Consider the following 57,671-nt stretch of genomic DNA (forward strand, 5'->3'; position numbering starts at 1 on the left):
AGCTCCTGTTCCTCCGTATGGGGCGGCCGGTGGCCGCGCCCTCTGCGCTGAGCACGGTAACAGTCCCCGCTCCGGACGGTGCGTTCCTTCTATTGCCTCGTTGCTTGCAACGTTGCAATATGAGTGTCGACAGACCAGGGACGAGAGGAACGCACCCTTCCGGTCCGTGTCTTGTCCCCGCCGCCTACCGACGAAAGGACCGCTGCCATGACCGAGGCCGCGACCGCCGCCGCCCTCGCCCCGCACCTCGACACAGCTGTTCAGGACCTGTACACCGCCGGCATCACCGCGTGCCGGGGCGCCTTTGCCCCGCAGTGGGCCGACGCGATGCGCGAGGACATCGACGAGGCCTTCGCCGAGGCGCGAGGCCGGGAAGGCGGAGCGGTCGGACGGGGGCCCCACCGCTACTACGTGGAGATCCACCCCGAACAGCTTCGGGGCTTCGTGGACCTGGTCGACCATCCGTGGGTGCGTGCGGTGTCCGAGGCCGTACTGGGGCCCGACTACCGCATCGTCGAGCTGGGCTTCGACGTCCCGCTGGCCGGAGCGGTGAACCAGCCCTGGCACCGGGACTTCCCCATGCCGGACGCCACCCGGCATCGGCGCCGGCTGACCTCGCTCGCCTTCAACCTCACCGCCGTCGACACGCGCGACGACATGGGCCCGTTCGAGATCGCGCCCGGCACCCAGTGGGACGACGACCCCCGCTTCGCCCACGGGATGTTCCCGCCCCGCGACGCCTACCCGCGCTATACCGCCCTCGCCGAGCGCAAGTACCCGAGGCGCGGAGACATCTCGGCCCGCTCCGCCCTGACGATTCACCGGGGCACCGCCAACCACTCGTCCGACGCCCGGCCGGTCCTGGTACTGGGCGTCGACGCCCCCGGCGCGGGCAACGACGCCCAGCACGACATGGCGGTGACCCGTGCGTACTGGGCCTCCCTGCCCGGGCGGGTACGGGCCCGTCTGCACTGCCCGGTGGTGGACGAACTGACTCCCATCGTCCAGAAGCACACCATCGAAGGCCTGGTCATGGGCGACGCGTGACGCCCCGAGCCCGGCGGCGTCCGGAGAAGGCCGGCCGCCGGGCCCAGAGGCTCACCTCAAGGTGCCCAGGGGCCGTCCACCGCCCAGGTCGTGTCCTCGGTGAAGGTGGCCGCGTTGTCCCACGCGTGACCGCCACCGGGAGTGGCCAGCCACACCTCGGAGCCGATGTGGCGCATGTAGCTGCCGGGCAGGTTGACGCTCGACAGCCGTACCCCGCCCTGACCCGCGACCGCGCACCAGGTGGCATCGGCCTTGAAGAGTTCCGATCCGTCGCTCGCGTCGCGGCGGACACGGAAGTCCCGGTGACGCAGGTACTCACCGGGATAGTTGCGGGACTCGAACGAATAGCAGTTGCCGTTCGCCAGGCCCGTGACGACCTTCCAGGTGGCGTCGCTCTTCAGCAGCGCGCTGCTGCCGCTGTCGACGACCGCCGTGTAGGCGAGTGCCTCGGAGTGGCGCAGGTACTTGGTCGTGTGCCCCGGAGTGGTGACCCGGAGCGACTTGTACTGACCAGTGGGCAGGGTGACCGGCGGGGCGGGGGTCTTCGACGCCTGGATGAGAGCCTGGTTGGCGGCCTTCACCCGGGCGGTGTCCACCTTGACCACCTGGCGGTCGTAGGTGAGCAGCCCGTTCGCCTCGTTCTCGACGTCCGTGATCTCCGTGTAGACCGAGGCGGAGAGACCGGCCGGCAACTGACCGATCCTGATGGCGTCCAGGAGCCCGACGAACCGGTTGTTCAGCGCGGCGACGCTCGCCTGGTCCTCGTAACTGAAGCCACCGCCCGGGTACCACTCGTGGCCCGGGACCTTGTACCCCAGACCGCCGAACTCGCCGAGGACGGCAGCCCGGGTCGCGGTGGGCGCGGTGTTGCCGGGGCCGACGTAGATGTGGTTGTCGATCACATCGCCGTTGCCGCCGTCGACGGAACCGCAGCAGTTGACCCCGCTCATGTTGTTGACCAGCCGGGACGGGTCGTACGCCTTCACCTCATTGGCGATCCTGGCCTGGTCGTACTGTCCCCAGCCCTCGTTCTGGTTGACCCACATGACGACGGAGGGCGAGCTGCGGTGCTGGTCGATGATCGCGTGGTACTCGGCCTCCCACTGGGTACGGGCGGCACTGTCGGGCGTCTTGCCGGTGTCCATCGCGGGCATGTCCTGCCAGACGAGGAGCCCCAGCTTGTCGGCCCAGTAGAACCAGCGCTGCGGTTCGACCTTGATGTGCTTGCGGACCATGTTGAACCCGAGGTCCTTGTGCGCCTGCAGATCCGACCTGAGGGCGGCGTCGGTCGGCGCCGTGTAGATGCCGTCCGGCCAGTAGCCCTGATCGAGCGTGCCGCTCTGGAAGACGAACTTCCCGTTCAGGACCGGCCGCAGGATGTTGTCGACCTTCGCGACCGCGATCGACCTCATGCCCGCATAGCTGCCCACCGTGTCCACCACGGCTGTCCCGTCGAGCAGTTCGGCGCGCACGTCGTACAGATACGGGTCGTCCGGGCTCCACAGCCTGGGGTTCGGCACGGACACGGAGATCTCCGAGCCGGGTGTTCCGGTCGCGCTGCCCACCACGGTGCCCCCGCTGGAGACCGTGACCCGCGCGCTGCGCCCACCCGCGGAGGCCGCCTGTACCTTCACCCGCAGGGTGTTGTTGCCGAGGTTCGGCGTCATGTCCAGCCGGGTGATGTGTGAGGTGGCGACGGGCTCGAGCCAGACGGTCTGCCAGATACCGGAGGCGGCGGTGTAGAAGATGCCACCGCCCGGGTGCGGGTTCACGTCGTTGATCCGCTGCTTGCCGACGGCCTGGCCGCCGGTCTGCGTCGGGTCGTACACGGAGACCACGACGGTGTTCGCACCGCCGTTGAGCTGGGGCGTGATGTCGTACGCGAACGAGTCGTACCCGCCCTTGTGCGCTCCCACCCGGGTGCCGTTGACCCAGACGGTGGTCTCCCAGTCGGATGCGCCGAAGTTGAGCTCGACGCGCCGGCCGTTCCAGTCGGACGGGACCGTGAAGCTGCGCTTGTACCAGAGCTTGTCGTTCTCGGTGATCCTGCGCTTGATGCCCGAGAGCGCGGACTCCGCGACGAAGGGCACCCGGATCTGATCGGGGAACGCCGCGGGCTGCCCGGCATCGCGGCCGGTCACCGCGAAGTCCCAGATGCCGTTCAGGTTGGCCCAGTCGGGGCGGGTGAGCTGGGGGCGCGGATACTCGGGGAGCGGGTTGTCCACGGGCACCTGACCGGTCCAGGGCGTGGTCATGGGGGAGGGCTTCGGCGTCCACGCCGCGGCCGCGGCGTCGGAGGGTGCCGCGCCGACGCCGACCAGTGCGGTGGCGACGAGGGCAGGCAGCCCGATTGCGGCGGCTAATCTGCGCCACCAGGGCCCGCGGCCCGCGACTCGTACGGAGTTCATCGGCCTGATCTCCTTCACAGGGGGAGACTCCCCCGCACCGGACCGGTGCGGGGGAGCGGTGCGTCAGCTGCGTCCGGAACGCGTGTCAGAGCAGCTGCCAGAGGTGGTCGTCGGTGCCGTTGTCGGCGAACTGGACGACGTGGGCGCTGTCGGCGGTGGACATGGTGTCGACGCCGAGGACCTTGCCGGAGTGGCGGTTGAGGACGCGGTACCAGCCGTCGCCGTTGGGTACGAGCCGCCAGAGGTGGTCGTCGGTGCCGTTGTCGGCGAACTGGACGACGTGGGCGCTGTCGGCGGCGGACATGTTGTCGACGCCGAGGACCTTGCCGGAGTGGCGGTTGAGGACGCGGTACCAGCCGTCGCCGTTGGGTACGAGCCGCCAGAGGTGGTCGTCGGTGCCGTTGTCGGCGAACTGGACGACATGGGCGCTGTCGGCCGTGGACATGGTGTCGACGCCCAGGACCTTGCCCGAGTGCAGGTTGCCGATCCGGTACCAGCGGTCGGCGAGCCACGGCGTCCCCTGCGGATCCGCGGTGGGGAACGACGTGATGCGGAGCCGGGCGGCACCCATCGGGACGAGGGTGACCTCCTCCACCGGCTCGGCGCTGCGTGCCGGGCTGTCCTGCAGGGGCGCCACCACGTGTTCGCCGTCCGCGGTCCACTCCGGGATCCTGCGTGCCCGGGCGGTCATGGTCAGCGGGGTGCCTTCGAGCGTGAACGGGTTGTCCCCTGGCGCGCGCAGCGTGTGGTGGCGCAGGGAGGAGGACGGGCGGTTGCCGTCCAGGACGAGCCCGTAGTTCCAGGCACTCGTGGCGTGGACCTCGTACTCCGGGAACTGCTCGGTCCCACCGGTGCGCCGGTAGTCCTCGCCGATCCGGAGCGAGTACGTGAGCGGGCCGCGGTCGACGCTCACCGAGCCGTGGTTGTCCGCCCAGGTGCGCACGCCGGTGCGCTGCGGGAAGCGCAGGGTGACCTTGTCGCCGTCGGCCCAGGTGCGGTCGATACGGGTGAAGGCGGGGCCCGCGGGTGCGGCGACGCTGCGCCCGTTGACCTTGATGTCGGGCTCGGCGCACCAGGCGGGAACCCGGAGCACCAGGGGGAAGCGCAGACTTTTCGGTGAGGTGAGCGACAGCGTGACGGTGTCGGTGAACGGGTAGCCGGTCTCCTCGGTGAAGGTGACCTCCGTACCGTCCGCGACCTTCGCCGTGACCTCGCAGGCCGCGTACATCGCCGCGGCCAGCCCGCCGTCCGGAGTGGCGAGCCAGAGCTCCTCGACGAAGTACGGCCAGCCCATCCCGTAGTTGTGCGGGCAGCAGCGGTACTGGTCGACGCCAGGCAGGAACGCCTGCATCGCGAAGCCGTTCTGGAACTGCCGGCCGTTCTTGGGGACGTTGTCCAGATCGACGCTGTTGGCACTGGTGACGTAGTGGACCGCCTTGCCCGACGGGTCCAGCGAGGCGGGCAGCGAGTTGAAGGCGAGCTCCTCGCACCGGTCCGCCCACAGTGGGTCGCCGGTGATCCGGGTCAGCAGCTGGTGGCTCGCCATGAACTCGACGATTCCGCAGGTCTCGAATCCCTGCCGGGGGTCTCCGTGCCCGGGACGGGCGTTCTCGTCCCCGGCGAAGCCGCCGCCCGGGAACTGCCCGTACTGGTCCATGGCTTTGCCGTAGGTCCCGTACGTGTCCTGGGTGTCCTGCGGTGAGCCGCTGCGCAGCGCGTACTGGGCGGGTTCCCGGAACCCCTGCGCGATGTTGACGTTGTGCAGGTTGACCAGGTTGTCGCCCCAGTCGGCACCGTTCCGGTGGATCTTGTCGGCGAGATCGAGCAGGAAGGTGTCGCCCGTGCGGTTGAAGAGCCAGAAGACGCTGTCGAGGCCGTCGCCCCAGCGCAGCGCTATCCAGCTGGTGTTGAAAGCCCCGGGGCCCTGGGCGTTCATGTAGCGGAAGAACCTGCTGAGGAACGGGATGATCCGGTTGTCGTCGCTGTACTCCTGCCAGGAGCGCAGGGCCTGGATCAGCGGCAGGAAGGGCCAGAAGTCCGGACCCCCGTTGAGCGAGGTCCGCAGCGACTTCGGGCCGAAGAACCCGTCGGACTGCTGGGTCGTGAGGATCGCGTCGATCCAGCGGCGGGTGGCCGCGAGCGCCGTCGCGTCACCGGTCACGATCGCCAGGTCGGCGTATCCGCGCAGCCAGTACGGGACCTCCTCCCAGCCTCCCCGGTCGGGGCGGACCCAGCCGGACGCGTTGAAGTCGAGGAAGTGGGAGAACTCCTCGTAGCGGCCGCAGAGTCCGTCCAGCTGGAGCCGGAGCTGGCCGGCGAGCCAGCCGCGCGCGGTGACCCGGCCCGGCGGCAGCTTCAGAAAGGCCGTCGGATGCAGCGGAGCGGCGTTGGGGGAGTAGTGGCCGCCGCGTGCGGCCGGTGCCTTGCCGCCGGCGGCGGTCGCGGTGGTGGCCCAGCGGCCGCCCGCGGTCGTCGCGGCGGCCGTGGCCAGGGCGCCGGTCATGAGTTGTCTGCGGTTCAGGGGCATCGGTGGGGCTCCGCTTCTGCTCTGCAGGACAGGGAGGTGTGCGACCGGTCCGGACCGCTCCGGCGCATGGCGAAGTCGGCTGCCGCGTACGGGGTCCGTGCGCGGCAACATTCTTGCAACGTTGGAAAATTGATGTCGGCGGTATGACAGCACGCCGTCAAGCCGGTGTCCATAGATGGCGCAACACCTGATGCCGTCCCGCCCCGCCGACAGTGCGCCGGAGGCCGTGACCCGGGGCGACACATTTTGGAAACGCATCGACAACTCTCTTGCCGCCCGCGCCATCGCGCCTATATAACGTTGTAAACCCGAGCCGCCGAGAGGCCGCACAGGCTCTCACGACCACAGTTTGCGCAGCTGGAGACCCCTTCAGCGGCCGGTCGTGAGGAATGCGGCGGCATCTGCCGCCGAGCGGCCGATCCACCGTCCCGCCATGCCCGACCGCACGCCGAACGGCGTGCCGTCATCCCGCCAAGGAGCGTTCCGCGCATGATGACCCAGCGTCGATCCCGTACCCTCGCCGCGGCCTGCCTGCTCGCCGCCACCGCCACGCTGGCCGTTTCCGGCTGCTCGAAGTCGGAGACCTCGGACAACGCGGGCGGTGACAGCAGCCAGGGAGCCCAGGCGGCCAAGACCCCCGAGGCCAGTTCCGGTGCCGGCTGCTCGCTGAAGACCTACGGCGCGCCCGAGCTGGACCTGAAGAACGCCGTGGTCGGCTTCTCCCAGTCGGAGAAGGAGGCCAACCCCTTCCGTATCGCCGAGACCCAGTCCATCAAGGACGAGGCCGCGAAGATCGGCGTCAAGAAGCTGCTCGTCACCAACGCTCAGTCGCAGCTCTCCAAGCAGATCAGCGACATCCAGGACATGCTCTCCCAGGGCGCCCAGTTCCTGATCATCGCCCCGCTCAACTCCGACGGTCTCGAGCCGGCGCTCAAGGCAGCCGCGGCGAAGAAGGTCCCGGTCCTCACCATCGACCGCAAGGTCAACTCCACGGCCTGCAAGGACTACGTGGCCTTCCTCGGCTCCGACTTCGTCGAGCAGGGCAAGCGCGCCGCCGACGCGATGATCAAGGCGACCGGCGGCAAGGCCAAGGTCGCCATCCTCCTCGGCGCCTCCGGCAACAACGTGACCACCGACCGCACCAAGGGCTTCGTCGACCAGATCAAGGCCAAGGCGCCCGGCATCGAGATCGTCGCCCAGCAGACCGGCGAGTTCGCCCGCGACAAGGGCCAGCAGGTCATGGAGCAGCTCATCCAGTCCAAGCCCGACATCACCGCCGTCTACGCGGAGAACGACGAGATGGGTCTCGGCGCCGTCACCGCGCTGAAGGCCGCAGGCAAGAAGCCCGGCAAGGACGTCAAGATCGTCTCGGTCGACGGCACCCGCAACGCCGTGCAGGCCCTGGTCAACGGCGAGTACAACGCCGTCATCGAGTCCAACCCGCGCTTCGGCCCGCTCGCCTTCGCGACCGCCCAGAAGTTCTACGGCGGCGAGGAGATCCCCGAGAACGTCATCATCAGCGACCGCGAGTACGACGACACGAACGCCAAGGAATCGCTCGGCGGAGCGTACTGACCGCTCCCGTCCCGACGGCCCGCCCGCCGTGGCCCTCTGACGAGGGCCACGGCGGCTCCCGGGCCCACACCCTTGGAACAGCGGAAGGCCAAGACCACCCATGGCACCACCCGAAGCAGTACCTCAGGCACCCGACGCGGCCGTGCCCACGGCCGCCGCGGTGCTCGAAGCCCGCTCGGTGAGCAAACGGTTCCCCGGCGTCGTCGCCCTGGACGACGTCTCCTTCTCCCTGCGCGCAGGAGAGACGCACGCGCTCGTCGGCGAGAACGGCGCCGGCAAGTCCACCCTCATCAAGGTGCTGACCGGTGTGTACCGGCCGGACGGGGGAGACCTGCGCATGGCGGGTCAGCCGGTGAAGTTCGCCCGGCCGTTCGAGTCCCAGCAGGCCGGCATCTCCACGATCTACCAGGAGGTGAACCTCGTCCCGCTGATGAGCGTGGCGCGCAACATCTTCCTCGGCCGCGAGCCCAAGAACCGCCTCGGCCTCATCGACTTCGCCCGCATGCACCGCGAGACGGCCGAACTGCTCGACGGCTTCGGCGTACGCGTCGACCCGCGCCGCCCCCTGCACACCCTCGGGATCGGCACGCAGCAGATGGTCGCCCTGGCACGGGCCGTCTCGGTCAACGCCCAGGTCGTCATCATGGACGAACCCACCTCCTCGCTCGAACCGCGTGAGGTGGAGACCCTCTTCCGGGTCATCGAGACCCTGCGCGACCAGGGCATCGCCGTGCTCTACGTCAGCCACCGCATGGACGAGCTGTACCGGATCTGCGACCGCGTCACCGTACTGCGCGACGGCCGCCACATCCACACCGGCGACCTCGCCGACCTCGACCGGATGCAGCTCGTCTCGATGATGCTCGGCCGGGACCTGGCCGAGGTCCGCCGCTCCGGCGTCACCAACTTCGCGGCCGAGGGACACGAAGCGGCCCGCACCCCGGTGCTCACCGCGACCGGCCTGACCAGCCGCCACCAGCTCCACGACATATCCCTGTCGCTGTACGCGGGCGAAGTGCTCGGCCTCGGCGGCCTCCTCGGCTCCGGCCGCAGCGAGACGGCGAAGGCACTGTCCGGTGCCCTGCCCCTGGACGCGGGCGAGCTCACCGTCGACGGCACCGCGCTGAGCCGCCTCACCCCGGCCGCCGCCATCCGGGCCGGGATCAGCCTGCTGCCCGAGGACCGCAAGGCGGAGGGAATCATCCCCGGCCTCTCCGTCCGCGAGAACATCGTGCTGGCCGCCATGCCGCGCCTCTCCCGGGCCGGCGTCGTCTCCCGCGCCAAGCAGGACCGGATCGTCGACATCTTCATGAAGCGCCTGCGCATCAAGGCGTCCAGCCCCGAGCAGAAGGTCGGCGAACTCTCCGGCGGCAACCAGCAGAAGGTCCTGCTGGCCCGCTGGCTCTGCCTGGAACCCAAGGTCCTGCTGCTCGACGAACCCACCCGAGGCATCGACGTCGGTGCCAAGGCCGAGGTCCAGAGCCTCATCGACGACCTCGCCCTCGAGGGCCTGGCCGTCCTGCTCATCTCCTCCGACATCGAGGAGCTCATCGAGGGCGCCGACCGGATCGTCGTCCTGCGCGGCGGAGCCGTCGCAGGCGAACTGGCGGGCGACGAGGTGGCCGAGAGCCGGCTGCTCGAAGTACTCGCCGACCATGCACCGGCGCCGGGGGACAAGGCCCCGGCCGCTCAGGAGGACCCCCGATGACCCAGGCCGCCGTCTCCCCACCCGTAGAGCCCGCGAAGCAGCCCGTCACGCGTGTGACGCCCCTGGCCCGGCTGCGTGACCCCGCCTGGTACCAGGAATACGGCGTGTACGTCGCCGTGGCGGTGGTGCTGCTCTTCAACGCACTGTTCACCGACCACTTCATGACCGCGGACAACTTCCGCACCCAGCTCGTCCAGGTCGCCCCCATCGTCATCGTCGCCCTGGGCATGGCCCTGGTCATCGGGACCGAGGGCGTCGACCTCTCCGTCGGCTCGACCATGGCGCTCGCCGCCGCGTTCCTGCCGCTCTACCTCGGATACGGGCTCGTGCCCGCGCTCGTCGTCTCGCTCCTCGCGGGCGCGGTCGTCGGAGCGGTCAACGGCACGCTGGTCTCCCTCATCGGGCTGCAGCCCATCGTCGCCACGCTCGCCCTCTTCGTCGGCGGCCGGGGACTGGCCCTGGTCATGGCCGACGGCCAGCTCAAGCAGATCGTCAACCCCGACCTGCTGTCGCTGGGCACCGGCTCCTTCCTCGGCATTCCGCTGGTCGTCCTGATCGCCGGAGTCCTCGCCGTCGCCGTGGCCTTCCTCGTGCAGCGCACCACCTTCGGGCGGCAGATCGTCGCCGTCGGCGGCAACCGGTCCGCCGCCGCACTCGCGGGACTCCCCGTGAAGCGCGTCCTCATCGGTGTGTACGTGCTCTGCGGTGTGCTCGCGGCCCTCGCCGGCATCCTCGCCACGGCCAGACTCACCGCGAGCGACCCGTCCTCGCTGGGCACCCTCATGGAACTCTCCGCCATCACGGCGGTCGTGGTCGGCGGCACGCCCCTCAACGGCGGCTCCATCCGGGTGCTCGGCACCGTGGCAGGCGCCCTGTTGATGCAGCTCCTGCGCGCCACACTCGTCAAGCACGACCTGCCCGACTCCACCGCACAGATCGCCCAGGCGGCCATCATCATCGCCGCCGTCTACGTCGCCCGGGAGCGTCGGTCCCGATGAACGAAACCACACCCGCCCCCGCAGTCCAGGCCCCGGCCGTGCGGAAGCCGGCCGCACCCGCGGACGGCAAGGCCCCCCGCCCCGCCGCCCCCGCGCCGGACACCAAGCAGCGCATCGCCGAACTCCTCCAGCGCCAAGGCGTCCTCGCGGTCCTGCTGACCGTCGTGATCGCCGCCTCGTTCATCTACCCGACCTTCGCCTCCCTGGACAACGCGCGCGGCGTGACGATCCAGGCGTCCTTCCTCGCCGTGGTCGCCCTCGGCATGACCATGGTCATCATCACCGGCGGCATCGACCTGTCCGTCGGGTCCGTATTCGCCCTCGGCGGAGTCCTCGCCGCCTGGGCCTCGCAGTACGGCTTCCTCGCCGCCCTGCTCGTACCCCTCGTGGTGTGCGGTGCGATCGGGCTGCTCAACGGACTCCTGATCGCCCGGGGCAACATGGCGCCCTTCATCGTCACCCTCGCCACCCTGCTGGCCGCCCGCGGTCTGCTGCTCACCCTCACCGACGAGGGCGCCACCACCTACCTGGTGCCCAAGGACTCCGCCTTCGGAGAGCTCGGGCAGGGCAGCGTCTGGGGCTTCGGCTACCCGATCCTGATCGCCCTGGTCCTGTTCGGGGCCGGCGGACTGGTGCTCCAGCGCACCTCGTTCGGGCAGACCCTCTTCGCTGTCGGCGGCAGCAGCGACGCCGCCACCCTGATGGGTCTCCCGGTCGCCCGCACGAAGATCCTGGTCTACACACTCAGCGGCCTGCTCGCCGGACTCGCCGGTGCGCTCAACGCGGCCCGGCTGTCCTCCGGTGTCACCATCGTCGGCGTGGGCATGGAACTGGACGCGATCTCCGCGGTCGTCATCGGCGGCACGCTGCTCATCGGCGGTGCCGGCTCGATCAGCGGAACCCTCTGGGGCGTCCTGCTGCTGGCCGTCATCCAGAACCTGATCAACCAGATCGGCTCGCTCAACTCCTCGTACCAGTCCGTGGTCAGCGGCGGTTTCCTTATCGTTGTCGTGGTGGCCCAGCGCTATCTGGCGCGCAGTCGCAGAAGCACCTGACGACGAACCAGCTGTACCCAGCCGAACCACTGAGCCAAGTCGAGCCAAGGAGTGCCGTGGGCGTCAGCCTCAAGGACGTTGCGCATCGGGCGGGCGTGTCCATCAAGACCGTGTCGAACGTGGTGAACAACTATCAGCACGTCACACCGGCGATGCGCGCCAAGGTGCAGAAGGCGATCGACGAACTCGGCTACCGGCCGAACCTCACCGCCCGCCACCTGCGCAAGGGCCGCACCGGGATCATCGCCCTCGCCGTACCCGAGTTCGGCAACCCCTACTTCGCCGAACTCGCCGGAGCGGTCGTCGACGCGGCCGCCCGGCACGACTACACCGTCCTGGTCGACCACACCGCCGGCCTCCGGGAGAAGGAACTCCTGGTCAGCCAGGGATTCCGGTCCCACGTGATCGACGGCCTCATCCTCAGCCCCATCCATCTGGAGACCGAGGACCTCATGGCGCGCACCGAGACGGCGCCTCTGGTGCTGCTCGGTGAGCGCGAGTACGAGGCACCGTACGACCACATCGCCATCGACAACGTCGCCGCGTCCCGCGAGGCCGTGCGCCACCTCATCGACAACGGCAACCGCAGGATCGCGTTCCTCGGCTCACGTACCGGCCGCGAACGCCAGCCCGCGCATCTGCGACTGCGCGGCTGGCGCGAGGAACTGGCCGCCGCCGGCATCGAGCCGGACGAGTCCCTCGTCGTGGTCACCGACGGATACGGCCGTGAGGACGGCGCCACAGCCATGGCCTCGCTCCTGGACCGGGGCGAGCGGCCGGACGCCGTGTTCGCGTACAACGACCTCATCGCCATCGGAGCGATGCGGACCATCACCGAACGCGGGCTGAGCATCCCGGACGACATCGCCGTCGTCGGCTTCGACGACATCGAGGAGAGCCGGTACGGCACCACCACGCTCACCACCATCGCCCCGGACAAGGAGGCCATCGCCCGACTCGCCGTCGACAGCCTCGTCGAACGCCTCTCGGGCGAACCGGTCTCCGAACCACGCCGGCCCCGACCCGGCTACCGCCTCATCGTCCGTGAATCCACCGCACCCGGGCGTGCCCCCGCTCTTCCCAAGGACCTCTGATGCCGCGCCCCACCGTGCACCGCACACCGTTCGGCTCCGCCCACGGGACGGAGACCGGCCTGTGGACCCTCGACTCCGGTACGGGAGTCGTCGCCCAGGTACTCACCTACGGCGCCTCCCTCCACAGCCTCACCGTGCCCGACACCGCGGGAGCCCCCGCCTCCGTCGTACGGTCGCTCGCCACCGTCGACGACTACACGGGCAAACACCCGTACTTCGGCGCGGTCGTCGGCCGCTACGCCAACCGCATCGCGAACGGCCGCTTCACCCTGGACGGGGAGACGCACCACATCCCCGCCAACGACCGCGGGCACGCACTGCACGGGGGCCCCGAGGGCTTCCACACCAAGGTGTGGGACGCCACCGCGGACACCACGGACGACAGTGTGTCCCTGCGCCTCACCCTGCACAGCCCCGACGGCGACATGGGGTTCCCCGGCGCGCTCGACGCGACGGTCACGTACACCCTCGACACCGCGGGCACCCTGGCCATCGACTACGCCTCGGTCACCGACCGTGCCACGGTCGTCAACCTCACCAACCACGCCTACTTCGAACTGGCCGGCCAGGGGGACGTCCTCGGCCACCGGCTGGAGGTCGACGCCGACACCTATCTGCCGGTGGACGGCGACGGCATCCCCCTGGGACCGCCGGCCGGGGTAGGGGGCACGCCGTTCGACCTCACCGCACCGCGCGTACTGGGCGAGGCCATCGCGCTGGAGGACGAACAACTGCGCATGGCAGGCGGGTTCGACCACTGCTGGGTGCTGCGCGAAACCGCCGACGGGCTGCGCCGCGCGGCCCGCCTCACCGCCCCGGACTCGGGCCGCGTCCTGGAGGTGTGGACCACCGAGCCGGGCATCCAGGTCTACACCGCCAACCAGCTCGACGGCTCGTTCACCGACGCCACCGGCCGGCGCCACGAACGCCACGGCGCGGTCTGTCTGGAGACCCAGCACCTGCCCGACTCACCCAACCGGCCGGACCACCCCAGCACCGTCCTGCGCCCCGGCGAGACCGCGCGGAGCCGTACGGAACTGCGCTTCCCGCATCTGGAGGTTCAGACCGACCGGCCTTAATCGATTGCTCTGTGAAGCGGGTGCCTGCTGTAATTCCGGCACCAGCCGAACAACCCGGGAGAAATTCATGCGCCGAGCTTCTGTGTCCACCCAGACAGGAATTCACACCTATCTCGAGGGCATGAAGCTCAGTGCACACATTGAACCTGGGAATTCTGGCGCACGTCGACGCCGGTAAGACGAGCCTGACCGAGCGGCTTCTCCACGCCGCCGGAGTCATCGACACCGTCGGCAGCGTCGACGACGGCAGCACACAGACCGACTCGCTGGCGCTCGAACGGCAACGCGGCATCACTATCAAGTCCGCGGTCGTCTCCTTCGTCGTCGACGGCGTCGCGGTCAACCTCATCGACACCCCCGGCCACCCGGACTTCATCGCCGAGGTGGAACGGGTCCTCGGCGTGCTCGACGGCGCCGTGCTCGTCGTCTCCGCAGTGGAGGGCGTCCAGGCACAGACCCGTGTGCTGATGCGGACACTGCGCAGGCTGCGGATCCCCACACTCGTCTTCGTGAACAAGACCGACCGCGGCGGCGCCCGCTACGAAGGTGTCCTCGCGGACATCGCCGAGCGGCTGTCCCGTGATGTCGTCGCGATGGGTTCGGCCGAGGCGCTGGGCACCCGCGAAGCCCGCACCGAGCCTTTCACCGCCGCGGACCCGGCGTTCGCCACCGCGCTGACCGATCTGCTCACCGGTCACGACGACGACCTGCTGGCCGCCTACGTCGACGACGCGACGGGCATCCCGTACGACCGGCTGCGCGCCGGCCTGGCGGAGCAGACCCGGCAGACGCTGGTGCACCCGGTGTACTTCGGCTCCGCGGCCACCGGGGCGGGCGTGCCGGAGCTGATCGCGGGCATCACCGAGCTGCTGCCCGTCACCGGCCAGGACACCGGAGGCCCGGCTGCGGGCACGGTGTTCAAGGTCGAGCGCGGTCCTGCCGGGGAGAAGATCGCGTACGTCCGGATGTTCTCCGGAGCGGTGCGCACGCGTGAACGTGTCCGCCTGCGGGGGGACGGCGAGGACGACGGACGCGAGGGCAAGATCTCCGGCATCACCGTCTTCGACCGCGGTACGGACGACCGCGCCTCCGCTCTGACCGCCGGCCGGATCGGCAGGCTGCGAGGGCTCGGTGCCGTCCGGATCGGGGACAGGATCGGTGAGGCGCCCGCGAAGCCACCGGCGCGGGCCCACTTCGCCCCGCCGACGCTGGAGACGGTGGTGACCCCTCTCCGCCGGGAGGACCGGGGCGCCCTGCACACCGCGCTCGGCCACCTCGCGGAGCAGGACCCGCTCATCGGCGTACGGCGTGACGACATCCGTCAGGAGATCTCCCTCTCGCTCTACGGCGAGGTGCAGAAGGAGGTCATCCAGGCGACGCTGGCGGACGAGTACGGCATCGAGGTCACCTTCCGGGAAACCACGACCATCTGCCTGGAACGGCCGGCCGGAACCGGCGCGGCCGTCGAGGTCATCGACCGGGAACCCAATCCCTTCCTCGCCACGGTCGGCCTCCGCGTCGATCCCGCACCGGCCGACAGCGGGGTGGAATTCCGGCGGGAGGTGGAACTCGGATCCATGCCCTTCTCCCTGATGAGGGCAGTGGAGGACACCGTGCTGGAGACACTCGGCCAGGGAATTCACGGATGGCAGGTCACCGACTGCACCGTCACCCTGACGCATTCCGGATACTGGCCCCGGCAGAGTCATTCGCACGCGGTGTTCGACAAGAGCATGTCGAGCACCGCGGGAGACTTCCGCAACCTGACTCCGCTGGTGCTCATGGACGCGCTGAAACAGGCCGGAACCACGGTGTACGAGCCGATGCACCGCTTCCGCATCGAGCTCCCGGCCGATACGTTCGGCCCCCTCGTCCCGGTGCTCGCACGGCTGCGCGCCGTTCCCCGGACTCCGCTGACCCGGGGCCGGGTGTGCACCCTCGAGGGCGAGGTCCCCGCCGCCCGTATCCACGAACTGCAGCAACTGCTGCCGGAGCTGACACGCGGTGAGGGGGTGCTGGAGTCCGACTTCGCGCACTACCGGCCCGTCGAGGGCCCCGTTCCGCAGCGGCCCCGCACCGATCACGATCCGCTCCACCGGAAGGAGTACCTGCTGCGCACCCTGAGGCGGGTGGCCGGGGGCGAAGGCGGCCGGGCGTGACGGAGGCGCATCGCGCGCCCGCCACGCCCGGGTCCGCCTCGGGTCACTTCAGGTAGGTACCCGCCGTCCCGATCATGCCCGGGGCCGCGTTCTTCCCGCCGAGGTCGAGGACGTACACCCGCAGGTTGCCCTTGCCCGGTGCCGGGACGGCGAGGGTGCCGCCCGTCACCACCCGGGTGTCCCCGGTGACGGCGTCCTTGTAGGTGCCGTTGGGGATGCCCGTGTACGTGGCACCGCCGGTGACCGTCACCAGCGCGAAGCTGTCCGTGCCGCTCGCCGCGTCGGTGTAGCGGCGCTTGTACGCCATCGACCCGGTGATGCCCTCGGTGGAGTACTGGCCCATCTGCAGGGCAGGCACGGCCCGTCGGATCTCGTTGAGCCGCTGCACATGTTTGACCAGCGGCTTCGAGAGGGTGTCGGCGACGGCACCGGACGCCGAGGAGACCTTGCTGAAGTCGGACGCCTTGACGTCGCCGGCGAGCTGAGCGCCGAAGTAGGCGCGCCCGGTCGTCGCCAGCGGGCAGGTGGGCCCGCAGTCGATCTTCTTGCCGGCCTGGAACTCGACCTCGGAGCCGTAGTAGAGCGTGGGGATGCCCCGGAAGGTCCACATCAGGGACATGTTCTCGGCCCAGGCGTCGGTGCCGCCCGCGTACCGTTCGCTGCTCTTGTTGGGTCCGTAGTCGTGGCTGTCGACGTACACGACGTTGTAGGTGGCGTCGTTGTAACTGTCGTCGGAGTCCTTGCCGTTGTTGTACGCGTTGTTGGCGTCACCGAAGTTCATGTGCATGCGCATGTCGATGACGTTCATCCCGGAGAACCTGCTGTGGTCCGGTGCGTGGTACGCGTTGCCGTTCAGGAAGGCGTTGGTGGAGGTCGGCTGGGAGCCGGTGCCCTGCTGCTGTTCGTAGTCGTACATCTCCAGCGCGGCCTTCTCGTCGTCCGCGTTGTACTCCTTGCGTTCCTTCCAGGTGTAGAACTGCGCGGAGTGGTTGACCGAGCCCCGGTTCCACTTGTCGTTGACGAAGGCCGCGACCTCACCGAAGACGAAGAAGTTCTTCGCGGCCTCGGCGCCGAACCGCTGGGTGACGCGCTCCTGGATCGCCGGCAGGAAGCGGCGGTTCCAGGTCGTACGGGGGATGTGCACGGCGGTGTCGACCCGGAAGCCGTCCACGCCCATGTCGATGTACTTGTTGTAGGCGCCGATCAGGTAGTTCTGTACGGGCGCGCTCTCGGTGTTGAAGTCGGCGAGGTCGTCGTGCAGCCAGCAGCTGCGGGAGTCCTCGCCCTCCCAGTTCCCGATCCAGCAGTTGTGGTAGTACGCCTTCGGGAACATGCCCGAAGTGGGGTTGGGCCACTGGCAGTTGTAGATCCGGTACCCCTCGGGCGAGGTGTACTGGGTGGGCGTGCCCCAGTTGACGCAGGTGTTGCCCGAAGGCTCGGCGGTGGACCACAGATCGCCGTTGTAGTAGGACTTACCGGACTTGGGCTCGACGGTCAGGCCGTCGTACTCGAACCCGTCGTTCTTCTCGTCGTAGAACCAGCTCCACTGGGTGTCGCGGACTCCGTACGCCTTCGGGGTGAACAGGCCCTTGGCGCCCCAGCGCGAGGAGTGGTTGTAGACGACGTCCTGGTAGATCTTCATGCCCTTGGCGTGGGCCGCGTTGATGAGGTCCTGGTAGGAGGCGCCGGCGGACTCGAGCCGGGCGTCGACCTCGTAGAAGTCGTAGCCGTGATAGCCGTGGTAGTCGTAGTCGGACCGGTTCAGCACCACCGGGGTGATCCACACGGCGGACATGCCGAGGCCCTTGATGTAGTCGAGCTTCTCGACCAGGCCCTTGAAGTCGCCCCGGAACATGGGGTCGTTGTTGGCGGCGTTGCCCGACTTCGTGTGCTGGCTCCCGCCCCGGTTGTTGGAGGTGTCACCGTCGTTGAAGCGGGCGGTGAGCACGAAGTAGATCGGGTCCTTGCGGGGATCGGTGCCCAGCGGTTCCCCGGACGCCGGCGCCGCGGGCTTCTCGCCCGTGGTCGCGGTGGCGGCTGCGGAGGCGGCCGACACGTTCCCGGCGGCGTCGACGGCTCTCACCGTATAGCTGTAGGCCGTCTTCTCCTCCAGCCCGGTGTCGGAGTACACCGTGGAGCCGACGTCGGTGACCATCGTGCCCTTCGTGCCCCCTGTCCGGGTGACCTGGTACTTCGTCACACCTCGGTCATCGGTGGACGGGTCCCAGGTCAGCACGACGGAGACACCGTCGGCGTCCGCGGTGACCTTCGTGGGCACGGTCGGTGCCTGGGTGTCCGGGACCTCCGCGGCGCAGGGGTCCTTCGCGTCGGCGGTGACCTTCTTGTCCTTCACCGTGGTGAGCCCGGACGGGATCGCGTAGTTGGCGCCGTTGTTGTTGTCCCACACCCCGTTGCCGTTGTTGAACGTGGCGAGCATCGTGGTCGCCGTGCCGAGGTCGACCGACTTCTTCACCCAGCCGGTACAGGCGGCCTCCATGCCCACGCCGGGCACGGTGGTCCAGGTGCCGCCCGCCGGCTGGTAGTGCAGATTGGTGGTGGTCCAGCCGACCGTCGCGGTCGAGTAGTAGACCGCCGCGGTGTGCGTCTCTTCGGGGTCGGCGGTCGGAGTCGGATCCGTACCGGTGTCCGCGCACGGGTCGCTGTGGGCCACCACGCCGTCCTTGACGGTGATGCTGCCGGTGCCCAGGGCGTAGTTCTTCCCGCCGTTGTTGTCCCAGACGCCCGAACCGTTGTTGAACGTCGCGGCCAGACCGGACGCGCTGCCCAGGCTGACGGTCTGCTTCACCCAGTCCGTGCACGCGGCCTCCATCGCCACGCCCGGCGGGGTCGTCCAGGAGCCGCCGTCGGGCGCGTAATGGAGTTTGTACGCGGACCAGTTCTTGGTCTTCGTGTAGTAGAAGACGGTCGCGGTGGACTCCGAAGCAGCCGCGGGCACGGCCGAATCGGGACCCGCGGCCTTCGGCACCGCGGTCAGGAGCCCCAGCATCACGGTGGCTGCGACGGCCGCTCCCAGAGGGCGTCCGAGCAGCCGGGTGGGGGTGCGTTTCATTCGTGTGTCTCCAGGGGAGTGCCACGGGCGGGTGGACCGTGGCTGCCAACAGCACAACCGCTCCGCGAGCGGCTGCGAGGATCCCGCCGGAGAACCCGGACGCGCCTCGGGGTTCGGGCGAGCAGTGCGTCCCGACAGCAAGTGCTGTCAGAATTTTGCTGCAATCTTTTGCAGTCAGGAAGTTACCCGTGCATGACAGGCGCGTAAAGAGGTTGCGTAGAGGTACCTGACGACGGGCCCCGGCGGAATGGCGGACCGCCCGCCGGCGTTCGGATGTTCATGACCTACTTCGTCGATGTCACCGTGCGCGGCTACGAACTCGACACCCAGGGCCACCTCAACCAGGCCGTCTACCTCCAGTACGCGGAACACGCGCGCTGGGAGCTGCTGCGGGCCGCCGGACTGCCCCAGGAAAAGCTGCTGGCCGACGGAGTCGGCCCCGTGCAGCTGGAAGTGACGGTGAAGTACCTGCGGGAACTGCGGGGCGGGGACAGGGTGCGGGTGAGCTGCGAGTTCGTCTACGGTGCGGGCAAGACCTTCGAGATCGTGCAGCAGATCGTCAAGGAGGACGGCACCCTGGCCGCGGACATCAGGGCCGTCGGCGGCATCCTCGACCTGGCTGCCCGTCGGCTGGTCGCGGACCCGGCCGGGCGTCTTGCCGCGCTGGCCGAGAAGCCCGACCTCCTCGGCAACACCGTGTGACCGGGCCGGGCGACACCGGCCTGAACCGGGGCCGGGCGACACCGGTCTGACGGGGGCCGGGCGGGTCAGCCCGACGTGCCGCCCGACTCCAGCTTGGTGATCGCCCGCGCGAGCCGGACGGCCCTCAGCTCGGGCGTTCTCGCCTTCAGGAGCTCAAGGATCACCAGGTACCTGTCCGTCCTGCCGAGCTCCTCGAACCGCTGCGCCGCCAGGGAGCCGGGGGTCAGCGCCGCCGCGAGGTCCTCGGGCACGGTGGCCTCCTTCTGCGAGGGGTACGCCGCCGCCCACCGCCCGTCCTCCCGCGCGGCCCGCACCTCGGCCAGCCCCGGCTCCCGCATCAGGCCGGCCGCCGTCAGCGCCTCCACCTTGCGCACGTTGACCTGGGACCAGTGGCCGCCCTTGCGGCGGCGCGAGATCCGCTGGAGGTAGTACTCCTCGTCGAGGGACTTGCGCTGCCCGTCGATCCAGCCGTAGCAGAGCACGGTGTCGATGATCTCGGAGGCCGTCACGGACTCGATGCCGGTGCTCTTCTTCGCGACCTTCACCCACAGGTCCGACCGCACCCCGTGATGCCGCTCCAGCCAGTCCCTCAGTTCCGGGGCCCGCTCGAAGAACTGCGGTTGCGCACCCGGTTCCGTGCCGTCGGCCATGCTCACGTCCGCCTCCTCCAGGGGAATCCTGGGGCATCTCCCCGAGCTCCTGAGGAACACGTTAGGCGCCCTGTAGGACAGTTTCCGTCCTACAGGGCGCCTCGGGTGATCCCCGTCAGGCGGAGGCGGCGAACTGATGGGTCCCCGACCCGGCGGCGAAGACCGCACACCCGTCGTCGAGGCGCAGGAACCTCGCGGAGCCTTGGCCGGCGCTCCACTCGTCGCCACCCGGTATCCATACCTCGGCGGTCGTGTTGGCAGGCAGGACGACCCTGAGGACGAAGCCGTCCGCGTCCGTCTTCCAGCGCGTCGTGACCGGCCCGTACAGGGAGTCGAACCGGCCCTCGGCCCGCGTCACACCGCCGCCCGGACGCGGTCGCACGACGACCTTCCGGAAACCGGGGCTCCCCGGTGCGATGCCCGCGATGTTCGCGTACATCCACTCACCCACCGAGCCGTACGCGTAGTGGTTGAAGGAGTTCATCCCGGCGTCCTGGAAGCTGCCGTCCGGCCGGATGGAGTCCCACCGCTCCCACATCGTCGTGGCGCCCCGGTCGATCTGGTAGCCCCAGCTCGGGAAGGTGCGCTGCGTCAGCAGCCGGTAGGCGACATCCGTGTGCCCGGTGTCGGTCAGTACCGGCAGCAGCCGCGGGGTCCCGAGGAACCCCGTCGACAGATGCCAGTCCTTCGCCTCGATGAGCGCGACCAGCCGGTCGGCCGCCGGCCCTCGGTCGCCCTCCGTCAGCAGGTCCATGGACAGAGCCAGTACGTAGGCCGTCTGCGTATCGCCCTTGACGCGTGCGCCGGCCGTCACATACGCCGCCCGGAACGCGTCGCGCACCCGGCCGAAGAGGCTCCGGTACGGCGCCGGGTCCTTGCCCAGCGCCTCCGCTGTGCGGGCGACGAGGTCGGCGCTGTGGGCGAAGTACGCCGTGCCGATGACGTCCTTGGGAGTCTCGTCCTCGATGTTGAGCCAGTCGCCGTAGCCGTCCGCGGGCCGCAGGAGCCCGGTGCTGTGCGCCTCCAGATACTGCAGCCACTTCAGCATCGAGGACCAGGACTGCTCCAGGACCCGGACGTCGCCGTACGCCTGGTACAGGGCCCACGGCACGGTCACCCCCGCGTCGCCCCAGCCCGCCGCACCGCTGCCGACGCCCGGAAGGTCCGGGGCGACGTTGGGGAAGGCGCCGTCGGCGAGCTGGTCGTCGCGCAGGTCGTGGAGCCACTTGGTGAGGAAGCGCGCCGACTCCATCGTGTACGCGGCCGTGGGCGCGAACACGTTGATGTCACCGGTCCAGCCGAGGCGCTCGTCCCGCGCGGGGGTGTCCGTCGGGATGGAGAGGAAATTGCCGCGCTGCCCCCAGGTGATGTTGCTGTGGAGCTGGTTGAGCATGGGCACATCGGTCGTGAAGTCCATGGTGAACGGTGCCGAGGTGTGGATGACACGGCCGACGACCGCGTCGGGGCCCGGCCGGCCGGGATAGCCCGTCACCTCGACGTAGCGGAAGCCGTGGAAGGTGAAGCGGGGCTCGTACGTCTCCCGGCCGCCGCCCTTGAGCGTGTACGTGTCCGTGGCCCGGGCGGTGCGCAGGTTCGTCGTGTAGATCGTGCCGTCCGGGTTCAGGACCTCGGCATGCCGCAGCCGCACCGTCGTGCCGGCGGGTCCGGACACGGTGAGGCGCGGGGTGCCCACCATGTTCTGGCCGAGGTCGAACACGAACACACCGGGCGCCGGTTCGGTCACCTCACGCGCCGTCAGCTCGCGCTCGACACGGCATGCCCCGTCCACTTCGGCGACGAGCGCCGCCGTGACGTCGTCCACCCGATCGGCGGCGAGCCACCCCGACGCGTCGAAGCCGGCCCGCGTCCAGCCGTCGGTCTCCAGCCGGGCGTCGTACTCCTCGCCCGCCATGAGATCGGCACCGGTGACGGGCCCGGTCGCGGCGCGCCAGTCGGTCCCCGACACCACCCGCTCGGTCGAGCCGTCCGTGAAGGTGACCTCCAACTGGGCCAGAACGGCAGGCTGTTCGCCGTACTGATGCGGGCCGAACCAGGCGATGTTGCCGGCGTACCAGCCTGTCGCGAGCGTGACCCCGAGTGCGTTCCCGCCCGGGGCCAGCAGTCCGGTCACGTCGTACGTCTGGTACTGGACCCGCTTGTCGTAGTCGGTCCATCCCGGTGCGAGCCGGTCCTCGCCGACCCGCTTGCCGTTGAGGAACACCTCGTACAGCCCGAGTGCGGTCGAGTACAGCCTGGCGCGCGCCACACGCTTGCGGCCGAGCCGGAACTCCCTGCGCAGCTGGGTGGCGGGGGAGTGTGCCACCTGGACGCGGCCCCAGGGCCCGGAACCCCAGGGGGCGAGGACCTTGGCGGCGGACCACGCGCTGTCGTCGTAGGTACCGGACCCCCAGTCCCCCGAAGGCTCCTCGTCGGTGGTCCGCCAGTCTGCGCCGGTGGCCAGGGTGACCACACCGTCGGCGGTGGTCAGCTCCAGCAGGCCGAGCAGTCCGGCGGGTCCTTCCGTCGCGTTGGTGGCCGACACGGCGATCACATGGACGCCCGGGGAGAGCCGGTTCGTCACATCCCTCAGGACGGGCCGCTGCCAGTTGTTGGCGGGGCCGTCCGCCTCGGTGTGCGCCACCTCCACGCCGTCGACCCGGGCGGTGAACCCGTCATCGGCCGTCATGACCAGGCGGGCGCGGGTGACACCGGCCGGAATCTCCACCCGGCCACGGAACCAGCGGGTGGCCGCGGGCGCACCGGCGGCCGGATCGCCCTCGGGGAACCAGATCCACGAGGCGCCGTCCAGCGCGGGCACGGCGGTCAGCGCGGCAGGCGCGCCGATCCAGCCGGCCGACCAGTCCGATGCGGCCAGGAGCCCGGTCTCCCACCAGGACGGCTCGCTCCACCCGGAGACCTGCCCGCCGGAGTCCCACACACGCACCGACCAGTGGTAGCGCGTACGGGACGCCGGCGCCGGGCCCGCGTACGGGACCAGCACCGACCGGTCGGACTCGACCCTGCCGCTGTCCCAGACGTCGGGCTTCCCGAGGCGTTCCGGGGTGGTGGCGACCCGCACCTGGTACGCGGTCTGGGTCCGGCCCGGGGCCTCCGACACGACCGGCCAGCTCAGCCTCGGACGCGGGGTGTCGAGACCGAGCGGGTGGCGCACGTATTCGACGGTCGGCTCGGTGACACGGGCCCGGCCGGCGGCTGCCCGCGCCGGTCCGGCAGCGTGCGCGGCGGGTGCGGACACCGCGGCGAGCGCCGCGGTGGCTGCGGTGGTGCTGAGCAGTCGTCTTCTGCTGATCACAACTCGGCTCCGTAACGACGCGGGGATGAATCGTTTCAGTCATGTGAAGCTAGAGTTGTGTCCAGTCCCTGTCAAGGGTTCGTTCGTGATCGAGGTCTTTCTGGCTTGATGATTGAAAGCCTGCTGTGTGCGGCATTGACGTCCGTACGGGAGCGGGTTTACGTTCACCCGCAGGCGTTGGTTGAAACCTTTCATGCGATCGGCCGAATGGGCCTGCCCCGGTACCGATCTTTGCGCTGTCCGGCTGACGTGACTCAAGGCGCGACCCGGATGTGGACGAAAGGTCAGGTGTTCACACCTCGCGGGCCTGTCCTGGTCCGCAACCGGATCCTCCATGTCAAGGGAGAACGCATGCGCCTGCGCGCCCACTGGGCCCCGGCCGCTCTACTGCTGATCGCCCCGCTGATCGGCACCACCCCGGCCACGGCCGACACCGGCGACAGTCTCGTGCCGGTGCAGAGGTCGTCCCGGGCCGTGCCCGGTCAGTACATCGTCACCCTGTCGTCCGCGCAGACGGCTGACGCCATGGCCGAGGATCTCGGGGTCACCCCGATGTTCACGTACAGCAAGGTCCTGCACGGCTTCGCGGCTTCGCTCACCCCCGCCCAGCTGGAGAAGGTGCGCGGTACGGCAGGCGTCCAGGCCGTGGAGGAGAACAGCGAGGCCTCGCTCGCACCCCCGGCCGCCAAGAAGACGGCCGGCGCCCGTGCGGCCGCCGCGAGCTGGGGACTTGACCGGATTGACCAGCGGACCCTGCCTCTGGACTCCATGTACAACGCGGCCGGTACGGGTGCCGGTGTGACCGCCTACATCGTCGACACCGGCATCGAGGCCGCCCACAGCGAGTTCGGCGGCCGGGTGGGCGAAGGCTACGACGGCATCGGCGACGGCCGGGGCGCCGGGGACTGCAACGGCCACGGCACGCATGTGGCCGGTACGGTCGCCGGCGCGACGTACGGTGTCGCGGGCTCCGCCTCGCTCGTCCCCGTCAGGGTGCTCAACTGCGAAGGGTCGGGAACCTGGGCCGGGATCATCGCGGGGCTCGACTGGATCGCCGAGAACGCCGAGCCGCCCAGCGTGGTCAACGCGTCGCTCGGCGGACCCTCGTCCGCGGCGGTCGACGACGCGTTCGACGGACTCGCCGAGCTGGGAATCCTGCCCGTCGTCGCGGCGGGCAACGAGAGCCAGGACGCCTGCGACGTCTCCCCGGCGGGCGCCGACCAGGTGCTCGCCGTGGGTGCCAGTGACAACCAGGACCGGCAGGCGGACTTCAGCAACTGGGGCACCTGCGTGGAGGTGTACGCCCCCGGGGTCGACATCGTCTCCGCCAGGCTCGGCGGCGGCTCCACGGCGCTGAGCGGGACGTCCATGTCCAGCCCGCACGTCGTCGGCGTCACCGCCCTCTTCCTGGAGCAGAACCCGGCCGCGACTCCCGGGGAGATCTCCGACTGGATCGCCGGTCAGGCCACGACGGACGTGCTGACGGATCTGGGTACCGGCTCGCCCGACCGGCTTCTGTACACCGGCGGCCTCTGACCCCCGGTCCGGCCGCACACTGATCCGCCTCCATTCGAGCGGGGTCCGCACCTGCGGGCCCCGCTCCGTGCTGTGCCGTGGAGCAGGCACTTTGCAGCGCCTTCCACATGTACGCAAACGGCTTGCGTTGATTGCGCTTCCTTGCGGCCGCTCGGTCTTCCGCTCCCGTCGCACCCAAATCTCCCTGACAGCACGGTGCTTGCACTCTCATCGGCCCTCGATCCGGATCGCTCGGTTCTGTCCCAACGGTGGACGCTCTCGCAGTTCTCTGCAATTCTCTGACCGCAAAACGCAAAACCAATGCTCAGTGAGCGCAGAAACAGGTGTCACCGAGCCGAGCAGACAGAGCCGCGCCCTCGTCGCGCTTCGCGCCGAGGCCGAAGATCGGGGACCAATGAGAGCCACACGCTGGAGATGGCGGGCCGTTTCCGCCGCGGTCACCACCAGTCTTCTGATGATCGGATGGCCGTCGCTCGCCGCTTCGGCGGCCGACGGCCCCAGCATCGCCGCGGGCAGGGCCGCAGCGGCGAGCAGTACGGGCGACGGGCACGCCGCCCGGAGCGTGACGGACGGCAACCAGTCGACGTACTGGGAGGGATCCGGCAGCTCACTTCCGCAGTGGGTGCAGACCGACCTCGGCCCGGACTCCCGGATCGACGAGGTGACGCTGAAGCTCCCCGCAGGGTGGGAGAGCAGAAAGCAGACACTCTCCATCCAGGGGAGCGCCGACGGTACGAGCTTCTCCACCCTGAAGACCTCGGGGACGTACACCTTCAGCCCCGGTACGTCCAACAAGGTGACGATCCCCTTCCCGGCCACGAAGACCCGCTTCGTACGGGTGAACGTCACGGCCAACACGGCGGGACGCAACGCCCAGCTCGCCGAACTGGAGGTCCGCGAGGCCGAGGAGTCGTCGGCCGACCTCGCCGCGGGCAGGACCCTCACGGCGAGCAGCCACACCGAGGTGTACGTGGCGGCCAACGGCAACGACGGCAACCGGGCCAGCTACTGGGAGAGCAGGAACAACGCCCTTCCGCAGTGGATCCAGGCGGACCTCGGCTCCTCGGTCCGCGTCGACCGGGTCGTGCTGCGGCTGCCCGACGGCTGGGAGCAGCGGACCCAGACACTGAAGATCCAGGGCAGTGCCAACGGTTCGGAATTCAGTGACCTGACCGCGTCCAAGGCGTACACCTTCAACGCCGCGGGCGGACAGGCGGCGACGATCTCCTTCGACGCCACCACCACCCGCTACGTACGGGTGCTGGTCACCGCCAACTCGGTCCAGCCGGCCGGGCAGGTCTCCGAACTGGAGGTCTACGGCCCCGGGACCGGGGACACCCAGGCGCCCACGACCCCGGCCGACCTGGCCTTCACCGAGCCGGCCACCGGGCAGATCAGGCTGACCTGGAAGGCGTCCTCGGACGACACGGGTGTCACCGGTTACGACATCTACGCCGGCAACACACTGCTGACCAGCGTGGCCGGCAACGTCACCACGTTCACCGACACGCGGCCGGCCGGCGAGAGCGTCTCGTACCACGTCCGGGCCAGGGACGCGGCGGGCAACGAGTCGGGCAACAGCAACACCGTCACCCGCCAGGGCGACTCCGGCGACACGCAGGCACCCACCGCACCGGCGCAACTGGCCTTCACGGAGCCGTCCGCGGGACAGATCAGACTGGTCTGGCAGGCGTCCTCGGACAACAAGGGCGTGACCGGCTACGACGTCTACGCCAACAACGTGCTCCGCAGGAGCGTGGCCGGTGACATCACGACGTACACCGACACCCAGTCGGCCGGCACCACGGTCACCTATGTGGTGCGCGCCAAGGACGCGGCCGGCAACATTTCCGTCGCGAGCAACTCCGTGACCCGCAACGGTTCCACGAACGCCGCGTCCAACCTCGCCGTCTCCAAGCCGATCACCGCGTCGTCGGTGGTCCACACGTTCGTCGCGGCGAACGCCAACGACAACTCCGTCACCACCTACTGGGAGGGCGCGGGCGGCAGCTACCCCAACACCCTCACGGTGAAGCTCGGTTCCAACGCCGACACCGAGAGTGTCGTCGTCAAGCTCAACCCCGACAGCAGCTGGGGCGCACGCACCCAGAACATCGAAGTGCTCGGACGGGAGCAGAACGCCACGTCCTTCACGAGCCTGGCCGCGGCCAGGAACTACGCGTTCGACCCGGCGAGCGGCAACACGGTGACGATCCCGGTCACCGCCAGGGTCGCCGACGTCCAGCTGAAGTTCACCTCCAACACCGGGGCCCCGGCAGGCCAGGTCGCCGAGTTCCAGGTGATGGGCGCTCCCGCCCCCAACGCGGACCTGCAGGTCTCGGCAGTCGGCGCCTCCCCGGCCGCTCCCGTGGAGTCCGACCAGATCACCCTGTCGGCGACCGTACGCAACACGGGCGCCCTCGCCGCTCCCGCGGGCAAGCTCGACTTCGAGCTGGGCGGCTCCAAGGTCGCCACCGCATCGGTGGGCGCTCTCGCCGCCGGTGCGTCGGTACAGGTCACCGCCGGTATCGGAGCGCGCGACGCGGGCAGTTACACACTGGGCGCGGTCGTCGACCCGGCGGGCGAGATCATCGAGGAGAACGAGACCAACAACCGCTTCACCAGCAGTTCCCCGCTGGTCGTGAAGCCGGTCTCCAGCTCCGACCTCGTCGCGAACGCGGTCACCACGGCCCCGTCCGCCCCCTCCGAGGGCGACACCGTGACCTTCTCCGTAGCCCTCAGGAACCAGGGCACCGTGGCCTCCGCGAGCGGCAGCCACGGCATCTCCCTGAATCTGGTCGACTCCAAGGGCGCCACGGTCAAGACCCTGACCGGCGCGCACAACGGCGCCATCGCGGCCGGCTCCACGACGGCGCCGGTCTCCCTCGGCACCTGGACGGCCGCCAACGGCTCGTACACGGTGAAGGTGGTGGTCGCCGACGACGCCAACGAGCTTCCGGTCAAGCGCGAGAACAACACCCGCACCGAGTCGCTGTTCGTCGGACGCGGCGCCAACATGCCGTACGACATGTACGAGGCCGAGGACGGCGTCGCGGGCGGCGGCGCCAAGGTGGTCGGTCCCAACAGGACCGTCGGCGACGTCGCGGGCGAGGCGTCCGGGCGCAAGGCGGTCACCCTCGACAGCACGGGCAACTACGTCGAGTTCACCACCCGGGCATCGACGAACACCCTGGTCACCCGCTTCTCCATCCCGGACTCCGCGGGTGGCGGCGGCATCGAGTCGAAACTCAACGTCTACGTGGACGGCACCTTCCTGAAGGCCATCGACCTCACGTCGAAGTACGCGTGGCTGTACGGGAACGAGACCGGTCCGGGCAACTCCCCGGGATCGGGAGCACCCCGGCACATCTACGACGAGGCCAACCTCATGCTGGGCAGGACCGTCCCGGCAGGCAGCAAGATCCGCCTGCAGAAGGACACGGCCAACACCAGCACCTATGCGATCGACTTCGTCAGCCTGGAGCAGGTCGCCCAGGTGGCCAACCCGAACCCGGCCACGTACACCGTGCCCGCCGGCTTCACCCACCAGGACGTGCAGAACGCCCTGGACAAGGTCCGGATGGACACCACGGGCACCCTCGTGGGCGTCTACCTGCCGGCCGGTGACTACTCCACCGCCAGCAAGTTCCAGGTCTACGGCAAGGCCGTGAAGGTCGTCGGCGCGGGACCCTGGTACACCCGCTTCCACGCCCCGTCCACACAGGACAACACCGATATCGGGTTCCGTGCGGAGGCCAGTGCGAAGGGTTCGTCGTTCTCGAACTTCGCGTACTTCGGCAACTACACCTCCCGCATCGACGGGCCGGGCAAGGTGTTCGACTTCTCCAACGTCTCGGACATCGTGATCGACAACATCTGGAACGAGCACATGGTGTGCCTCTACTGGGGCGCCAACACCGACAGCGTCACCATCAAGAACTCCCGGATCCGCAACATGTTCGCCGACGGCATCAACATGACCAACGGATCCACCGACAACCACGTCACCAACAACGAGGCGCGTGCCACCGGGGACGACAGCTTCGCGCTGTTCTCGGCGATCGACGGCGGCGGCGCGGACATGAAGAACAACGTGTACGAGAACCTGACGTCCATCCTCACCTGGCGTGCCGCGGGTGTGGCCGTGTACGGCGGGTACGACAACACCTTCCGCAACATCCACATCGCCGACACCCTGGTCTACTCCGGAATCACCGTCAGTTCGCTGGACTTCGGCTATCCGATGAACGGCTTCGGGACCGGTCCCACGGCGATCGAGAACGTGTCGATCGTGCGGTCCGGCGGGCACTTCTGGGGGTCGCAGACCTTCCCGGGCATCTGGCTGTTCTCGGCCTCCAAGGTGTTCCAGGGCATCCGGATCTCCCATGTGGACATCGTCGATCCGACGTACAGCGGGATCATGTTCCAGACGAACTATGTCGGTGGACAGCCCCAGTTCCCGATCAAGGACACGGTGCTCACCGACATCTCGATCACCGGAGCACGCAAGAGCGGTGACGCGTTCGACGCGAAGTCCGGCTTCGGTCTGTGGGCCAACGAGATGCCGGAGTCGGGCCAGGGCCCGGCCGTCGGTGAGGTCACGTTCAACGGGCTGAAGCTGAGCGGCAACGCCCTGGACGTCAGGAACACCACCTCCACCTTCAAGATCAACATCAACCCGTAGGGAGCCTGGAGGCACGGAGGACCCAGAGGGTTCCACGGGAAAGGAGCAGGTGTGAGGGGGTGCCTCGCGGCTTCCGCGAGGCACCCCGCCTGCGTAGACTCTTTGCAGCCATAAGTCGGTGGCTTGCAAGAGTTGCGCTAGCGTTGCGGTCATGACGCGACGACTTGCCCAAGTGGCGAAGAAGGTAGGAGTCAGCGAGGCCACGGTCAGCCGGGTGCTCAACGGCAAGCCCGGAGTCTCGCGGACGACCCGCCAATCGGTGCTGACGGCCCTGGACGTGCTCGGGTACGAGCGGCCGACCCAGCTGCGCGGCGAGCGGGCCAGGCTCGTCGGCCTCGTCCTGCCCGAGCTGCAGAACCCGATCTTTCCGGCGTTCGCCGAGGTGATCGGCGGCTCCCTCGCGCAGCAGGGGCTCACGCCCGTGCTGTGCACCCAGACCAAGGGGGGCGTATCGGAGGCCGACTACGTCGAACTCCTGCTCCAGCAGCAGGTGTCCGGCGTCGTCTTCGCGGGAGGGCTCTTCGCGCAGGCCGACGAACCGCACGACCACTACCGGCGGCTCGCCGAGCGCCGCATCCCGGTCGTGCTGATCAACGCCTCCATCGAGGGGCTCGACTTCCCCTGCGTGTCCTGCGACGACGCCGTCGCGATCGAGCAGGCGTGGCGGCACCTCGTGTCCCTGGGGCACGAGCGCATCGGCCTGGTTCTCGGCCCCTCCGACCACGTCCCCTCGCGGCGCAAACTCGCCGCCGCGCTCGCCGTCGCGGGAGCGCTCCCGCAGGAGCGCGTCGAGCGGTCCATGTTCTCGCTCGAGGGCGGTCAGGCCGCGGCCTCGCGCCTGCTGGAGCGGGGGGTCACGGGGATCGTCTGCGCCAGCGACCCGCTGGCGCTCGGTGCCGTTCGTGCCGCCCGCCGGCGGGGCCTCGCCGTCCCTTCGGACGTCTCGGTCGTCGGCTTCGACGACTCGGCCTTCATGAACTGCACCGAGCCGCCGCTGACCACGGTCCGTCAGCCCATCGAGGCGATGGGGCGGGCGGCCGTCGAACTGCTCTCCGCGCTGATCCAGGGCGGCACCGTGCCGCCGGGCGAGCTCCTCTTCGAGCCCGAGCTGGTGGTCCGCGGCTCGACCGCGCAGGCGCGCACCTGACGGCCCCGCGGGGCGGATCGCCGTCCGGGGCGGTGGGTGCGTCACCGGGTGCGGCACGCTGCGGATGCGGAAGGCTGTCAAACATTTACGAAAACTGCGCGAGATATTGCGTTCACATGTCGGCGGTGGTTGAGTAAGCCGCGCCCCGGCAGAGAGTTCGCCGAGGGCCTTCCATGCTCATGCCCGAAGGGGACCACCGATGAGAAGTGCTGGGTTCCGCCGTTCTCGCACACGTCGAACCTCCGCCGCCGCGCTCGTCACCGCGCTCGCGCTGACTGCCCTTGCCTCCTGTGGCACGAGCAGCAGCAACAGCGACGAGGACAAGAGCGGTTCCGGCAGCGGCTCGTCCGATCCGTCAGCACCGCTGGACCCGAAGGCCAAGGTGACGCTGTCGATCGACTGCATGCCGCCGGCCGCGAAGGCCGCGGAGCTGCGCGAGTGGAAAGAGGACATCAAGGCGTTCGGCAAGATCTACCCGAACGTCAAGATCAACGGAAAGTCCACGCCCGGACAGTGTCTGGAGCCGCCGCGCTTCACGGCGATGCTCAAGGGCAAGTCGCAGCCGGACGTGTTCTACGCCTACTTCACCGACCTGCAGCAGGTGCTGGACAACGACGGGGCGGAGGACATCTCGGCGTACGTCACCGACAAGTCCGTCCCCGCGCTCAAGGACATCCAGCCCCAGGTGCTCGACGTGGCCCGCAAGGACGGCAAGCTCTACGCCCTGCCGACCAGCAACTACACCATGGGCCTGATCGTCAACCGGAAGCTGTTCACGCAGGCCGGCCTGGACCCGAACACCCCGCCCTCGACCTGGGAAGAGGTCCGCGCGGCGAGCAAGAAGATCGCGGCGCTCGGCAAGGGCATCGCCGGCTTCGGCGAGTACAGCGCGGGCAACAACGGTGGGTGGCACTTCGCCGCGACGCAGTACGGCCTCGGCGGTGACGTGGTCGACGCCAGTGGCAAGAAGGCGGCCTTCAACGACGAGAAGGGCAAGCAGGTCCTCCAGCAGCTGCACGACATGCGCTGGAAGGACAACAGCATGGGCCAGACCCAGCTGTTGAAGTGGGGCGATCTGCAGAAGCAGATATCCACCGACAAGCTCGGCATGTTCCTGGCCGCGCCCGACGACATCGCGTACATGGTCCAGCAACTCGGAGCCGAGTACGAGAACTTCGGGATCGGTCCGATCCCCGGCGCGCAGGGAACCCTCTTCGGCGGCAACAACTACATGATCAAGAAGGGCAGTTCGCCCGACAAGATCAAGGCGGCAGTCGCCTGGCTGAACTTCAAGAACCTCTCGCCCGGCAAGGGACAGTTCGACTGGGCCCGCACCAAGGCCGACCAGCTGCCCGTCGGGCTGCCGCAGCCGAACTTCTTCACCGGTGAGAGCAAGGCCAAGGACGACGCCAGTCGCACAGCGAACGCGACGATGCCCATCGAGAACTTCAAGGCCTTCATGGACAACCCCGTCCAGGGCAAGGCCGAGCCGCCGAAGGCCCAGGAGATCTACAAGATCCTCGACGTCGCGATGTCCGGAGTCCTGACCAACAAGGACGCAGACATCGACAAGCTGCTCTCCACCGCTGAGCAGCAGGTCAATCAGGTTCTGGCGAACCAGTAACGGACGCGCGGGGCCGGGTCACGCGGACCCGGCCCCGCAATCCCGACCGTCCGACTGCGAACGACTGCACCGGCACCGAGGAGACACCATGTCGGCCCCCACCCTGTCCACGAGCAAGGCGAGCCCGCCACCGCCCGGACATCACCGCCCCGCCCGGCCGGACTCCCCCCGCGAGGAGTTCGTGCGCGCCCTGCGCCGCAACATATCCGCGCACGGTTTCCTGATCGGCGCGGTCCTCTGCTTCTCGTTCTTCTCCTGGTACCCGATGGTCCGGGAGTTCTTCCTGGCCTTCCAGAAGACCGAGGACGGACGCACGACCTGGGCCGGCTGGTCCAACCTGAGCTACGTCTTCAACGACCCGGCCTTCTGGCAGGCCTGGCGCAACACCCTGCTCTTCACCGTCCTGGCCCTCGTGCTGGGCTTCGCGGTCCCGTTCGTCATCGCCGTGGTGCTCAACGAGTTCCGGCACGCGCAGGGATACCTGCGGCTGCTGGTCTACCTGCCGGTCATGCTGCCGCCGGTCGCCTCCGTACTGCTCTTCAAGTACTTCTACGACCCCGGCTACGGACTCTTCAACCGCATCCTGGAATTCCTCCATCTCCCCGCCCAGCAATGGCTCCAGGACCCCGACACCTCCATGCTCTCCGTCGTCATCGCGGCGACCTGGATGAACATGGGCGGAGCCACCCTCATCTACCTCGCCGCGCTCCAGGGCATCCCCGGCGAGCTGTACGAGGCGGCGGAACTCGACGGTGCCGGACTGCTGCGCAAGATCTGGCACGTCACCATTCCGCAGACCCGGCTCATCCTGTCGCTGCTGCTGCTCATGCAGATCATCGCGACGATGCAGGTGTTCACCGAGCCCTTCCTGCTCACCAACGGAGCGGGCCCCGAGGGCTCCACCACGACGGTCGTCTACCTCATCTACCAGTACGCCTTCAATTTCAACAACTACGGCAGCGCGGCGGCTCTCGGACTCGTCCTGCTCGTCGTACTCGCGGGCTTCTCCGCGGTGTACGTACGGCTCAGCCGCACCAGCGAAGACTAGGACGGGAGTACGAGGATGGCATCGAACACGCTTGTCTCCCGGCGAGGTACCGGCGGGCGCAGAGGACCCCGCGAGTCGGACCTCGGCCGCCAGCGGACCCTGATCTCGCCCGCCCAACTGGGCCGCCCCCGCGGCAAGGTCCTCTACTGGGTCATCTTCGCCGTGGTGATCGCCGCCTTCACCATCGCATTCCTCGGGCCCCTGTACTGGATGGTCACCGGGGGACTCAAGACCACGCAGGAGGTCGTGCAGAGCCCGCCCACGGCCTTCCCCACCTCGGTCCACACGGAGAACTACTCCCAGGCGTGGAACGTGATGGACCTGTCCCGGCTGCTCTTCAACACCCTGTACTACGCGTTCGGCGCGCTGGCCTTCCAGCTGATCTTCGACGTGGCCGCCGCCTACTCGCTCTCCAAGCTGCGGCCCGTCTTCGGCAAGGTCATCCTCGGCATGATGCTCGCCACCCTGATGATCCCGGCGACCGTCCTCGTCGTCCCGCAGTACCTGACCGTGCTCGACGTGCCGATCTTTGAGCGCAACCTGCTCAACTCGCCCTGGGCGATCTGGCTGCCGTCGGTCACGAACGCCTTCAACATCTTCCTGCTGAAGCGGTTCTTCGACTCGATCCCACGTGAACTGCTGGACGCCGCCGCCATCGACGGAGCCTCACCCCTGCGCACCCTGCGCTCCGTGGTGCTGCCGATCTCCCGGCCGATCCTCGGCGTCGTCTCCATCTTCGCCGTCGTCGGAGTCTGGAAGGACTTCCTCTGGCCGATGCTCACCCTGCCCGACCCGAGCAAGCAGACGCTCAACGTGGGCATCTACTCCCTGGCCAGCGGCGTCCCCGAGAACGTCCTCATCGCCGCGCTCACCATCGCGTCCGTCCCGACGCTGCTGATCTTCCTTCTCTTCCAGCGCAACATCATGAGCGGTCTCACAGCGGGCGGCCTCAAGGGATAGGGCTTCCGTCCGGATCATGACCCGCCTGATCCGGACGGAAGGGCCCAGCAGCACCCCTGCCGCCCCCCACCAGCACTCCGCCGCCGGCCATCCCACCACGTGCCCCGTGTCCGGGGCCGGCGGCGGAGTACCACCTGCCCGAAAGGAACGCCACGTGGCAGCCATCCGTCCGACCGAGGCCACCGCAACCTGGTGGCGCGACGCCGCCATCTACCAGATCTACGTACGCAGCTTCGCCGACGGCGACGGAGACGGCACCGGCGATCTCGCGGGAGTACGGGCCCGGCTGCCCTACCTCGTGGAGCTCGGTGTGGACGCGCTCTGGTTCACCCCCTGGTACCTCTCGCCCCTGGCCGACGGCGGCTACGACGTCGCCGACTACCGCGTCATCGACCCCGCCTTCGGTCATCTCGCCGAAGCCGAGAAGCTGATCGCCGAGGCCCGTGCACTGGGCATACGCACCATCATCGACATCGTTCCCAACCACGTCTCCGACCGGCACAGCTGGTTCCGGGCGGCTCTCGCGGCGGCCCCCGGCAGTCCCGAGCGCGATCTCTTCCACTTCATGCCGGGACGCGGCGAGAACGGTGAGATCCCGCCCAACGACTGGGTGTCCGAATTCGGCGGCACCCCCTGGACCAGGCTCGACGACGGCCAGTGGTACCTCCACCTGTTCGCTCCCGAGCAACCCGACCTCAACTGGGCACACCCGGCCGTCCGCCAGGAGCACGAGGACGTGCTGCGCTTCTGGTTCGAACGGGGAGTGGCGGGCGTACGCATCGACTCGGCGGCCCTGCTCGCCAAGGACCCGGCCCTGCCGGACTTCACCAAGGGCGTCGACCCCCACCCGTACATCGACCGCGACGAACTCCACGGCATCTACCGCGCCTGGCGTGCGATCGCCGACGAGTACGAGGGCATCTTCGTCGGCGAGGTATGGCTTCCCGACTCCGAGCGTTTCGCCCGCTACCTGCGCCCCGACGAACTGCACACCGCTTTCAACTTCAACTTCCTGGCCTGCCCCTGGGACGCCGGGCTGCTGCGTACTGCGATCGACGACACCCTGGCCGAGCACGCGCCGGTCGGCGCCCCCGCGACCTGGGTGCTGTGCAACCACGACGTGACACGCACCGTGACCCGGTACGGACGCGAGGACACCGGCTTCGACTTCGCCGCGAAGGTCTTCGGCACCCCCACGGATCTGGAACTCGGCACCCGCAGGGCCCGGGCCGCCGCCCTGCTCTCGCTCGCACTGCCCGGCGCCGTCTACCTGTACCAGGGCGAGGAGCTCGGCCTCCCGGAAGCCGACATCCCGCGGGCGCGGATCCAGGACCCCATGCACCTGCGCTCCGGTGGGATCGACCCCGGCCGCGACGGCTGCCGGGTGCCGCTGCCGTGGGCCGAACAGGAACCGCACGCCGGATTCGGGTCCGCGGACGAACCCTGGCTGCCGCAGCCGGCCTCCTGGCCGTCCTACGCCGCCGATCGCCAGGGCAGCGATCCCGGCTCGATGCTCAGCCTGTACCGCGAAGCCCTGAGCCTGCGCCGCAGCGAACCCGGATTCGCCGCAGCCGCCGCGGAAACGGCGGACGGCCGGCTGAACTGGCTGCCCTCGGAACCCGGGGTGCTCGCCTTCACCCGGGCCCACGGCCTGATCTGCGCCGTCAACCTCTCCGGAGCTCCGGTGCCGCTCCCCGACCACGCCGAGGTGCTGCTGACCAGTGCTCCGCTGGACGGCTCCGGCCTGCTGCCCAGTGATGCGGCGGCCTGGCTGCGGAGCTGACACCGCCACCGGCCGGGCCGTCACCGTACCCACCGGTGGCGGCCCGGCCCGGGGTGGATAGCGGGGGAGCGGAGGCTGCGGCACAGTGGTCGTATGGATGATCTCAACGCTCTCGCCGACGAGCACCTGACCGCGGCCCGCGCCAGCGCGCACGGGCGCAGCGCGCACCTGCTGCTGCGGCAGGAACCGCTGCGGCAGACGGTGATCGCACTCACCTCGGGATCCGCCCTCGACGAGCACAACGCACCCCCCGCCGCCTCGCTCCAGGTACTGCGCGGCCGGGTCCGGCTCACCGCCGCCTCCGGGGACGTGGAGCTGACCACGGGCGGGCTGCACCCGATTCCCCAGGAACGGCACGGGCTGCTGGCGCTCGAGGACGCCGTGGTACTGCTGACAGCTGTCAACGACTGAGCACGCAGGAATACACCTGCGGGACGGAGGCATGAGAGAAAGGTGGCAGCCGGACCGTCCTCCGACGCCGTCCGGCCCGCCGATCCTTCCTTCGTCCCCCGGAGTACCAGCGTGCCCAGCAGGACCGACGCCCCCGCCGCGGACAGCACCGCGCCCCCGACCGGGCGGGCCGCACCGAGCTGGCGCACCGCCCTGCGCCGTACTCCCGTCTCGCTCTGGAACGACGACCTCTCCGACTGGGCAGCGGCCCTCACGTACTACGCCATCCTCGCCCTGCTCCCGGCGCTCCTGGTCACCGTGTCCGTCATCGGTCTCGCGAGCCCCGGCGCCACCAACGCCCTGATCATCGACATCACGGCCTTCGCACCCGCCGAGTCCGGAGCGGCGCTGCGCCAGCCCCTGGAGGCGGCCACCCACGAGCGCACCGCCGTCTGGCTCCTCGTGGCCACCGGGAGCGTCAGCGCCGTGTGGTCGGCATCCAGCTACCTGGCGGTCTTCCGCAGAGCGCTGCACGCCATGCACGACGTGAAGGACACCAGGCCCGCCCTGCGCCAGGCGCACATCATCGTGGCCTCCGCGATCGGACTGCTCGTCCTGCTCATGGCCAGTGCGTTCGCGCTGGTCCTCACCGGTCCGCTGGCCCGCTGGTTCGGGGAACGGACGGGCCTGACCCACGCCGGTGAGACCGTCTGGGCGGTCCTCAAGTGGCCCGTGCTGCTCTGCCTGGTCGCCTGTCTGATCCTGGTCCTCTTCAGCACCGGTCCGCGTACCGCCCGGGGCGTGCGGCGCGGGCTGCCGGGTGGAGTGCTCGCCGCGTTCCTGTGGCTGTTCGCCTCGGCGGGATTCGCTATGTACGCCACCCACATCGGCAGCTACAGCCGGCTGTACGGTTCGCTGGCCGGTCTGGTCGTCTTCCTGATCTGGATCTGGTTCACCAATCTGGCACTCCTGTCCGGTGCTCAGTTCAACGTCGAACTCGGACGCGTGAAGGGCGGCGGCAGCTGAGGGCAAAGCCCTTGTGGGAGCGCTCCCAAATGGGCAGGATGGGGCGATGACCCAGGCAGCGCACGTACGTCTCTTTCGACCCGGCGACCGTGAGGCCCTTGCGGAGATCTGCATCCGCACAGCGGACAACGGCGGTGACTCCCGGCACCTGTACCCCGATCCGGAGCTCATGCCGACGCTGTTCGCGGCACCCTACGCATACCTCGAACCCGAGCTGACGTTCGTCCTGGACGACGGGTCCGGGCAGGCGGTCGGCTACATCCTGGGGACCGCCGACACCCGGCAGTTCGTGGACGCCTTCCGCAAGGTCTGGCTCCCCCTGGTGACGGAACGCTTCCCCCGGCCCGGGACGCCGAGCACCTTCGTCGAGGAGATGACCGCGCTTCTCCACCGCCCCGAACGCATGATCCTTCCCGAGCTGGACGGGCATCCGGCGCATCTGCACATCGACCTGCTGCCGCCCTGGCAGCGCAAGGGCTACGGGAGGGAGCTGATGGGCACCTTCCTGGACGCGCTCCACTCCAAGGGGGTCCCGGCCGTCCATCTGTCGATGCTGGTGGCGAACACCCCGGCCAGGGCCTTCTACGACCGCCTCGGATTCCATGAGATCGAGGTCCCCGATCCGGGGCCGCTCGCCTATCTGGGACGTTCCACCGAGGGGTGTGGCGACGACCGGCTGGGCAGGTAGTCAGGTGCGAGCCCGGGCGAGGGCCGAGCCGGCCGGTACGGAGGAGTGAGAGACGTGACGGAGCAGAGTGCGTGGAGGTTCGCGGACGACCGAGGGCAGCAGCTGGCGGCGGAGCGGCGCCCTTCGCGCGTGCTCGCCTACATCCAGGCCGGAGCGACGCTGTGGGACAACGGAGTGCGCCCGGAGGGGATCTTCGGTTCCGGCCATGACGGTGCGGCGCCCGACCGGGCGAAGACCGGCACGCTCCCGCTGGACACCGTCGACTACCGGGGAGCGGGCGCGGGCCTGGACGTGGAGACCCTGTTACGCGGTCGGCCGGACCTGGTCGTCGCCGTCAGCTACGGCCACGGACAGGTCTACGGGCTGGACCCGGACGCCGCCAAGCAGCTGGAGGAGCGGGTGCCGGTCGCCGTGATCGACGTGGGTCAGGCGCGCACGCTGGACCGCATAGCGGAGCGGTTCGCCGAGCTGGCCCGCTCGCTCGGCGGTGAACCGGTCCCAGGTGTCGCCGAGGACCTGGCAGCCGCCAGGGAGCGGCTGCGCGCCGTGGCCGGAGCCGTTCCCGGCGGCCCGAGGGTGGTGGCGCTGTCCCCGGCCGGCCAGGAGGAGGCCCACGTCGCCCGCCCGCCGATGTGGCCCGAACTGCGGGTGCTGGCCGAGCTGGGGGTCGACCTCGTGTCACCGGCCGAGGGCGGGGGAGTCAACTGGTCCACCACGCCCTGGGGCCGGGCGGCGGAGTTCCGGCCGGACGTCGTCCTCGCGGACGTCCGGTCGAACGCGACCCCGCTCGGCGAGATCGGTGCGCCGGACTGGCGGGCGGCCACGGAGGCGGCGTGGATCGTCCCGTGGAACCCGGAGCCCGTGTGCAGTCCCCAGGCCCATGCCCGCTTCCTCGCGCTGGTGGCGGACGCTCTGGAGGGGACGCGGAACGGCTGACAGGTTTCCCAAAAACATTCTGCAAAAATACTTTGGGAAAGTGTGGATCTCGTCTAGCCTGCCGTCATGGACAGCGACGGCTCACCCCGAAAACTCGACCCCGCACAGGACTCGGCGGCGCTGAAGGCACTCACCCACCCGCTGCGTCTCCGGCTGCTCGGCCTGCTGCGGCAGCACGGTCCGGCCACCGCGAGCGAGCTGGCGGTCAGGACGGGTGAGTCGTCGGCCTCGACCAGTTACCACCTGCGCGTGCTGGCCAAGTACGCGTTCGTCGCGGAGGCGGAGCACCGGGACGGCCGCGAGCGACGGTGGCAGGCGGTGCACGCCGTCACCTCGTGGAGCAACGAGGGAATGCTGGCCACGTCAGGGGGCCGGGCGGTGCTGGGCACGTTCTGGCGTCGCTCGATCGAGCACCTGCAGCACTCGGTGGTCCAGCACGAGGCGGACATCGAGGAGGGCAGGCTGGGGGAGGAGTGGCACGAGCCCTCCGGTGTCAGCGACCTGATGCCCCGACTGACACCGGAATCCCTGAGAGAGCTGTGGGACGCGTTCGAAGCCAAGGTGACGGAGCTGACCGCCCGGGACGAGCACGATCCGAGGGCCGAGCGGGTCGTGCTGGTCACGGCCGGACTCGCGCTGGCGGCGAGCGAACCCACGGCACCCGAGTCCGCGGATCCCCTCACCGAGGAGCCGCGCTCCGGCCGCGACACACGCGTCGGCGGCACTCGCCCCGACGTCACGTCCGAGGCCGGCCCCCGTTCCCGGGGCACCTCGTGACCCGGCCCGCGCCCGCCACCGCGCACACCGAGTACACCGGGCCGGACGAACGCACCGCGCGGCGCCGCTTCGTCACGGTGTCGTTCCTGTTCTGGCTGCCGGCCGGTCTGACCGCCGCTCCCATGGTCCTGCTCTTCACCGAACGAGGCCTGGCCCTCGCCGCCGTGGCCGGGGCCTTCGCCGCACACTCCCTCACCGCCGCCGCCCTCGAACTCCCCACCGGCGGCCTCTCCGACGTCATCGGCCGCCGCACCGTCCTGGCCGGCGCCGGAGTCCTCAACGTGTGCGCCCTCACCCTCATAGGACTCGGAACGGCCGGCTGGGTCCTCGCCCTCGGCATGGCGCTGATGGGCGCGGGCCGCGCCCTGTCCAGCGGACCGGCCGAAGCCTGGTACGTCGACACCGTGCACGCCCGCTCCGGGCCCGACGCCGACCTGCGCACGGGACTGGCGCGCGGCGGCGCCGCGTCCTCGGCCGCCCTGGCACTCGGCGTGATGCTCGGCGGCGCACTGCCCTGGCTGCTCGGCCTCGGCCCTGACTTCGGCGCCCGGCTGCGCGCCCACACCTCCGACCTCGTACTGCCGCTCTCGGTCCCCGTCCTCCTGGGCGTGGCCGTCGAGGCGGTCTTCGTCCTCTACGCCCTCACCGCACTGCCCGAACCTCCTCGCCCCCGCGCCACCCTGCGCGGTGTGCTGCGCGGTGTCCCGGAGGCCATCGGCGCGGGTCTGAGGCTCGGCGCCCGGGACACGCTGATCCGCCGCATCCTGATGACCGCGGGCGCCGCCGGCACCGCGCTTGCCGCACTCGAACTGCTCACGCCCGGCCGCGCCGCAGCCGTCACGGGAGCCTCCGAGTCCGGGGCGGTGCTCTTCGCGGGTCTGGCAGCCGCCGGGTTCGTCTGTTCCGCACTCGGCAGTCAGATCGCCCCGCTCGTCGCCCGGTTCGCGGGCGGGAGCGAACGTGCGGTCCTGGCGAGTCTCGCGGCGAGTGCCACCGGTCTCCTGGTGCTCGCGGCGACCGTGTCCTCCACCGGAGCGGCAGCCCTGACCCTGGCCGTCGCCGGATACGCCCTGGTGTACCTGGGGCTCGGGGCCGCCGGTCCCAGTGAGAACGACCTCCTGCACCGCCGCGTCGACACCTCGGGCCGTGCGACGGCACTTTCCGTGCAGTCACTCAGTCTGCAGCTCGTCGGGGCGGCCGGAGGGCTGGTCACGGGTGTGCTGCCCGCGGGCCCCCTGCCCTGGCTGCTCTGTGCCACGGTGCTGCTGGCAGGCGCCCTGCTGTGGGCCCGTCGGGCCGCCGGCCCTGCCGCACAGCTCGTCGGCCGGCCGGGACCCGCCACGGGAGACGGCATCGGCTGACGTCCCCGCCGCGCGTGAGGGACGCCCTCCGGTGTCCGTACCGGGCGCGAGATCTCCCGGCACCCCCGCGCACGAGGCAGAATCGTCGGCAGCGTGTCCACCGGCCACCGCGTGCCGGACACCCCCGCCCGGCGTCACTCCTGGAGACCCTCCTCATGCTCGACAGACTCGCTCTGCTGGTCATCGGCGAATGCGTCGCCGACATCGTGCGGGAGCCGGGCGCGGCAGACCGCGTCCACCCGGGCGGCAGCCCCGCGAACGTCGCGTACGGTCTGGCCCGGCTGGGCCGGAGCACGACGCTCCTCACCCAGCTCGGCCAGGACGCGAACGGACGGCTCATCCGGAACCATCTGGCATCGGCAGGGGTCCGTGTGCGCACCGACGGGTGCGGCGCGCCCACGCCGTCCGCCGCCGTCACCCTGGACGACGCGGGGCGGGCCTCGTACACCTTCGAGATCACCTGGTCACTGGCCCCGGTGACGCCGGAGCGGCCGCCGCAGCATGTGCACACCGGGTCGATCGCCGCCGTCGTCGAGCCGGGGGCCGGTACTGTCCTGGCCACCGTCGAAGCACTCCGGGCGAACGCGACCGTCAGCTACGACCCGAATGTGCGCCCCGAGCTGATGGGAGACCACGCCGAGGCCGTACGCAGGGTCGAACGCTGTGTCGCCCTCAGCGACGTGGTCAAGGCGAGCGACGAGGACCTGGCGTGGCTGTATCCGGGTGAGACACCGGAGAGGACCGCCGAGCGGTGGCTGCGCTCCGGTCCGGCGGTCGTCCTCGTCACGCGGGGAGCCGAAGGGGCGCTGGCGGTCCTCCCCGGTGCGACGGTGAAGGTCGACGCGGTGCCCGTCCGGGTCGCCGACACCGTGGGAGCGGGCGACGCGTTCATGTCCGGCACGCTGCACAGCCTGGCTGCGCACGGACTGCTCGGAGAGGGCGGCCGCGCACGGCTGCGTTCACTGGACACCAGGACCCTGGGCGACGTGCTGCGCCACGGGGCGGCATCGGCCGCCGTGACCGTCGCACGGGCCGGTGCCCTTCCTCCCGACGAGGAGGAGCTGGCGGCGGGCCTGACCGGGGCACCTGTCCCCAAGGCCTGACGACGCCGGTGTCCTCCCGCCCGCCCCGGTCGTTTAGTCCTTCATGACCGTGACCCTTACCGACACCGTCCAACCGTCCACGGCCGACCTGCTGACCGGCGTCCTCCTCGGCGCGGACTTCCGCCGGGAGCACGGCTTCTGGCGGCGGCTGATCATTACAGAACCGTTCCGCCGCCCCGTGGGCGGTACGCCCGAAGAGCGGCTTGCCCTCGCCTACGACCGGCTGCGGATCCTCAACCGCTCCCTCGACAGCGGAGCCCGCCTCGCAGCCGACCCGCGCGCGCTGGCCGCCCTGCACGAATGGCTGGGCCCGGTGGATCCCGCGCTCACCACCGTGGCGGGCATCCACTACAGCCTCTTCCTCGGCAGTCTCCTCGACCACGACGCAGGCACGGACCGCGATCTGTCCGACTTCCTGGGGATGCGGCGCATCGGCACGTTCCTCTGTACGGAGGTGGCGCACGGCAACGACGCGGCCTCCCTGGAGACCACCGCGACGTACGACCGTGAGCGGGACGGGTTCGTCCTGCACACCCCGAACGCGGGGGCGCAGAAGTTCATGCCCAACACCAGCCCGGCGGGCGGACCGAAGACCGGGCTCGTCGCCGCGCGCCTCCTCGCCGACGGTACGGACCACGGTGTCCACCTCTTCCTGGTCCCGCTCACCGACGACGTACAGGCTCTTCCAGGCGTACGGGTCCGGCGGTTGCCGGCGCGGATGGGCAGCCCCGTGGACCACTGCCTGACCTCGTTCGACCGGCTGTTCGTCGGGCGGGACTCCCTGTTGGGGGAAGGGAGGGGACTCGGCGGGGACGGCGAGTTCATCAGCACCCCCGCCGACCGGCGGCGCCGCTTCCTGACATCCATCGGCCGTGTGACCCCGGGGCGGATCTCCATGAGCGCCTGCGCGGCCGGCTCCGCCCGCGCCACGCTTGCGGTAGCCGTCCGCTACGGCAGCCATCGCATGGTCTCCGGCGCCCGGGGCGCCGGGCAGATTCCGGTGAACGCCCACCGGACCCACCACGGGCCGCTCGCCTCGGCGATGGCCACCGTCTTCGCCATGAGTCTGCTGCACCGCAGGGCACTCGACCGGTGGGAGCGCCGCACCGACGCGGACAGGGTGGAGGCGGAGCGGCTGGTGGCCGTCGCCAAGGGATGGATCACCTGGCAGGCCCGCTCGGTCATCGTCGAATGCCGTGAACGCTGCGGGGCACAGGCGCTGTTGGAGAACAACGGCATGACGGAGCTGGTCACCGGAATCGAAGGTGCCATCACGGCGGAGGGCGACAACCTCGCCGTCCACGCCAAGGCGGCGGCCGACATGCTCTTCGCCGCCGAATCCTCCTCCGGGAACCCCTCGCAGGACGCGGCGGACGGGACCGGCGACACCCCGGCCGAGCGGACCCCCGGTGAACTGGCCGACCCCCGGTTCCTCGGCAGGCTCCTGGACGCGGTGGAGGACATCTGGTTCACCCGGGCCAGGAAAAGCGCGCTCGGGGCAGCACAAAGCGACCCCCTCGCACGGTGGAACGCGGCCTCCGGAGCCGCACTGCGCGGGGTCGAGGCCCACGCGTACCGACAGGCGGCCGAGGGCTTCGCCGAAGCGCTGGCCACGCTCCCCGAGGGCGCCGCCCGGGAGCGGCTGGCCGAACTGGAGCGGCTTTTCGCCGTCCGGTGGGTGGCACGCAACAGCGGGGACCTGCTGGCGGCAGGTCACCTGACCGCGCAACAGGTCGACGAACTGCCCGGAGCCACCGAGGAACTGATCGCAGCCGTCGCCGCGCACGCACCCGAACTGGTCGAGTCCTTCGCGCTGCCGGAAGAGCTGCTCGCCGACTGGCCGATCGCAGGACCGGACTACGCCGACGCGTACGACGACCCGAAGGGCCCCTGGCATCCGGCGTCCGCCGAGCCGTCACCGCCCACCGCGCCGTGAGCGACCGACGGGCCGTCCGGACACGACCCGGCACGGCTGGGGCCCGGCGTGTGCGCGAGGCCGCCGAGATCCTCGGCCTGCGGGCCGTACTGCTCGCGTACTGGGGAACGACATCCCTCCTCGCCCGCCTGCGCGGACGCCGGTGAGAGCCGGAGAATCGGTTCGTCGCACGTACTGACCCGGAGCGCGGTTCCCGGCCGGGGACAGGGCCGGCGCGGAGGACACCCCACCCGCCGTGCCGGCCGCGGCCCCCGGGGCCGCCGTCCGGCTGCGTGATAGCTTGCAGAAGCCAGTCACACTCCACGTGGAGTCAGGGAATCCGGTGCGAAACCGGAGCTGACGCGCAGCGGTGAGGGGGACGGGCGGGGCCACGGCCACTGGACACCCTCGGGGTCCGGGAAGGCGTCCCGTCCGGACGAACCCGAGTCCGAAAACCTGCTGGCACCCGTTTCCCGTACCGGGAGCGGTGCTTCGTACCGGGCTCCGCGCATGAGCCCCAGGACGCAGAGGGACCCAGTGCCGCCCATAGCCAGTACCGTACGCCGAACCGCCCTGCTCACGGCCGGACTTGTCCTGCTGTCCGCCTGCGGTGGCGGCTCGTCCGGGAAACCCGCGCAGGGCGCCGGCGCCGCCGGTTACCCCGTGACGCTGAAGAACTGCGGACGCACCGTCACCGTCGGGGCCGCCCCGCACCACGCGGTGTCCCTGGACCAGGGATCGACGGAGATCCTGCTCTCGCTCGGCCTCGCCGACCGGCTGGCGGGCACCTCCACCTGGACCGACCCGGTGATGAAGGGCCTGGAGAAGGCCAGTGCGAGCGTTCCCCGCATCGCCGAGAACCGGCCCTCCTCGGAGAAGGTCCTCGACAAGGAACCCGACTTCATCAGCGCCTCGTTCGAATCGACCCTCGGCAAGGGCGGTGTCGCCCCCCGCGAACAGTTCGAGGACCTCGGCGTCCCCACCTACGTCTCGCCGGCCGACTGCACGGCCAAGGACAACAGCACAGGCGGGGACGGTTCCCGTACGAAGCCGCTGACCATGGAGAGCGTCTACGCCGAAGTGCACGACCTGGCTAAGGTGTTCGGTGTCCCGGAACGCGGTGACGAGCTCGTCGCCCGCCTCCGGGCACGCATCAGCACGGCGACCGAAGGCATCGAGGCATCCGACGCCACCCTGCTCTACTGGTTCGCCAACGCCGAGGCGCCCTACCTCGCGGGGTGCTGCGGGGCGCCCGGAATCATCACCGAGGAGCTCGGCGCGAAGAACGTCTTCGACGACACCCAGGAGGAGTGGCCCCAGATCAACTGGGAGACCGTCGCCGACCGCAACCCCGATGTACTGGTCATCGGTGACCTGACCCGCAGGTCGCAGACCGCCGAGAGCGCCGAGAAGAAGATCCGGTTCCTGGAGACCAACCCCGCCACGAGGAACATGGACGCCGTACGGCACAAACGCTACGTCCTCCTCAGCGGCCAGGCCATGAACCCCTCCATCCGCACCGTCGAAGGCGTGGAGCTCGTTGCCGCAGGGCTGCGCGGCTTCGGGCTCGCGGGATGACCGACACCCGACAGGCCGTTGGTGTACACGCGCAGAAGACACCGACGGCCCGCCCGGCCGGTGTCCGTGTCCTGCGCGACGGCCTCCTGTGGAGCTGCGGGACGGCGCTGCTGGTCCTGTCCGTCGCGGTCGCCGTCACCATCGGACCCGCCCGGATCTCCGTCCCGGACGTCTGGTCCGCGGTGGCGGCCCATTTCGGCCTCGGGGACTCGCGGCTCACCCCGATCCGGGACGGCATCATCTGGAACCTGCGCATGCCCCGCACCCTGCTCGCCGCGGTGTGCGGGGCCGGACTCGCGGTGTGCGGCACCGTGATGCAGTCACTGCTGCGCAACCCTCTCGCCGACCCGTTCGTGCTCGGTGTCTCCTCCGGGGCGTCCACCGGCGCGGTCGTGGTCGTCATCCTCGGGGCGGGCGGGGGAGCGGTGTCGATCTCGGCCGGTGCCTTCATCGGGGCCATCTGCTCGTTCGCCCTCGTCCTGCTGCTCAGCCACACGCTCGGCGGGACGACCGACCGGGTTGTCCTCTCCGGTGTGGCGGCGATGCAGCTCTTCTCCGCGCTCACCTCCTTCGTCGTGATGACGGCCGCCGACGCCGAGCAGACACGCGGGGTGCTGTTCTGGCTGCTCGGCTCCCTGAGCGGGGTCGGCTGGACCGATGTGTGGATGTGCGCGGCGGTGCTCGCCGGGACGCTGCTGATCTGCCTCGGCCACGCCCGTACGCTCGACGCCTTCGCGTTCGGCCAGGACGCGGCGGCCACCCTCGGCGTCCATGTCGCCCGCACCCGGATCGTGCTGCTCTGCACCACGGCGCTGCTGACCGCGGCGCTCGTCAGCTCGGCGGGCGCCATCGGCTTCGTCGGCCTCGTACTGCCGCACGCGGCCCGCGCCCTGACCGGCTCGGGGCACCGGCGTCTGCTGCCGGTCACCGCGCTCGCCGGAGCGGTGTTCCTGGTCTGGGTCGACACGCTGGCCCGCACCGTCCTCGACCCGCAGGAGGTACCGGTCGGGGTGGTCACCGCCCTCATCGGTGTGCCCGCCTTCGTGCTGGTCCTGTACCGCACCCGGAGGGCCACATGACCACCGCCGTCGAAGGCCTGCGGGCCGAGCGCGTGACGCGGGAGGCGGGCGGGCGGATCGTCCTCGACGGTGTGGACATCGCCCCGCCGCCCGGAGCCACGCTCGGACTCCTGGGGCCGAACGGGTCCGGCAAGTCCACGCTCCTGCGCATCATGGCCGGAATCCTCGGCCCGGGCGCGGGCACGGTGACCCTCGACGGCCGGACCCTCGCGGAGACCGGCCGCCGCACCGTCGCCCGACGCGTCGCCGTGGTCGACCAGCACGCCACCACCCAGGTCGAGTTGAGCGTCCTGGACGTCGTGCGCCTCGGGCGTATCCCGCACCGCCGTGCCTGGGCGGCACCCGGCGGCGAGGACGAGGACGCCGTGGTCGAGGCGCTGGAGCGCACCGGCCTCGCCGACCGCACCGAGCAGTCCTGGCACACCCTGTCCGGCGGTGAGCGCCAGCGCGTCCAGATCGCCCGTGCACTCGCGCAGCAGCCTCGTGAACTCCTCCTGGACGAGCCGACGAACCATCTGGACATCCAGCACCAGCTGGAGTTGCTGTCCCTCGTCTCCGCGCTGCCCGTCACCGCTGTGGTGGCGCTGCACGACCTCAACCTGGCCGCGATGTTCTGCGACCGCGTCACCGTGCTGAAGGAAGGACGGGTGGTGGCCGGCGGAACGCCCGCGGAGGTGATCACCGCAGATCTCATCGCCGACGTCTACCGGGTACGGGCGGTGGTGACGCCCGAAGGGCCCGACGGCAGACCTTCGGTGCGCTTCCTGCCGGGGGGTGCCGCGGGCGGCCCGGCTTCCGGCTGACCCACGGCGAAGGGGCGGGCCCGCGTCGTCCGGGTCCCGCCCCTCGCTGCTTGTCGCGCGGCCTGTCGCCGCTGAGTGAGGGGGTCAGCGGCGCCGTCCCTGGCCGAACTCGCCGCCCGTGTCCTTGCCGCTGCCCATGTCCTTGCCGTCCGCGTAGTCGATCTTCTCCTTGCGGAGTTCGGCGGAGACTTCCTTCTGCTCGGTGACCTTGTTGGTTTCGAGGCGGACGCGTTCCACCGGGACGGCCTCCTTGCGGACGGTGGCACGTTCGGCGTGCAGGGTGACTTCGACGTCCTCTTCGCCGATGCTCGTCGTTCCGGTCGACTTCTCGCCCGGCCGCATGGGTTCGCGCACCACGCGTACTTCCTCGTGGGACACGGGTACGGTCCGCGTGACGTTCTCGGTCACGACGTACTTGTGCAGGTGCGCCTTTCCGCTCTCGTACTCCTCCGTACCGACGAGGAGCTGTTCCTCGGAACGGACCATCTCCTCCCGGCCCCCGGCGCCGGGGGCGGACCGCTGGGCTCCGGCTCCGGCGAGCGGGCGCGACGTGGAGGACGTCTCCGTGTCACGGTGCCTGCCCATGCCGGCGCCCGAGGTGGCCGCCGCGCCCGTGGTGCCGGCCGTCGTCGCCTTCCCGGTACGGGCTGTTCCCGCGGCTCCTGCCGCTCCCGCGGCTCCGGCGGCTCCCATGGCTGCCGTTCCGGTGCCGGACGTGGTGCGCGCGTCGCCGCCGGCGGTGCCAGTGGTCTTCCTGGTCATGCCGTAGTGCCGGTAGAGCTCTTCCTCCTCGGCCACGGAGAGATGCGCGTCGGCGTCCACCCGGGGGGCTTCCTTGACGCGGTCCTTCGTGTGCGAGACGTGCAGGTCGGAGCCCACGCGGCGGGCCCCGGCGAGCGGTACGAAGCTCTCCTTCATGCCGAACATGCCGGTCTTGACCGTGATCCAGTCGGGCTTGCCGGTGTCGTCGTCGACGTACACCCGTCCTACACTGCCGACCTTTTCGCCGTCACTGTCGTAGACGGTCAGACCGTCGAGTTCTCCGGAATCCGTGAAACCGTCAGCGGCTCCCATGGCCGATTCCTCCTCGCCCGGGCACGCCCTGTGGGTGGGTCCAGCAGAAAAGGCGCGTCCGGCTTCCATCGCGCCTCACCCGGTTGGACGCTGCAACCTCCCGGCTCGGGCACCGGGCGGCCCGGAGCAGCGGGGGTGGGCGGTGGCCCCGCGCAATGCCTGTATCGGCCCCTTCCCTCCGTTACGCCATTCGGGTGAGCACCCTCATGGGTGCACCGGGGATGCGGTCCCGCCCCGCACGTATGATCGACGCGCCGTCGCCGAACGTCGGGCGGCCTGTCCCCGGGGGTGCGCCATCGATTCCGTACGGACCCGCATCCCCGGACAGCGCGGTGAACTGCTGGCCAGGCAGGAGGAAGGCCTCCGCCTCCACCACCTGGTCTGGCGGCTGGGACCCGGCTGGCGAGTCTGCAGCAGCGCTGTCCTGGGCGGCGGCATAGGGCCGCGGGCCTGGATTCTCAACGCGCAGGTACCGGGTGGATACCCGCGGCTGGACCCGGACCGGCACCTCGCCGAGATCGCCGCATCCGAGGAGCTCGGCGGCCCCGGGGCCGGTCTGATGACGGCCGCGGACGTCACCGCCCACACCGTCGCGTGCGACGGGGGCGTCACGGCCACCGTCACCAGCGGTCTCGGGGTACGGGGATGGGCCGCGGACCCGGCGGGAGGCACCGACGGCCCGCTGCCGCCTGGCACGGTCAACATCGTCGTCACCGTCCCCGTGGCCCTCTCCGACGCCGCCCTGGTCAACGCCGTGGCAACGGCCACCGAAGCCAAGGTCCAAGCGCTCGTGGACGCCGGCCTCAACTGCTCGGGCACCCCCACGGACGCCGTGTGCGTCGCCGCTCCGGACCCCGGGGCGCAGGCCGGGGAACCCTTCGCCGGCCCGCGCTCACGCTGGGGATCACGACTCGCCCGGGCCGTACACCGCGCCGTACTCGACGGCGCGCTGCGGCAGGCTTGAGCCCCGTCACCCAGTCGCGCCGTCGCAGCCGTGCGGGGCGCACCGAGGAAGGGAATCTCCCCATGACCACCGCCGCCCCCACACCGACCGTCGCGGTCCTCGGCACCGGGATCATGGGATCCGGTATGGCGCGCAGCATGCTCAGGGCCGGACTCCCCGTCCGCGCCTGGAACCGTACGCAGGCCAAGGCGGCACCCCTCGCCGCGGACGGGGCAACCGTGACGGACACCGCGGAGGAAGCGGTGCGCGGCGCCGATGTCGTCCTCACCGCGCTGAACGACGGCCCGTCGGTGGCCCGGACCCTCACCGCCGCGGCTGCCGGACTCCGCCCCGGACAGGTATGGCTGCAGAGTTCCACCGTCGGCCTCGACGCCACCACCGACCTTGTCCACCGGGCGTCCGGCCTCGGACTCGTCTACCTGGACGCCCCGGTCTCCGGCACCCGGCAGCCCGCCGAGCAGGGCACCCTCACGGTGTTCGTCTCCGGCCCCTCCTCCGCCCGCGCGACGGCGCTGCCGGTCCTGGAGGCGATCGGGCAGCGCACCGTATGGGTCGGGGAGGACCCGGGAGCGGCCACCCGGCTCAAACTGGTCACCAACACCTGGGTGATCAACTTGGTCAACGGTGTGGCCGAATGCCTCAATCTCGCCGAGGGGCTCGGGATCGACCCGCAGTTGTTCCTGGACGCGGTGAGGGGCGGCCCGCTCGACACCCCGTACCTGCAGGGCAAGGCCGCCGCGGTGCTCTCCGGTGACCTCACCCCGAGCTTCGCGCTCTCCACGGCGCTCAAGGACACCCGGCTGATCCTCGACGCGGCCGGGACGTCCGGGGTGACGCTGGATCTGGTCGCCGCCTCCGCCGAGCGGTTCACCCGGGCGGAGGCGGCCGGACACGGTGCCGAGGACATGATCGCCACGTACTACGCGGGCCGCGCCGAATAGCAGCGGGGCGGGTCAGACGACCGTCACGGGGTGGCGGACCACCGCGTCGAAGAGGTAGCCCTGCGTGTTGTGGGCCGCCGTCGCAGGCTGGGTGCGGCCCGACCGGTCCGTCGCCCGGGCGAGCAGCACGGCGGGGCCCGTCTCCTTCGGAACCCAGTCGGCCGTCCAGCGGACCCAGCTGCCGCTCCTGGGCTCGTCGCGCAGCCGGGCGGGCCGCCACCGGGTGCCGCCGTCGGTGCTGACCTCGACGAGACGCACCGGTGCGCCGCCCGACCAGGACCGGCCCGTAAGCAGGTGCCTGCGGTGGGCGGCGAAGGTGGCACCGGGCGCCACCTCGAAGGCGCTCTTGAGCGTCTGCCGGGTCAGCGGATCGCTGCCCTCCGGCGGGTACCCGGGTCCGAACAGCCGGTACAGGCCCGTGTTCCACGGACTCAGCAGCGGCTCCGCGCTCACCTCGATGTCACCCACCCACTTGATGTTCGCGATGCCGACCCAGGACGGGACGATCAGCCGGACCGGATGGCCGTGGTCGGGCGGCAGCGGCTCGCCGTTCATCTCGTAGGCGAGGAGGACGTCGTCCAGAGCCTTCGACACCGGCAGAGGCCTGCGCACCCGGCCCAGGTTCGTCCCGTCGCTGACGACCTCCGCGTCCAGTCCACGCGGCAGGACATCGACCGCGTCCCTGCCGATTCCGGCCAGCCGCAGCACATCGGCGAGCCGCACCCCGCGCCAGCGCGCCGTACCGATCGCGCCGAGGGTCCAGGCGGTGCCGCTGACCTGCTGGTTCTGTTGCGAGGTATAGAAGCTGCGGCCGTTGCCCGCGCACTCGACGAACGCGGTACGGGTGACGGACGGCAGGGCGCGCAGCGCGGCGTACGAGAAGTCCACCGGCCCGCCCGTCAGCCCGCTGCCCCAGACCGTGAGCTTCCAGTCCGCCGCCTCGATGCGGGGCGTCGCGGTGTGGTTGCGGACGAAGAAGCGGTCGACGGGGGTGAGCAGCCCGGTGTCGCGCAGAGCGGCGAAGTTCGTCTCCGCGTTGGTGCCGCGGACCGTGAACAGCTCCGGCGGCAGCGGTTTCACCACGCCCGCCAGGGTTCCCGCCGCATGGGCCGGGGAGGCGGCGGCCGGAATCAGCGGGACGGCGGCCGACGCCGCCGCGACCAGCTTCAGAAGATCGCGGCGGTCGATCCCCGCCGATCTGGCACGGCCGCGGGACCACTGACGCAGTCTCATCCGGTCGTACGCGGCTTCGGACGGCTCTACGGAACTCATGGGCGCTCCATGGGTAGGGGAGGGGCAGGAAGCGGTCACGAAGCGGGCAGCAACTCCTCAACGAGGCCGCCCACCTGGCCGGTCTCGATGAGGAAACCGTCGTGTCCGTAAGGGGATGCGATGATCCGGAGCCGGTCCGCACCGGGCAGCAGCGCCGCCAGTTCCGCCTGCTGCGAGGGCGGATAGAGCCGGTCCGATTCGATTCCCGCGACCAGGGCGGGCATGCCCGCACGGAGCAGCGCCTGCGCGACACCGCCGCGGCCCCGGCCCACGTCGTGTCCGTTCATCGCCTCGGTGAGCGCCACATAGCTGCCGGCGTCGAAGCGGCGCACCAGCTTGGCGGCATGGTGGTCGAGGTACGACTCCACCTGGTAGCGCCCGCCCTGGGAGGGAACCTCTCCGGACTGCGCCTCCCGGCCGAACCGCGCCCCCAGCTCCGCCTCGCTGCGATAGGTGACATGGGCGATCCGCCGAGCCTGGCCGAGCCCACGGTGCGGACCCGAGCCGGGCGGGGCGTCGTGGTACCGGCCACCCCGCCAGCCCGGGTCGGCGCGGATCGCGGAGATCTGCACGCTGCCCCAGGCGATCTGTTCCGCCGACGCCGCGGCCGGGGTGGCGAGCACCAGCAGCGATCCCGTACGGTCCGGCCGGCTCACCGCCCATTCGAGGGCGCGCATGCCCCCCATCGAACCGCCGACGACCGCAGCCCAACGGCCGATGCCGAGAGCGTCGGCGAGCGCGGCCTCGGCCGCCACCTGGTCACGGACCGTCAGATACGGGAAGTCGGCCCCCCAGCGGGTGCCGTCGGGGCGCCGGGAGGACGGACCGGTGCTGCCCTGACAGCCGCCCAGAACGTTCGGCGCGACGACGAACCAGCGGTCGGTGTCGAACGCCCGGCCCGGCCCGATCAGTGCGTCCCACCAGCCCGCGGTCGGATGCCCCGGCCCGGGAGGGCCCGCCGCGTGACTGTCACCGGTCAGCGCGTGCAGGACCAGCACCGCGTTGGCGCCGTCCGGCGCGAGCCTGCCCCAGGTCTCGTACGCGAGCCGTACGCCCGGCAGCTCGGCCCCCGACTCGAGCCTGAGCGGACCGTTCAGCGCCACCCACGAGCGGCGGCCGGACGGATCCCCCTCCCGCCAGCCTCCGGCGGCCGGCGGGAGAGGGAGTGCGGGGGACGTGGCGACCCGGTTCAGGACGCCGCCTTGGCGGCGCGGAAGCCGGCCTCCAGATCGGCCTTGAGGTCGTCCACGTTCTCCAGACCCACCGAGAGACGCACCAGGCCGGCGGTGGCGCCCGTGGCGGCGAGCTGCTCCTCGGTCAGCTGGCTGTGCGTCGTGGACGCGGGGTGGATGATCAGGCTCCGCACGTCACCGATGTTGGCGAGGTGGCTGAACAGTTCGACCGCGTCCACGAACCGCTTGCCCGCCTCCACCCCGTCCCGCAGCTCGAAAGCGAGCACGGCTCCGGCCCCGCGCGGCAGGTAGCGCTGCCCCGCCTCGTACCAGGGACTCGACTCCAGCCCCGCGTAGTGCACGGCCGACACCTCGTCGCGGCTCTCCAGCCACCGGGCGAGCGTCAGCGCGTTGGAGGTGTGCCGCTCCAGGCGCAGGCTCAGCGTCTCCACACCCTGGAGCAGCAGGAACGCGGAGTGCGGAGAGAGGGCGGGCCCCAGGTCGCGCAGCAGCTGGACCCGCAGCTTCACGGCGAAGGCGCTGTGCCCCAGGTCCGGCCAGTACCGCAGGCCGTGGTAGCTCGGGTCCGGGGTGTGGAAGTCCGGAAAGCGCTCCGCGTGTGCACCGAAGTCGAACGTGCCGCCGTCCACGACGACACCGCCGATGGTGGTGCCGTGCCCGCCGAGAAACTTCGTCGCGGAGTGGATGACGACGTCCGCGCCGTGCTCGAGGGGCCGCAGGAGGTACGGGGTCGGCACGGTGTTGTCGACGACGAGCGGAATCCCCGCCCCGTGCGCCGCGTCCGCCACGCCCCGGATGTCCAGGACGTCGCCGCGCGGATTGCCGAGCGTCTCCGCGAACAGGGCCTTGGTGTTGGGCCGGATCGCCGACCGCCACGCCTCGATGTCGTCGGGGTCCTCGACGAACGACACCTCGATGCCGAACCGGGGGAGCGTGTGCCGGAACAGGTTGTACGTACCGCCGTAGAGCGAGGCCGAGGAGACGATGTGGTCGCCGGCGCCGGCCAGTGTCAGGAGCGCGAGCGTCTCCGCGGCCTGTCCGGAGGCGAGTGCCACCGCGGCGACTCCACCCTCCAGCGCGGCGATCCGCTGCTCCAGGACGTCCTGTGTGGGGTTGTGGATCCGGGTGTAGATGTTGCCGGGCTCGGCCAGCGAGAAGAGGTCGGCCGCGTGCTGCGTGTCACGGAAGACGAAGGACGTCGACTGGTAGATCGGCACCGCACGGGCACCGGTCGTGGGATCGGGGACGGCGCCGGAGTGGATCTGCTTGGTCTCGAAGGACCAGGCGGCCCCGGTGTCCCGCCGGTCGTGGTCCTCGGAAGTGTGTCCTGCGGTGACGGAGTCGACGGGCTGGCTCATGTCATTCCTCGCACGGTGGTTCAGTGGCGGATGCGCGCGAGCACGGATGGCGACGCGGCGGCGGCGGGCTGACTACGGACCGTAGAGGGCCGTGCGAGGGTCTGGAAGCATGCCGTCGGGATGGCCACGAACCTGCAATACCGCAGCAACAGAGGGAAGTTGCACAGCCGGAACCGGTCCGCCGCACCCCACGCCTCTCGCGCGGGTGCGGCGGACCGGGATGGCGCGGGAGGAGGTGGGGAGGCCGCGCGGGGCTCCCGACGACGTGCCTGCCGGGGCCGGGGCCGGGTGTCAGTCCTGCGTGAACATCCCGGTGCGGAGCTTGTCCAGAATGCGGCTCAGCAGCCGGGAGACATGCATCTGGGAAATCCCCAGGCGGTCACCTATCTGAGCCTGCGTCATCTCCTGGCCGAACCGCATGTCGATGATGCGGCGCTCACGCGCGTCGAGTTCACCCAGCAGGGGCGCGAGTGTATGGAGATTCTCCACCGTCTCCATGGCGGGGTCGGTCCTGCCCAGGACATCCGCGTAGGTGCGGCCGCTCGTCATGTGTCCCGCGGAATCCGCCGAGTCGGTCGGCATGTCGAGTGATCCCGCCGTGTAGCCGTTGGCGGCGACGATGCCCTCGGTGATCTCCGCATCCTCGAGCCCCAGATGCTCGGCGAGTTCGTGCACGGTGGGGTCCCTGTCCAGGCCGACCGACAGGGTCTCCTTCGCCTTGGCGATCTCGACCCGCAGTTCCTGCAGGCGCCGGGGCACATGCACGGACCAGCTGGTGTCGCGGAAGAACCGTTTGATCTCACCGACGATGTACGGCACGGCGAACGAGGTGAACTCCACCTCGCGGGAGAGGTCGAAACGGTCGATGGCCTTGATCAGGCCCACGGTGCCGACCTGGACGATGTCCTCCATGTCGCCGCTGCCCCGGTTGCGGAAGCGCCCCGCTGCGAAGCGGACGAGGGACAGGTTCATCTCGATGAGCGTGTTTCGCGCGTACTGGTACTCGGGCGTGCCCTCCTCGAGCACCCGCAGTCGGTCGAAGAAGAGCTTCGACAGGGTGCGTGCGTCCTTGGGCGCGATCTTTCCCGCGTCCTCGATCCACGGCAGCTCGTCCGCCGCTCCTGCTCGCGTCACGTCGGCGGTCCGCGCGGTGTGCTCCGTCATGCGCCGTCACGCTCCTCAGGTCGTAGGCCATGAGGTCTGGGCGCCTTCCCGGAGGCTCGGCCCGCATGCGTGAAAGGCGGATTTGAGCCGCATACATGCCCGGTATTGGCCGGGAATCGTCGCTATCGCCCCAGGAGCCGCCCCGGGTGCCCGTCCACAGGAGTCGTTCCCGGAAGCCGTCCCGCAGGCACGCTGGGCGCGAGTAAGCACAAGACCGCCCCACCGGTACGGGGGAGCCCGGTGGGGCGGCCGTCTCCAGGGTGCCACAGCGAAGGGCACGTTGGGGGCCCGATCCCGTTAGCGGTACGCGATCCGGCCGACTGTCTTGCGGCGGCAGGCGGGGCGCGCCCTCCGCCGACCGGCGGGGGCCGCTGACCGGTGCCTTGATTACACGCTCATGAACAGTCGGGCGTCCCGGGAATAGGTGCATGACGAATCGGCTTTCCGATGCTGTCGTCAGCCGCTGAGATCAACCGGAGCGAGGAGCCCATGCCCAAGGCCTGTGTACGCGACCGTCATGACGGACCCGGTACGGGAAGCCGGCTCCCTGAGCCGTTCGCCGGTGCCGCCGTTCGGATCCGGGCAGCGGTGCCTGAAGGTACCGCCGCACACGCGAGCGGGGTGGCGGCATGAGCTCCTCCGGCGGCCCGACCCCTCTGGGCGCTGCGCACCCTCTGGACAATCCGGCCCGCGCCTCGCTGACCGGACCCCATGCCCGCTTCGCGGAGCACAGGGGCCGGATCCTGCGCTACCCGCCCGACGTCACCCCGTGGCTCGCCCTGCCGGACCGGCCCGAGGCGCAGGACTGGGCCGATGTCGCGGCGCTCGCCGGGCCGGGCGCGTCCGTCACCCTCACCGCCTTCCGGGAGCCGCCGCCGGACGACTGGGAGATCGTCTTCCAGGCCGAGGGTGTGCAGCTGGTGGACGACGGCGTGGACACCGCACCGGACCCGGAGGCGGTGCTCCTGGGCCCCGCCGACGTGCCGGAGATGCTGGAACTCGTCGCGCGCACCCGGCCCGGCCCGTTCCTGCCGCGCACGGTCGAGCTCGGCACCTATCTGGGCATCCGCCGCTCCGGGGTGCTCGTCGCGATGGCGGGCGAGCGGCTTCACCCGCCCGGCTGGACCGAGATCAGTGGCGTGTGCACCGACGAGTCCGTACGAGGGGAGGGGCTCGCGACGCGGCTCGTCCGGGCCGTCGCCCACGGCATCGAGGAACGCGGTGAGACGCCCTTCCTGCATGCGGCCGCCTCGAACGTCAACGCCATCCGGCTCTACGAATCGCTCGGCTTCCGGCTGCGCCGCCGGACCTCGTTCCTCTCGGCGCTGGTCCCGGCGGAACCGGAGCGGCGTACCGCCCCCAGGACCCCGGGCCGGGAGAAAGGTAGTTTGGAACAAGTGGGATGAAACCGATGAATCGGCGAGAGGCCTTTCATGGTCATGGGGCTCCGGCTGCCGGCAGCGGCGCGCCGGACACCGCTGCCCGGGACGGATCCGGGTGAGGCGGCGGCCGGTGCCTCCCGCGTCAGGAGCTGGGCGCTCGCCGTCGGGCTGGTGGTGCTGACCGTCCTGGTCGTCCTCCTCGACGTCCTCACCGGCGAGGAGCTGCCCATCATTCCGCTCCTGGTGGTCCTGCCGGCCCTGGCCTCGGTCTTCTGTACGGTCCGTCAGACCGTCTGCGTGGCGCTGTGGGTCACGGTCGTGGTGGCCGCGTCCCTCATCGGGTCCGCCGGGGCGTTCTGGGACGTCACCTTCGTCATCGGCTTCACCGCCGTGGCCAGCGTCCTGGGAGTCGTCGCCTGCGCCGCCCGTATCCGGCACGCCAAGGAGATCGCCCGGCTGCGTTCGGCAGCCGTGGCACTGCAGAGACAGATCCTCCGGCC

General features: G+C 70.3%; 41 protein-coding genes and 1 riboswitch (1 of these 42 only partly in view). Of the genes, 31 read left to right on the top strand and 10 right to left on the bottom strand.

Annotated elements, in window-relative coordinates:
* Positions 1–207 precede the first annotated feature (207 nt).
* Complete coding sequence (locus tag ACFW9O_RS12650; protein ID WP_384608220.1) at positions 208–1,047, top strand: phytanoyl-CoA dioxygenase family protein; 840 nt, start codon at positions 208–210, stop codon at positions 1,045–1,047.
* A 56-nt stretch (positions 1,048–1,103) separates the two neighbouring features.
* On the opposite strand, the gene ACFW9O_RS12655 is transcribed toward ACFW9O_RS12650, so the two are convergent.
* Complete coding sequence (locus ACFW9O_RS12655) at positions 1,104–3,455, bottom strand: AbfB domain-containing protein (RefSeq protein ID WP_384608222.1); 2,352 nt, start codon at positions 3,453–3,455, stop codon at positions 1,104–1,106.
* A gap of 85 nt (positions 3,456–3,540) precedes the next feature.
* Positions 3,541–5,982, bottom strand: coding sequence for an RICIN domain-containing protein (locus ACFW9O_RS12660; RefSeq protein WP_384608226.1), 2,442 nt, complete (start codon positions 5,980–5,982; stop codon positions 3,541–3,543).
* A gap of 489 nt (positions 5,983–6,471) precedes the next feature.
* Between ACFW9O_RS12660 and ACFW9O_RS12665 the strand changes: the two genes are divergently transcribed.
* From ACFW9O_RS12665 to ACFW9O_RS12695, 7 genes are all read left to right on the top strand, one after another.
* On the top strand, positions 6,472–7,557 hold the full coding sequence (locus tag ACFW9O_RS12665; RefSeq protein WP_351180346.1) for an ABC transporter substrate-binding protein: 1,086 nt from the start codon (positions 6,472–6,474) through the stop codon (positions 7,555–7,557).
* Positions 7,558–7,657: 100 nt separating this feature from the next.
* Positions 7,658–9,265: a sugar ABC transporter ATP-binding protein gene (locus ACFW9O_RS12670; protein ID WP_384608229.1), complete on the top strand. Its 1,608-nt coding sequence runs from the start codon at positions 7,658–7,660 to the stop codon at positions 9,263–9,265.
* On the top strand, positions 9,262–10,263 hold the full coding sequence (locus ACFW9O_RS12675; protein ID WP_351177191.1) for an ABC transporter permease: 1,002 nt from the start codon (positions 9,262–9,264) through the stop codon (positions 10,261–10,263). The genes ACFW9O_RS12670 and ACFW9O_RS12675 overlap by 4 nt, the downstream gene beginning before the upstream one ends.
* Positions 10,260–11,318, top strand: coding sequence for an ABC transporter permease (locus tag ACFW9O_RS12680; protein ID WP_384608234.1), 1,059 nt, complete (start codon positions 10,260–10,262; stop codon positions 11,316–11,318). Before ACFW9O_RS12675 ends, ACFW9O_RS12680 begins: the two co-directional genes overlap by 4 nt.
* 56 nt (positions 11,319–11,374) lie before the next feature.
* Positions 11,375–12,412, top strand: a complete 1,038-nt coding sequence (locus ACFW9O_RS12685) for a LacI family DNA-binding transcriptional regulator (protein ID WP_351177197.1) — start codon at positions 11,375–11,377, stop codon at positions 12,410–12,412.
* A complete protein-coding gene (locus ACFW9O_RS12690; RefSeq protein ID WP_384608237.1) occupies positions 12,412–13,491 on the top strand; it encodes an aldose epimerase family protein in 1,080 nt (359 codons plus the stop codon). The genes ACFW9O_RS12685 and ACFW9O_RS12690 overlap by 1 nt, the downstream gene beginning before the upstream one ends.
* A gap of 131 nt (positions 13,492–13,622) precedes the next feature.
* Positions 13,623–15,650: a GTP-binding protein gene (locus ACFW9O_RS12695; RefSeq protein WP_384608239.1), complete on the top strand. Its 2,028-nt coding sequence runs from the start codon at positions 13,623–13,625 to the stop codon at positions 15,648–15,650.
* Between the two features lie 43 nt (positions 15,651–15,693).
* On the opposite strand, the gene ACFW9O_RS12700 is transcribed toward ACFW9O_RS12695, so the two are convergent.
* Positions 15,694–18,720 carry a carbohydrate binding domain-containing protein gene (locus ACFW9O_RS12700; RefSeq protein ID WP_384608241.1) on the bottom strand — a complete coding sequence of 1,009 codons (3,027 nt, stop codon included), beginning with the start codon at positions 18,718–18,720 and terminating at the stop codon, positions 15,694–15,696.
* Positions 18,721–18,999: 279 nt separating this feature from the next.
* Between ACFW9O_RS12700 and ACFW9O_RS12705 the strand changes: the two genes are divergently transcribed.
* Positions 19,000–19,422: an acyl-CoA thioesterase gene (locus tag ACFW9O_RS12705; RefSeq protein ID WP_384608243.1), complete on the top strand. Its 423-nt coding sequence runs from the start codon at positions 19,000–19,002 to the stop codon at positions 19,420–19,422.
* Positions 19,423–19,487: 65 nt separating this feature from the next.
* On the opposite strand, the gene ACFW9O_RS12710 is transcribed toward ACFW9O_RS12705, so the two are convergent.
* Both ACFW9O_RS12710 and ACFW9O_RS12715 read right to left on the bottom strand, forming a co-directional pair.
* Positions 19,488–20,072 carry a YdeI family protein gene (locus ACFW9O_RS12710; protein ID WP_384608897.1) on the bottom strand — a complete coding sequence of 195 codons (585 nt, stop codon included), beginning with the start codon at positions 20,070–20,072 and terminating at the stop codon, positions 19,488–19,490.
* 115 nt (positions 20,073–20,187) lie between these two features.
* The gene (locus tag ACFW9O_RS12715) at positions 20,188–23,385 is read right to left on the bottom strand and encodes an alpha-L-rhamnosidase (protein WP_384608246.1); all 3,198 of its coding nucleotides are present in this window, start codon (positions 23,383–23,385) and stop codon (positions 20,188–20,190) included.
* A 351-nt stretch (positions 23,386–23,736) separates the two neighbouring features.
* Here ACFW9O_RS12715 and ACFW9O_RS12720 point away from each other — a divergent pair, with 351 nt between their 5' ends.
* From ACFW9O_RS12720 to ACFW9O_RS12805, 18 genes are all read left to right on the top strand, one after another.
* Positions 23,737–24,921: a S8 family peptidase gene (locus ACFW9O_RS12720; protein WP_384608249.1), complete on the top strand. Its 1,185-nt coding sequence runs from the start codon at positions 23,737–23,739 to the stop codon at positions 24,919–24,921.
* A 394-nt stretch (positions 24,922–25,315) separates the two neighbouring features.
* On the top strand, positions 25,316–29,605 hold the full coding sequence (locus tag ACFW9O_RS12725) for a discoidin domain-containing protein (protein WP_384608252.1): 4,290 nt from the start codon (positions 25,316–25,318) through the stop codon (positions 29,603–29,605).
* Positions 29,606–29,756: 151 nt separating this feature from the next.
* Complete coding sequence (locus ACFW9O_RS12730) at positions 29,757–30,752, top strand: LacI family DNA-binding transcriptional regulator (protein WP_351178729.1); 996 nt, start codon at positions 29,757–29,759, stop codon at positions 30,750–30,752.
* Between the two features lie 199 nt (positions 30,753–30,951).
* Positions 30,952–32,376, top strand: coding sequence for an extracellular solute-binding protein (locus tag ACFW9O_RS12735; RefSeq protein WP_384608256.1), 1,425 nt, complete (start codon positions 30,952–30,954; stop codon positions 32,374–32,376).
* An 88-nt stretch (positions 32,377–32,464) separates the two neighbouring features.
* On the top strand, positions 32,465–33,424 hold the full coding sequence (locus ACFW9O_RS12740) for a carbohydrate ABC transporter permease (RefSeq protein WP_384608259.1): 960 nt from the start codon (positions 32,465–32,467) through the stop codon (positions 33,422–33,424).
* A gap of 15 nt (positions 33,425–33,439) precedes the next feature.
* On the top strand, positions 33,440–34,384 hold the full coding sequence (locus ACFW9O_RS12745; RefSeq protein WP_384608262.1) for a carbohydrate ABC transporter permease: 945 nt from the start codon (positions 33,440–33,442) through the stop codon (positions 34,382–34,384).
* A gap of 154 nt (positions 34,385–34,538) precedes the next feature.
* The gene (locus ACFW9O_RS12750; RefSeq protein WP_384608265.1) at positions 34,539–36,167 is read left to right on the top strand and encodes a glycoside hydrolase family 13 protein; all 1,629 of its coding nucleotides are present in this window, start codon (positions 34,539–34,541) and stop codon (positions 36,165–36,167) included.
* 93 nt (positions 36,168–36,260) lie between these two features.
* A complete protein-coding gene (locus tag ACFW9O_RS12755; RefSeq protein WP_351176990.1) occupies positions 36,261–36,578 on the top strand; it encodes a cupin in 318 nt (105 codons plus the stop codon).
* 111 nt (positions 36,579–36,689) lie between these two features.
* The gene (locus ACFW9O_RS12760; protein ID WP_384608268.1) at positions 36,690–37,583 is read left to right on the top strand and encodes a YihY/virulence factor BrkB family protein; all 894 of its coding nucleotides are present in this window, start codon (positions 36,690–36,692) and stop codon (positions 37,581–37,583) included.
* A 46-nt stretch (positions 37,584–37,629) separates the two neighbouring features.
* Complete coding sequence (locus ACFW9O_RS12765) at positions 37,630–38,271, top strand: GNAT family N-acetyltransferase (RefSeq protein ID WP_384608270.1); 642 nt, start codon at positions 37,630–37,632, stop codon at positions 38,269–38,271.
* Between the two features lie 54 nt (positions 38,272–38,325).
* Positions 38,326–39,207, top strand: a complete 882-nt coding sequence (locus ACFW9O_RS12770; RefSeq protein WP_384608273.1) for an ABC transporter substrate-binding protein — start codon at positions 38,326–38,328, stop codon at positions 39,205–39,207.
* Between the two features lie 66 nt (positions 39,208–39,273).
* Positions 39,274–39,984: a helix-turn-helix domain-containing protein gene (locus ACFW9O_RS12775; RefSeq protein ID WP_384608276.1), complete on the top strand. Its 711-nt coding sequence runs from the start codon at positions 39,274–39,276 to the stop codon at positions 39,982–39,984.
* Entirely contained in the window at positions 39,981–41,345 is a 1,365-nt protein-coding gene (locus tag ACFW9O_RS12780; RefSeq protein WP_384608279.1) for an MFS transporter, read from the top strand. The genes ACFW9O_RS12775 and ACFW9O_RS12780 overlap by 4 nt, the downstream gene beginning before the upstream one ends.
* Positions 41,346–41,500: 155 nt before the next feature.
* Positions 41,501–42,448, top strand: coding sequence for a carbohydrate kinase (locus tag ACFW9O_RS12785; RefSeq protein ID WP_384608281.1), 948 nt, complete (start codon positions 41,501–41,503; stop codon positions 42,446–42,448).
* Positions 42,449–42,491: 43 nt separating this feature from the next.
* Positions 42,492–44,384 (top strand): acyl-CoA dehydrogenase, encoded by a 1,893-nt coding sequence (locus ACFW9O_RS12790; protein ID WP_384608285.1) that lies wholly within the window; start codon positions 42,492–42,494, stop codon positions 44,382–44,384.
* A gap of 273 nt (positions 44,385–44,657) precedes the next feature.
* A riboswitch (cobalamin riboswitch) is annotated at positions 44,658–44,842 on the top strand.
* Positions 44,843–44,873: 31 nt separating this feature from the next.
* Positions 44,874–45,941, top strand: a complete 1,068-nt coding sequence (locus tag ACFW9O_RS12795; protein ID WP_384608288.1) for an ABC transporter substrate-binding protein — start codon at positions 44,874–44,876, stop codon at positions 45,939–45,941.
* Positions 45,938–47,020 (top strand): FecCD family ABC transporter permease, encoded by a 1,083-nt coding sequence (locus tag ACFW9O_RS12800; protein WP_384608291.1) that lies wholly within the window; start codon positions 45,938–45,940, stop codon positions 47,018–47,020. The genes ACFW9O_RS12795 and ACFW9O_RS12800 overlap by 4 nt, the downstream gene beginning before the upstream one ends.
* Entirely contained in the window at positions 47,017–47,823 is an 807-nt protein-coding gene (locus ACFW9O_RS12805) for an ABC transporter ATP-binding protein (protein WP_384608294.1), read from the top strand. Before ACFW9O_RS12800 ends, ACFW9O_RS12805 begins: the two co-directional genes overlap by 4 nt.
* Before the next feature lie 84 nt (positions 47,824–47,907).
* On the opposite strand, the gene ACFW9O_RS12810 is transcribed toward ACFW9O_RS12805, so the two are convergent.
* Complete coding sequence (locus ACFW9O_RS12810; RefSeq protein ID WP_384608297.1) at positions 47,908–48,897, bottom strand: PRC and DUF2382 domain-containing protein; 990 nt, start codon at positions 48,895–48,897, stop codon at positions 47,908–47,910.
* Positions 48,898–49,237: 340 nt separating this feature from the next.
* Here ACFW9O_RS12810 and ACFW9O_RS12815 point away from each other — a divergent pair, with 340 nt between their 5' ends.
* On the top strand, positions 49,238–49,861 hold the full coding sequence (locus tag ACFW9O_RS12815; protein WP_384608900.1) for an adenosylcobinamide amidohydrolase: 624 nt from the start codon (positions 49,238–49,240) through the stop codon (positions 49,859–49,861).
* A complete protein-coding gene (locus tag ACFW9O_RS12820; protein ID WP_384608300.1) occupies positions 49,858–50,802 on the top strand; it encodes an NAD(P)-dependent oxidoreductase in 945 nt (314 codons plus the stop codon). Before ACFW9O_RS12815 ends, ACFW9O_RS12820 begins: the two co-directional genes overlap by 4 nt.
* Positions 50,803–50,814: 12 nt before the next feature.
* Here the strand turns inward: ACFW9O_RS12820 and ACFW9O_RS12825 are convergent, their stop codons facing one another.
* The 4 genes from ACFW9O_RS12825 to ACFW9O_RS12840 all read right to left on the bottom strand — a co-directional run bounded on the left by ACFW9O_RS12825 (position 50,815) and on the right by ACFW9O_RS12840 (position 55,789).
* Complete coding sequence (locus tag ACFW9O_RS12825) at positions 50,815–52,074, bottom strand: sulfite oxidase (RefSeq protein WP_384608303.1); 1,260 nt, start codon at positions 52,072–52,074, stop codon at positions 50,815–50,817.
* Between the two features lie 35 nt (positions 52,075–52,109).
* The gene (locus ACFW9O_RS12830; RefSeq protein WP_384608903.1) at positions 52,110–53,267 is read right to left on the bottom strand and encodes a homoserine O-acetyltransferase; all 1,158 of its coding nucleotides are present in this window, start codon (positions 53,265–53,267) and stop codon (positions 52,110–52,112) included.
* Entirely contained in the window at positions 53,264–54,625 is a 1,362-nt protein-coding gene (locus tag ACFW9O_RS12835) for a bifunctional o-acetylhomoserine/o-acetylserine sulfhydrylase (protein WP_384608306.1), read from the bottom strand. Before ACFW9O_RS12835 ends, ACFW9O_RS12830 begins: the two co-directional genes overlap by 4 nt.
* A 291-nt stretch (positions 54,626–54,916) precedes the next feature.
* Positions 54,917–55,789, bottom strand: a complete 873-nt coding sequence (locus ACFW9O_RS12840; RefSeq protein WP_384608308.1) for an RNA polymerase sigma factor SigF — start codon at positions 55,787–55,789, stop codon at positions 54,917–54,919.
* 629 nt (positions 55,790–56,418) lie between these two features.
* On the opposite strand from ACFW9O_RS12840, the gene ACFW9O_RS12845 reads away from it, so the two are divergent.
* Together ACFW9O_RS12845 and ACFW9O_RS12850 are read left to right on the top strand one after the other, a co-directional pair.
* The gene (locus ACFW9O_RS12845; RefSeq protein WP_384608311.1) at positions 56,419–57,195 is read left to right on the top strand and encodes a GNAT family N-acetyltransferase; all 777 of its coding nucleotides are present in this window, start codon (positions 56,419–56,421) and stop codon (positions 57,193–57,195) included.
* Between the two features lie 27 nt (positions 57,196–57,222).
* Positions 57,223–57,671 carry the start of a PP2C family protein-serine/threonine phosphatase gene (locus ACFW9O_RS12850; RefSeq protein ID WP_384608314.1) on the top strand. It continues 766 nt past the right edge of the window, so only the first 449 of its 1,215 coding nucleotides appear in the window; the start codon lies at positions 57,223–57,225; the stop codon falls past the right edge of the window.

Origin of the sequence: Streptomyces sp. NPDC059499, assembly GCF_042749285.1 — a bacterium.
Taxonomy (GTDB): domain Bacteria; phylum Actinomycetota; class Actinomycetes; order Streptomycetales; family Streptomycetaceae; genus Streptomyces.

Excerpts from the sequence above, each read along its gene's own strand:
- ACFW9O_RS12650 (WP_384608220.1), top strand. The coding sequence starts at position 208 with ATGACCGAGGCCGCGACCGCCGCCGCCCTCGCCCCGCACCTCGACACA.
- ACFW9O_RS12655 (WP_384608222.1), bottom strand. The coding sequence starts at position 3,455 with ATGAACTCCGTACGAGTCGCGGGCCGCGGGCCCTGGTGGCGCAGATTA.
- ACFW9O_RS12660 (WP_384608226.1), bottom strand. The coding sequence starts at position 5,982 with ATGCCCCTGAACCGCAGACAACTCATGACCGGCGCCCTGGCCACGGCC.
- ACFW9O_RS12665 (WP_351180346.1), top strand. The coding sequence starts at position 6,472 with ATGATGACCCAGCGTCGATCCCGTACCCTCGCCGCGGCCTGCCTGCTC.
- ACFW9O_RS12670 (WP_384608229.1), top strand. The coding sequence starts at position 7,658 with ATGGCACCACCCGAAGCAGTACCTCAGGCACCCGACGCGGCCGTGCCC.
- ACFW9O_RS12675 (WP_351177191.1), top strand. The coding sequence starts at position 9,262 with ATGACCCAGGCCGCCGTCTCCCCACCCGTAGAGCCCGCGAAGCAGCCC.
- ACFW9O_RS12680 (WP_384608234.1), top strand. The coding sequence starts at position 10,260 with ATGAACGAAACCACACCCGCCCCCGCAGTCCAGGCCCCGGCCGTGCGG.
- ACFW9O_RS12690 (WP_384608237.1), top strand. The coding sequence starts at position 12,412 with ATGCCGCGCCCCACCGTGCACCGCACACCGTTCGGCTCCGCCCACGGG.
- ACFW9O_RS12700 (WP_384608241.1), bottom strand. The coding sequence starts at position 18,720 with ATGAAACGCACCCCCACCCGGCTGCTCGGACGCCCTCTGGGAGCGGCC.
- ACFW9O_RS12705 (WP_384608243.1), top strand. The coding sequence starts at position 19,000 with ATGACCTACTTCGTCGATGTCACCGTGCGCGGCTACGAACTCGACACC.
- ACFW9O_RS12710 (WP_384608897.1), bottom strand. The coding sequence starts at position 20,072 with ATGGCCGACGGCACGGAACCGGGTGCGCAACCGCAGTTCTTCGAGCGG.
- ACFW9O_RS12720 (WP_384608249.1), top strand. The coding sequence starts at position 23,737 with ATGCGCCTGCGCGCCCACTGGGCCCCGGCCGCTCTACTGCTGATCGCC.
- ACFW9O_RS12725 (WP_384608252.1), top strand. The coding sequence starts at position 25,316 with ATGAGAGCCACACGCTGGAGATGGCGGGCCGTTTCCGCCGCGGTCACC.
- ACFW9O_RS12730 (WP_351178729.1), top strand. The coding sequence starts at position 29,757 with ATGACGCGACGACTTGCCCAAGTGGCGAAGAAGGTAGGAGTCAGCGAG.
- ACFW9O_RS12735 (WP_384608256.1), top strand. The coding sequence starts at position 30,952 with ATGAGAAGTGCTGGGTTCCGCCGTTCTCGCACACGTCGAACCTCCGCC.
- ACFW9O_RS12740 (WP_384608259.1), top strand. The coding sequence starts at position 32,465 with ATGTCGGCCCCCACCCTGTCCACGAGCAAGGCGAGCCCGCCACCGCCC.
- ACFW9O_RS12745 (WP_384608262.1), top strand. The coding sequence starts at position 33,440 with ATGGCATCGAACACGCTTGTCTCCCGGCGAGGTACCGGCGGGCGCAGA.
- ACFW9O_RS12755 (WP_351176990.1), top strand. The coding sequence starts at position 36,261 with ATGGATGATCTCAACGCTCTCGCCGACGAGCACCTGACCGCGGCCCGC.
- ACFW9O_RS12765 (WP_384608270.1), top strand. The coding sequence starts at position 37,630 with ATGACCCAGGCAGCGCACGTACGTCTCTTTCGACCCGGCGACCGTGAG.
- ACFW9O_RS12775 (WP_384608276.1), top strand. The coding sequence starts at position 39,274 with ATGGACAGCGACGGCTCACCCCGAAAACTCGACCCCGCACAGGACTCG.
- ACFW9O_RS12785 (WP_384608281.1), top strand. The coding sequence starts at position 41,501 with ATGCTCGACAGACTCGCTCTGCTGGTCATCGGCGAATGCGTCGCCGAC.
- ACFW9O_RS12790 (WP_384608285.1), top strand. The coding sequence starts at position 42,492 with ATGACCGTGACCCTTACCGACACCGTCCAACCGTCCACGGCCGACCTG.
- ACFW9O_RS12795 (WP_384608288.1), top strand. The coding sequence starts at position 44,874 with ATGAGCCCCAGGACGCAGAGGGACCCAGTGCCGCCCATAGCCAGTACC.
- ACFW9O_RS12800 (WP_384608291.1), top strand. The coding sequence starts at position 45,938 with ATGACCGACACCCGACAGGCCGTTGGTGTACACGCGCAGAAGACACCG.
- ACFW9O_RS12805 (WP_384608294.1), top strand. The coding sequence starts at position 47,017 with ATGACCACCGCCGTCGAAGGCCTGCGGGCCGAGCGCGTGACGCGGGAG.
- ACFW9O_RS12810 (WP_384608297.1), bottom strand. The coding sequence starts at position 48,897 with ATGGGAGCCGCTGACGGTTTCACGGATTCCGGAGAACTCGACGGTCTG.
- ACFW9O_RS12825 (WP_384608303.1), bottom strand. The coding sequence starts at position 52,074 with ATGAGTTCCGTAGAGCCGTCCGAAGCCGCGTACGACCGGATGAGACTG.
- ACFW9O_RS12835 (WP_384608306.1), bottom strand. The coding sequence starts at position 54,625 with ATGAGCCAGCCCGTCGACTCCGTCACCGCAGGACACACTTCCGAGGAC.
- ACFW9O_RS12840 (WP_384608308.1), bottom strand. The coding sequence starts at position 55,789 with ATGACGGAGCACACCGCGCGGACCGCCGACGTGACGCGAGCAGGAGCG.
- ACFW9O_RS12845 (WP_384608311.1), top strand. The coding sequence starts at position 56,419 with ATGAGCTCCTCCGGCGGCCCGACCCCTCTGGGCGCTGCGCACCCTCTG.